This window comes from Methanosphaera sp. DEW79, assembly GCF_003266085.1.
Classification (GTDB): domain Archaea; phylum Methanobacteriota; class Methanobacteria; order Methanobacteriales; family Methanobacteriaceae; genus Methanosphaera; species Methanosphaera stadtmanae.
This window is the reverse complement of the sequence record NZ_MUZW01000028.1, coordinates 1-57,671: the sequence shown is the minus strand read 5'-3', so window position 1 is coordinate 57,671 and position 57,671 is coordinate 1. Positions and strand designations below refer to the sequence as shown.

General features: G+C 28.3%; 61 protein-coding genes and 1 tRNA gene (1 of these 62 running past the window's edge). 14 read left to right on the top strand and 48 right to left on the bottom strand.

All coding sequences use genetic code 11. The annotated features are described in order from the left end of the window. Together BZ132_RS02850 and BZ132_RS02845 are read left to right on the top strand one after the other, a co-directional pair. Positions 1 to 429, top strand: partial view of a Mur ligase family protein gene (locus tag BZ132_RS02850; protein ID WP_011406179.1) — the 3' portion only. It extends 915 nt beyond the left edge of the window; 429 of the gene's 1,344 nt are visible here — the last part of the coding sequence; its start codon lies beyond the left edge, outside the window; its stop codon occupies positions 427 to 429. Further along, on the top strand, positions 425 to 1,153 hold the full coding sequence (locus tag BZ132_RS02845) for a type 1 glutamine amidotransferase (RefSeq protein WP_220084901.1): 729 nt from the start codon (positions 425 to 427) through the stop codon (positions 1,151 to 1,153). Before BZ132_RS02850 ends, BZ132_RS02845 begins: the two co-directional genes overlap by 5 nt. Positions 1,154 to 1,200: 47 nt before the next feature. Here the strand turns inward: BZ132_RS02845 and aroC are convergent, their stop codons facing one another. From aroC to uvrB, 7 genes are all read right to left on the bottom strand, one after another. Then, positions 1,201 to 2,298, bottom strand: coding sequence for a chorismate synthase (gene aroC / locus BZ132_RS02840; protein ID WP_011406177.1), 1,098 nt, complete (start codon positions 2,296 to 2,298; stop codon positions 1,201 to 1,203). Positions 2,299 to 2,314: 16 nt separating this feature from the next. Continuing rightward, a complete protein-coding gene (locus BZ132_RS02835) occupies positions 2,315 to 2,968 on the bottom strand; it encodes a hypothetical protein (protein ID WP_286940434.1) in 654 nt (217 codons plus the stop codon). A gap of 11 nt (positions 2,969 to 2,979) precedes the next feature. Then, positions 2,980 to 3,630 carry a type I 3-dehydroquinate dehydratase gene (gene aroD / locus BZ132_RS02830; protein ID WP_258393691.1) on the bottom strand — a complete coding sequence of 217 codons (651 nt, stop codon included), beginning with the start codon at positions 3,628 to 3,630 and terminating at the stop codon, positions 2,980 to 2,982. A gap of 295 nt (positions 3,631 to 3,925) precedes the next feature. Next, a tRNA-Thr gene (locus tag BZ132_RS02825) sits at positions 3,926 to 3,999 on the bottom strand. 20 nt (positions 4,000 to 4,019) lie between these two features. Then, positions 4,020 to 4,799, bottom strand: a complete 780-nt coding sequence (locus BZ132_RS02820) for an MBL fold metallo-hydrolase (RefSeq protein WP_112149419.1) — start codon at positions 4,797 to 4,799, stop codon at positions 4,020 to 4,022. A 180-nt stretch (positions 4,800 to 4,979) separates the two neighbouring features. Further along, positions 4,980 to 7,847, bottom strand: a complete 2,868-nt coding sequence (gene uvrA, locus BZ132_RS02815) for an excinuclease ABC subunit UvrA (RefSeq protein WP_011406173.1) — start codon at positions 7,845 to 7,847, stop codon at positions 4,980 to 4,982. Between the two features lie 3 nt (positions 7,848 to 7,850). Continuing rightward, positions 7,851 to 9,800: an excinuclease ABC subunit UvrB gene (uvrB, locus tag BZ132_RS02810; protein ID WP_011406172.1), complete on the bottom strand. Its 1,950-nt coding sequence runs from the start codon at positions 9,798 to 9,800 to the stop codon at positions 7,851 to 7,853. A 154-nt stretch (positions 9,801 to 9,954) separates the two neighbouring features. Here uvrB and uvrC point away from each other — a divergent pair, with 154 nt between their 5' ends. After that, positions 9,955 to 11,757: an excinuclease ABC subunit UvrC gene (gene uvrC / locus BZ132_RS02805; protein ID WP_048059711.1), complete on the top strand. Its 1,803-nt coding sequence runs from the start codon at positions 9,955 to 9,957 to the stop codon at positions 11,755 to 11,757. 5 nt (positions 11,758 to 11,762) lie between these two features. On the opposite strand, the gene BZ132_RS02800 is transcribed toward uvrC, so the two are convergent. The 4 genes from BZ132_RS02800 to BZ132_RS02785 are packed head-to-tail and all read right to left on the bottom strand — an operon-like array spanning position 11,763 to position 14,153. Continuing rightward, positions 11,763 to 12,440: a 4Fe-4S double cluster binding domain-containing protein gene (locus BZ132_RS02800; RefSeq protein WP_011406170.1), complete on the bottom strand. Its 678-nt coding sequence runs from the start codon at positions 12,438 to 12,440 to the stop codon at positions 11,763 to 11,765. A 3-nt stretch (positions 12,441 to 12,443) separates the two neighbouring features. After that, the gene (locus BZ132_RS02795; protein ID WP_011406169.1) at positions 12,444 to 13,016 is read right to left on the bottom strand and encodes a hypothetical protein; all 573 of its coding nucleotides are present in this window, start codon (positions 13,014 to 13,016) and stop codon (positions 12,444 to 12,446) included. Positions 13,017 to 13,027: 11 nt separating this feature from the next. Further along, positions 13,028 to 13,588, bottom strand: a complete 561-nt coding sequence (locus BZ132_RS02790; protein ID WP_011406168.1) for a hypothetical protein — start codon at positions 13,586 to 13,588, stop codon at positions 13,028 to 13,030. Positions 13,589 to 13,607: 19 nt separating this feature from the next. Next, positions 13,608 to 14,153 (bottom strand): flavodoxin family protein, encoded by a 546-nt coding sequence (locus BZ132_RS02785; RefSeq protein WP_011406167.1) that lies wholly within the window; start codon positions 14,151 to 14,153, stop codon positions 13,608 to 13,610. A 196-nt stretch (positions 14,154 to 14,349) separates the two neighbouring features. Between BZ132_RS02785 and BZ132_RS02780 the strand changes: the two genes are divergently transcribed. Further along, positions 14,350 to 14,874, top strand: a complete 525-nt coding sequence (locus BZ132_RS02780; RefSeq protein WP_286940431.1) for a hypothetical protein — start codon at positions 14,350 to 14,352, stop codon at positions 14,872 to 14,874. Further along, entirely contained in the window at positions 14,874 to 15,683 is an 810-nt protein-coding gene (locus BZ132_RS02775; RefSeq protein WP_112149417.1) for a hypothetical protein, read from the top strand. Before BZ132_RS02780 ends, BZ132_RS02775 begins: the two co-directional genes overlap by 1 nt. Before the next feature lie 86 nt (positions 15,684 to 15,769). Here the strand turns inward: BZ132_RS02775 and BZ132_RS02770 are convergent, their stop codons facing one another. Beyond that, complete coding sequence (locus BZ132_RS02770) at positions 15,770 to 16,798, bottom strand: M42 family metallopeptidase (protein WP_011406164.1); 1,029 nt, start codon at positions 16,796 to 16,798, stop codon at positions 15,770 to 15,772. Between the two features lie 232 nt (positions 16,799 to 17,030). Between BZ132_RS02770 and BZ132_RS02765 the strand changes: the two genes are divergently transcribed. Both BZ132_RS02765 and BZ132_RS02760 read left to right on the top strand, forming a co-directional pair. After that, positions 17,031 to 18,137: a hypothetical protein gene (locus BZ132_RS02765; RefSeq protein ID WP_286940429.1), complete on the top strand. Its 1,107-nt coding sequence runs from the start codon at positions 17,031 to 17,033 to the stop codon at positions 18,135 to 18,137. Between the two features lie 162 nt (positions 18,138 to 18,299). Next, a complete protein-coding gene (locus tag BZ132_RS02760; protein WP_011406162.1) occupies positions 18,300 to 18,995 on the top strand; it encodes a diphthine--ammonia ligase in 696 nt (231 codons plus the stop codon). A gap of 22 nt (positions 18,996 to 19,017) precedes the next feature. On the opposite strand, the gene BZ132_RS02755 is transcribed toward BZ132_RS02760, so the two are convergent. From BZ132_RS02755 to BZ132_RS02735, 5 genes are all read right to left on the bottom strand, one after another. After that, a complete protein-coding gene (locus BZ132_RS02755) occupies positions 19,018 to 19,323 on the bottom strand; it encodes a hypothetical protein (protein WP_232048231.1) in 306 nt (101 codons plus the stop codon). Then, on the bottom strand, positions 19,262 to 20,020 hold the full coding sequence (locus BZ132_RS02750; RefSeq protein WP_011406160.1) for an AAA family ATPase: 759 nt from the start codon (positions 20,018 to 20,020) through the stop codon (positions 19,262 to 19,264). The genes BZ132_RS02755 and BZ132_RS02750 overlap by 62 nt, the downstream gene beginning before the upstream one ends. Before the next feature lie 20 nt (positions 20,021 to 20,040). Then, positions 20,041 to 20,781: a phosphopantothenate/pantothenate synthetase gene (locus BZ132_RS02745; protein ID WP_011406159.1), complete on the bottom strand. Its 741-nt coding sequence runs from the start codon at positions 20,779 to 20,781 to the stop codon at positions 20,041 to 20,043. 129 nt (positions 20,782 to 20,910) lie between these two features. Continuing rightward, on the bottom strand, positions 20,911 to 22,242 hold the full coding sequence (locus tag BZ132_RS02740; protein ID WP_286940427.1) for a preprotein translocase subunit SecD: 1,332 nt from the start codon (positions 22,240 to 22,242) through the stop codon (positions 20,911 to 20,913). After that, a complete protein-coding gene (locus BZ132_RS02735) occupies positions 22,229 to 23,080 on the bottom strand; it encodes a protein translocase subunit SecF (protein ID WP_286940425.1) in 852 nt (283 codons plus the stop codon). Before BZ132_RS02735 ends, BZ132_RS02740 begins: the two co-directional genes overlap by 14 nt. 423 nt (positions 23,081 to 23,503) lie before the next feature. On the opposite strand from BZ132_RS02735, the gene BZ132_RS02730 reads away from it, so the two are divergent. Beyond that, positions 23,504 to 24,928 (top strand): Mur ligase family protein, encoded by a 1,425-nt coding sequence (locus BZ132_RS02730; protein WP_286940424.1) that lies wholly within the window; start codon positions 23,504 to 23,506, stop codon positions 24,926 to 24,928. A gap of 13 nt (positions 24,929 to 24,941) precedes the next feature. Here BZ132_RS02730 and BZ132_RS02725 read toward each other — a convergent pair whose 3' ends face one another. From BZ132_RS02725 to rfbF, 26 genes are all read right to left on the bottom strand, one after another. Then, positions 24,942 to 25,430, bottom strand: coding sequence for a hypothetical protein (locus BZ132_RS02725; protein WP_011406155.1), 489 nt, complete (start codon positions 25,428 to 25,430; stop codon positions 24,942 to 24,944). Between the two features lie 14 nt (positions 25,431 to 25,444). Next, positions 25,445 to 25,912 (bottom strand): flavodoxin, encoded by a 468-nt coding sequence (locus BZ132_RS02720; RefSeq protein ID WP_011406154.1) that lies wholly within the window; start codon positions 25,910 to 25,912, stop codon positions 25,445 to 25,447. A gap of 1 nt (position 25,913) precedes the next feature. After that, positions 25,914 to 26,384: a flavodoxin gene (locus tag BZ132_RS02715; RefSeq protein ID WP_011406153.1), complete on the bottom strand. Its 471-nt coding sequence runs from the start codon at positions 26,382 to 26,384 to the stop codon at positions 25,914 to 25,916. A gap of 321 nt (positions 26,385 to 26,705) precedes the next feature. After that, entirely contained in the window at positions 26,706 to 27,167 is a 462-nt protein-coding gene (locus BZ132_RS02710; RefSeq protein ID WP_286940422.1) for a flavodoxin, read from the bottom strand. Between the two features lie 8 nt (positions 27,168 to 27,175). Then, positions 27,176 to 28,204, bottom strand: coding sequence for an N-acetyl-gamma-glutamyl-phosphate reductase (argC, locus tag BZ132_RS02705; RefSeq protein WP_011406151.1), 1,029 nt, complete (start codon positions 28,202 to 28,204; stop codon positions 27,176 to 27,178). Between the two features lie 27 nt (positions 28,205 to 28,231). Further along, positions 28,232 to 29,113 (bottom strand): ribonuclease HIII, encoded by an 882-nt coding sequence (locus BZ132_RS02700; RefSeq protein ID WP_048059708.1) that lies wholly within the window; start codon positions 29,111 to 29,113, stop codon positions 28,232 to 28,234. A gap of 40 nt (positions 29,114 to 29,153) precedes the next feature. After that, positions 29,154 to 30,050: an acetylglutamate kinase gene (argB, locus tag BZ132_RS02695; RefSeq protein ID WP_011406149.1), complete on the bottom strand. Its 897-nt coding sequence runs from the start codon at positions 30,048 to 30,050 to the stop codon at positions 29,154 to 29,156. Between the two features lie 22 nt (positions 30,051 to 30,072). Beyond that, entirely contained in the window at positions 30,073 to 31,269 is a 1,197-nt protein-coding gene (gene argJ, locus BZ132_RS02690; protein WP_011406148.1) for a bifunctional ornithine acetyltransferase/N-acetylglutamate synthase, read from the bottom strand. A 104-nt stretch (positions 31,270 to 31,373) separates the two neighbouring features. Further along, positions 31,374 to 31,757 (bottom strand): hypothetical protein, encoded by a 384-nt coding sequence (locus BZ132_RS02685; RefSeq protein ID WP_286940419.1) that lies wholly within the window; start codon positions 31,755 to 31,757, stop codon positions 31,374 to 31,376. A 17-nt stretch (positions 31,758 to 31,774) separates the two neighbouring features. Further along, on the bottom strand, positions 31,775 to 32,188 hold the full coding sequence (locus tag BZ132_RS02680; protein WP_286940417.1) for a hypothetical protein: 414 nt from the start codon (positions 32,186 to 32,188) through the stop codon (positions 31,775 to 31,777). Between the two features lie 16 nt (positions 32,189 to 32,204). Continuing rightward, complete coding sequence (locus BZ132_RS02675) at positions 32,205 to 33,419, bottom strand: hypothetical protein (RefSeq protein WP_112149409.1); 1,215 nt, start codon at positions 33,417 to 33,419, stop codon at positions 32,205 to 32,207. After that, positions 33,420 to 34,460 (bottom strand): hypothetical protein, encoded by a 1,041-nt coding sequence (locus BZ132_RS02670; protein ID WP_011406144.1) that lies wholly within the window; start codon positions 34,458 to 34,460, stop codon positions 33,420 to 33,422. A 108-nt stretch (positions 34,461 to 34,568) separates the two neighbouring features. Next, entirely contained in the window at positions 34,569 to 35,300 is a 732-nt protein-coding gene (locus BZ132_RS02665; protein WP_011406143.1) for a metallophosphoesterase, read from the bottom strand. Position 35,301: 1 nt separating this feature from the next. Then, positions 35,302 to 35,679: a nascent polypeptide-associated complex protein gene (locus BZ132_RS02660; protein ID WP_011406142.1), complete on the bottom strand. Its 378-nt coding sequence runs from the start codon at positions 35,677 to 35,679 to the stop codon at positions 35,302 to 35,304. Between the two features lie 201 nt (positions 35,680 to 35,880). After that, positions 35,881 to 36,213, bottom strand: coding sequence for a DUF2304 domain-containing protein (locus tag BZ132_RS02655; protein WP_011406141.1), 333 nt, complete (start codon positions 36,211 to 36,213; stop codon positions 35,881 to 35,883). Between the two features lie 15 nt (positions 36,214 to 36,228). After that, the gene (locus BZ132_RS02650) at positions 36,229 to 36,936 is read right to left on the bottom strand and encodes a glycosyltransferase family 2 protein (protein ID WP_011406140.1); all 708 of its coding nucleotides are present in this window, start codon (positions 36,934 to 36,936) and stop codon (positions 36,229 to 36,231) included. Positions 36,937 to 37,057: 121 nt separating this feature from the next. Then, positions 37,058 to 37,630, bottom strand: a complete 573-nt coding sequence (locus BZ132_RS02645) for a flavodoxin family protein (RefSeq protein ID WP_011406139.1) — start codon at positions 37,628 to 37,630, stop codon at positions 37,058 to 37,060. Positions 37,631 to 37,697: 67 nt separating this feature from the next. Next, a complete protein-coding gene (gene rfbC / locus BZ132_RS02640) occupies positions 37,698 to 38,255 on the bottom strand; it encodes a dTDP-4-dehydrorhamnose 3,5-epimerase (protein WP_011406138.1) in 558 nt (185 codons plus the stop codon). A 79-nt stretch (positions 38,256 to 38,334) separates the two neighbouring features. Beyond that, positions 38,335 to 39,402 (bottom strand): glycosyltransferase family 2 protein, encoded by a 1,068-nt coding sequence (locus BZ132_RS02635; RefSeq protein ID WP_286940407.1) that lies wholly within the window; start codon positions 39,400 to 39,402, stop codon positions 38,335 to 38,337. A 21-nt stretch (positions 39,403 to 39,423) separates the two neighbouring features. Further along, positions 39,424 to 40,323 (bottom strand): NAD(P)-dependent oxidoreductase, encoded by a 900-nt coding sequence (locus tag BZ132_RS02630; RefSeq protein ID WP_286940405.1) that lies wholly within the window; start codon positions 40,321 to 40,323, stop codon positions 39,424 to 39,426. 27 nt (positions 40,324 to 40,350) lie between these two features. Next, the gene (locus BZ132_RS02625) at positions 40,351 to 42,162 is read right to left on the bottom strand and encodes a thiamine pyrophosphate-binding protein (RefSeq protein ID WP_286940403.1); all 1,812 of its coding nucleotides are present in this window, start codon (positions 42,160 to 42,162) and stop codon (positions 40,351 to 40,353) included. 35 nt (positions 42,163 to 42,197) lie between these two features. Further along, positions 42,198 to 43,220, bottom strand: a complete 1,023-nt coding sequence (locus BZ132_RS02620) for a sugar kinase (RefSeq protein WP_011406134.1) — start codon at positions 43,218 to 43,220, stop codon at positions 42,198 to 42,200. Between the two features lie 10 nt (positions 43,221 to 43,230). Next, the gene (locus BZ132_RS02615) at positions 43,231 to 44,013 is read right to left on the bottom strand and encodes an aldolase/citrate lyase family protein (protein WP_048059706.1); all 783 of its coding nucleotides are present in this window, start codon (positions 44,011 to 44,013) and stop codon (positions 43,231 to 43,233) included. A gap of 26 nt (positions 44,014 to 44,039) precedes the next feature. Then, positions 44,040 to 45,392, bottom strand: a complete 1,353-nt coding sequence (rfbH, locus tag BZ132_RS02610) for a lipopolysaccharide biosynthesis protein RfbH (RefSeq protein WP_286940400.1) — start codon at positions 45,390 to 45,392, stop codon at positions 44,040 to 44,042. Continuing rightward, the gene (gene rfbG / locus BZ132_RS02605) at positions 45,361 to 46,428 is read right to left on the bottom strand and encodes a CDP-glucose 4,6-dehydratase (RefSeq protein ID WP_011406131.1); all 1,068 of its coding nucleotides are present in this window, start codon (positions 46,426 to 46,428) and stop codon (positions 45,361 to 45,363) included. The genes rfbH and rfbG overlap by 32 nt, the downstream gene beginning before the upstream one ends. Positions 46,429 to 46,447: 19 nt before the next feature. After that, complete coding sequence (gene rfbF / locus BZ132_RS02600; protein WP_011406130.1) at positions 46,448 to 47,224, bottom strand: glucose-1-phosphate cytidylyltransferase; 777 nt, start codon at positions 47,222 to 47,224, stop codon at positions 46,448 to 46,450. A 251-nt stretch (positions 47,225 to 47,475) separates the two neighbouring features. Between rfbF and BZ132_RS02595 the strand changes: the two genes are divergently transcribed. Together BZ132_RS02595 and BZ132_RS02590 are read left to right on the top strand one after the other, a co-directional pair. Further along, entirely contained in the window at positions 47,476 to 47,958 is a 483-nt protein-coding gene (locus BZ132_RS02595; protein WP_011406129.1) for a flavin reductase family protein, read from the top strand. Positions 47,959 to 47,974: 16 nt separating this feature from the next. Further along, positions 47,975 to 48,457, top strand: coding sequence for a flavin reductase family protein (locus BZ132_RS02590; RefSeq protein ID WP_011406128.1), 483 nt, complete (start codon positions 47,975 to 47,977; stop codon positions 48,455 to 48,457). Positions 48,458 to 48,537: 80 nt separating this feature from the next. On the opposite strand, the gene gshAB is transcribed toward BZ132_RS02590, so the two are convergent. Both gshAB and BZ132_RS02580 read right to left on the bottom strand, forming a co-directional pair. Beyond that, positions 48,538 to 49,941 (bottom strand): bifunctional glutamate--cysteine ligase GshA/glutathione synthetase GshB, encoded by a 1,404-nt coding sequence (gshAB, locus tag BZ132_RS02585; RefSeq protein WP_286940398.1) that lies wholly within the window; start codon positions 49,939 to 49,941, stop codon positions 48,538 to 48,540. Between the two features lie 180 nt (positions 49,942 to 50,121). Further along, complete coding sequence (locus BZ132_RS02580) at positions 50,122 to 50,514, bottom strand: transcriptional regulator (protein WP_048059705.1); 393 nt, start codon at positions 50,512 to 50,514, stop codon at positions 50,122 to 50,124. Between the two features lie 248 nt (positions 50,515 to 50,762). Here BZ132_RS02580 and BZ132_RS02575 point away from each other — a divergent pair, with 248 nt between their 5' ends. From BZ132_RS02575 to BZ132_RS02560, 4 genes are all read left to right on the top strand, one after another. Beyond that, positions 50,763 to 51,116 carry a hypothetical protein gene (locus tag BZ132_RS02575; protein WP_011406125.1) on the top strand — a complete coding sequence of 118 codons (354 nt, stop codon included), beginning with the start codon at positions 50,763 to 50,765 and terminating at the stop codon, positions 51,114 to 51,116. A 100-nt stretch (positions 51,117 to 51,216) separates the two neighbouring features. Then, on the top strand, positions 51,217 to 52,896 hold the full coding sequence (gene pheT, locus BZ132_RS02570; RefSeq protein ID WP_011406124.1) for a phenylalanine--tRNA ligase subunit beta: 1,680 nt from the start codon (positions 51,217 to 51,219) through the stop codon (positions 52,894 to 52,896). Between the two features lie 294 nt (positions 52,897 to 53,190). Continuing rightward, complete coding sequence (locus BZ132_RS02565; protein WP_011406123.1) at positions 53,191 to 54,345, top strand: aldo/keto reductase; 1,155 nt, start codon at positions 53,191 to 53,193, stop codon at positions 54,343 to 54,345. Positions 54,346 to 54,349: 4 nt separating this feature from the next. Further along, entirely contained in the window at positions 54,350 to 54,613 is a 264-nt protein-coding gene (locus BZ132_RS02560) for a hypothetical protein (RefSeq protein WP_011406122.1), read from the top strand. A 45-nt stretch (positions 54,614 to 54,658) separates the two neighbouring features. On the opposite strand, the gene BZ132_RS02555 is transcribed toward BZ132_RS02560, so the two are convergent. Genes BZ132_RS02555 through tgtA form a run of 3 tightly spaced genes read right to left on the bottom strand, consistent with a single transcriptional unit; the run spans position 54,659 to position 57,584 of the window. After that, positions 54,659 to 55,069 (bottom strand): secondary thiamine-phosphate synthase enzyme YjbQ, encoded by a 411-nt coding sequence (locus tag BZ132_RS02555; RefSeq protein ID WP_011406121.1) that lies wholly within the window; start codon positions 55,067 to 55,069, stop codon positions 54,659 to 54,661. A gap of 9 nt (positions 55,070 to 55,078) precedes the next feature. Further along, on the bottom strand, positions 55,079 to 55,540 hold the full coding sequence (gene pyrI, locus BZ132_RS02550; RefSeq protein ID WP_011406120.1) for an aspartate carbamoyltransferase regulatory subunit: 462 nt from the start codon (positions 55,538 to 55,540) through the stop codon (positions 55,079 to 55,081). A gap of 19 nt (positions 55,541 to 55,559) precedes the next feature. Further along, positions 55,560 to 57,584: a tRNA guanosine(15) transglycosylase TgtA gene (gene tgtA, locus BZ132_RS02545; protein WP_011406119.1), complete on the bottom strand. Its 2,025-nt coding sequence runs from the start codon at positions 57,582 to 57,584 to the stop codon at positions 55,560 to 55,562. Positions 57,585 to 57,671: the final 87 nt, after the last annotated feature.

The following is a 57,671-nucleotide window of genomic DNA, read 5'->3' as shown; positions in this document are numbered from 1 at the left end:
CTTGGAAGAATGGAAGATATGACCTATAATAATAAAACAATAAAAATTGTTTTAACAAAAAATCCTATAGGTCTTAGTGAATCTATAAAATTAATATCCAATGATAATCAGAAAAAATCCATTCTACAAATATTAAATGATAATCCTGCAGATGGACAAGATACATCATGGATTTGGGATGGTGATATGACTATAAAAAATCAGGATACAATATTAAACTACTATTGTAGTGGTATACGAGCGGAAGAAATGGCTTTACGTGTAAAATACACCGAAGTATCAGAGGATAAAATAATTATTAATGATGATTTTAAAAATGCTATTGATACTGCAATAGAAGATGATGTTGATATATTATATGTTCTACCAACATACACTGCTATCTTCAAAACAAGAGATTATATTGAAAAAATAACAAAAGGAGATTAATATGGAGCTAAATTTATTTCATATGTATCCAGAACAACTAAATTTATATGGAGATACTGGAAATATTCTATGTTTAAAAAATAGATGTGAAAAACGAGGAATTGAAGTTAATTTATATAAATTTTCCAAGGAAGAAAAATATGATCTATCACTGGGAGATATCTTCTTTATAGGTGGAGGATCTGATAATTCACAAGAAATTGTGTATAATGATTTTCTAAATTATAAAGATTCATTTAAACAAATAATTGAAGAAAATAAAGTATTACTTGCTGTTTGTGGTGGATATCAATTACTTGGAAAAGAATATATTAATAAAAATGGTGATAGTCTTCCAGGACTTAATATATTTGATTATACTACTGTTCATAGACAAAATAGAATAATTAACAATATTATTCTTGAAACAACACTTGATATTACTCCAAAAACAATTGTGGGTTTTGAAAATCATGGAGGTAGAACCTACTCTAACTACACACCACTAGGAAATGTTCTTGTTGGTAAGGGAAATAATGATACTGATGGTGTTGAAGGTGTAGTATATAAAAATTACATTGGAACATATCTACATGGACCAATACTACCTAAAAATCCACATGTGGCAGATTATTTAATATTAAAAGCTCTTCAAAATAAGTATGAAGTGGAATCACTTGAAAAACTAGATGATACCATAGAATACTTGGCTCATGAGAAGTTTTTAAAGTTATATAATAAGTAAATACCACAACTTTTATTTTTCTAAAATAGATCTATTTTTAAAATATTTTAATTTATTTTATCAGGATGAATATATCCTGCTCTTATCATGTGATCTGCAAGTACCATGTTACATACTGCTTCTGCAACTGTTGTTATTCTTGGACAGATACATGGATCATGTCGACCTTCTATTTCTATAGTGGAATTTTCTCTTTTTTCTAAATTAACAGTATTTTGTATTCCACTTACTGATGGTGTTGGTTTAACAGAAATCTTTAAAATAATTGGCATACCATTTGTCATACCACCAACAATTCCTCCAGCATTGTTTGTTTTTGTCTGAATTTTATTATCTTCTATGTAGTATTCATCATTCATTTCATGTCCTGTTAATGTTGAACTTTCAATACCACATCCTACTTCAACAGCCTTTACTGCTCCAATATTCATCAATGCCTTTGCAAAGTCCCCATCTATCTTATCAAATACTGGTTGACCTAAACCTACAGGTACATTATCAATGATTATTTCTACTTTTCCTCCAGTACTATCTCCCCTTTCTTTAAGTTTTAGAATTTCATCTTCCATTAAAGTAGCAACTTCTAAATCTGCACATCTAACATTATTCTTTGTAATATTTTCTTTTATAGTATTTAATGTGAATTTCTTTGTTGAATGTATGTTATGAATCGATGTTACATGGGCTGTTGTTGTTATGTTATGTTGTTGTAGGAGTTTTTTACTTACTGCTCCTCCTATTACATGTCCAATTGTTACTCTTCCACTTCCTCTTCCTCCACCACGATAGTCATAATTTCCAAATTTTTCTCTCCAACAAAAATCGCCATGTCCTGGTCTTGGATTATTTTTTAAGTTATCATAGTTTTTACTTCTTTGGTCTTTGTTAAATATTATTGCTGTTATTGGTGTTCCATCTGTCATACCATTGAATATACCTGATAATATTTCTACTTTATCTTTTTCATCTCTTGATGTTGTTAAGTTACTAGTTCCAGGTCTTCTTTTATTTAATTCATTTTGAATATCTTCATTTGATAGATTAAGTCCTGCAGGACAACCATCAATTGTTGCACCTAAAGCTTTTCCATGACTTAATCCAAATGTTGTTACTTTAAATATTTCTCCTGTTGTATTTGCAACCATTGTTTATTCTCCCATTTTAATCTATTCTATTTTCATCTAAATATGTTACTGATTGTTTAATTGACTCATTAACATTAGGTATATGTTTTTCTAGAAATGTTAGCATTTCTTTTATTTTTGTATCCTCTTCAACATTGGAAGTTATGTGTTTTATATCTGTTGAAGATATCCAATCATCAATCCAATCTTGATGTACATGTATTAATGGATAAATTGTATTTTCTTCATATGTATCTGTTATTTTATTTCCAGATAACATTAAATGAATATATTCACTTGAAAAATCATCTAAACACTTAGAGCTTACAATTATACTATGCTTTGTAGGTGTGTGTGCTATTTTTATTCCATATTTTCTTTTATATGATTCTAAAACTATGTTTAATACTATATTTTTAGCTGTTGGAGTATTATCTATATATATTTCATCCTTTGGTTTTATCTGATTTTTAATAGTTCTTGATACTTTAACACATATCTTTTGAAAAAGCATAGATCTTGTAACTGATATATTTGGATATAAACAGTTGAATTTCTCTTCTTTTTTTCTAGAAAACTTGGAAAACTTTGAATTATTAATATAAACATGTTCATTATATAAACTAATATATCTTGTATCTACACCAAGATTATTTAATGTTTTAATAATCTGCCTATCCTTTTTATTCATATAAATCAATTCTAATAATTTTTTAATTTTTTAAGAATATCTCTTGTTGTTTTAACATCAAATTGGCCAGGAGCTGATTCATCAGTTATTGCTGTATATGTTACAGGAGATCCTAATATTGGTCCAAGTATCCTTGTATATGAACCTAGTTTATCCATAGAAATACCAATTAAATCATCATATTCCATAAGTAATCTTAATAAAACATAAGTATCCTCAATATTTAATGGTTTAACAGCAATTTTAGCTATATCTCCTACATTCAATGCACTATTTACAACATTCTCCAGATATTCAGAAGATGGTGTTTTTTCAAAATTATGATATGATATAATTGTTCTATTAGCATTGTCTATAACTTCTTGTCTAAGATTTTCATTGGTAGATAATTCAATATCTGTATATTCAACAAGAGATGCATTATCCATCAATATTTTAATTCTATCCTCTTCTGTAGATGGAAAATATCCTCCCTCATACTTCGTTCTATTTGTTAATATAATTGGAATATCTGTAACATTCCTTATTTTTTCAATGATAGAAGTTGCTTTTTTCGAAGTAATATTTTCAATAACATCCAATCTTAATTCAATATAATTAACATCCAAGTCTACTGCTTTATCTAATGTTTTAAATATGTCTTTTTCATTAGATTCAATAATTGAACCACAAATTTCAGTAATAATTTCTCTCTCCCCTTCTAATAAAAAAATATTATAATTTAGTTATAATAATAATCTATTTTTTAAAACATAAAATATTTAAGAAATTTCACAATACTATCAATTTAATAACCTAATATTTTTTTTAGTTAATTTTTAATTTAAATCTACAATATATCAAAAATTACATAATTAGTTATATAATCACTTTAAACAGGGAAAAACTACCATTATGTATACTTATAAAACAATCAAACATATTATAAAATAAATATCCTTTAAAAAAAAGTTTATAAGCCCTGAGGGGGATTTGAACCCCCGATCCCCTGATTACGAGTCAGGTACTGTTCCTTGCTGAGCCATCAAGGCAAAAAAAATAGAAAAAGAAGTTATGATTCAAGATATTGATCAAGATTCATAGTAAGACCATCAGTAGCTGCAATTGTTCTGACACCAGTTTCTTTAGTAATAGTTCTTGTATTTTGGAAAGGATTATTCATAATTAAATTCACCCCAAGATGTGTCATAATAGCTATTTTTGGCTGTACTTCTTCAATTAATTGTTTAAAGTCCCTTGTTCTTAAGTGACCTTTAATTTTACGTTCTCCTTCTTTAATTACATTTCCAATCAGAACATCAGCATCCTTATGTTCTTCAGCTAGTTCTGGGAAGTATTCAGTATCTGAAGTATAATTTATATTAAAACCTTTATAATTTATATTAAATCCAACACATGTTGGATCTCCATGTTTTGTATGAATACCCCTTATTTTCAAATTTTCATGTTTAATTTCTTCTTCTGGTTTAAGAACACTTACTTTTGGTTTACTTTGATGATATTTTGAAATACTTGGACCTAAGTCACCATGTCCATTAATAACACTATCACTTCCAATAACATGTCCTGCTTTTCTTGTCATTCCTTGTGTCATTGCTTCTATTAATACTTCTGCATCAGTATAATGATCTGTATGACAATGGCTTATGAGAATTAAATTTAACTTACGAGGATTTAATCCATATTGATGTGTTCTTACAAGTGCTCCAGGTCCTGGATCTACATGAATATTTTTACCATCTATATCATCAATTCTGAAACCACCAGTCATTCTTTTTTGACTGATTGTAGCAAATCTGCCCCCACCAGTTCCTAAGAATTGAAGTTTCATTGTATCTCCTTTAATTTTTCATTTAAAAAATCTATAAAATATATAGTTTTATCTATATAATATTTTAATTTAATAATCTTATAAACTTATCTATATTTCTTATAAATATGATATTATTTTTTATTAAACTCTAAATTAAAGTATAATTGAACAAACTTAATTCAAATATATGTATGAGGTTTATTCAAGCATTGGCTTAAGATAAATACCTGTATAAGTATCTTGTTTAGCTATCTCTTCAGGAGTTCCCTCAGCTATTAGCCAACCTCCACCATTACCTCCTTCAGGACCTAAATCAATTATATAATCTGCAGTTTTTACAACATCAAGATTATGTTCAATAACAACCAATGTATTTCCCTGATTCCTAAGTTTTAATAATACCTTTAATAATCTGTTAATATCATCAAAGTGAAGACCTGTTGTTGGTTCATCTAGAATATATAATGTATTGTGTGTATTTTGTCTACTTAATTCCTTAGCTAATTTTATACGCTGAGCTTCTCCACCAGATAATGTTGTTGCTGGCTGACCAAGTTTAACATATCCAAGTCCAACATCAACCAGGGTTTGTAATTTTCTTTTTATCTTAGGTATGTGTTTGAAAAACTCTAATGCTTCACTACTTGTCATTTCCAGTACATCATTGATATTTTTACCTTTATATCTAATATTCAATGTTTCTTGATTGTAACGTTTACCACCACATACTTCACATGGAACATATACATCTGCTAGAAAATGCATCTCTATCTGTACAATTCCATCACCAGAACATGCTTCACATCTTCCTCCTTTAACATTGAAACTAAATCTTCCAGGTTTATATCCATTCTGTTTTGCTTCTGGTGTTTGTGCAAATAATTCACGAATATATGTGAATAATCCAATATATGTTGCAGGATTTGAACGAGGTGTTCTTCCAATAGGTGACTGGTCAATTACAATGATTTTATCAATATTTTCAGAACCTATAATCTTTTTATGACATCCTACTTTATCTTTATGTTTATTTGTAAGAAGTTCATATAATCCAAGATACAATATTTTATTTACAAGTGTACTTTTTCCAGAACCTGATACTCCTGTTACACATATAAATTTACCCAATGGAAATTCCACATCTATGTTTTTAAGATTATTTTCACTTGCTCCTATTATTTTTATTGATTTTCCATTTCCTTCATGACGAGTTTTTGGTACTGGTATTTTCTTAGTTCCAGATAAGTACTGTCCTGTTAATGAATTCTCATTATTTTTAATTTCATCAGGTGTTCCCTGTGCTGTTACAATTCCTCCATGATCCCCTGCCCCAGGTCCTATGTCAATAACATGATCTGCTTCAAGTATTGTTTCCTCATCATGTTCTACTACAATCAAAGTATTTCCAAGATCCCTAAGATGTTTTAATGTTTCAATAAGTTTCATATTATCTCTTTGATGTAATCCTATGCTTGGTTCATCTAAAACATATAAAACTCCAACTAATCTACTTCCAATTTGTGTTGCTAGTCTTATACGTTGAGCTTCTCCACCAGATAATGTACCAGATGACCTGGCAAGTGTTAAATAGTTAAGTCCTACATCATTTAGAAATGATAATCTTTCTCTTATTTCTTTTAGTATTTCATGTCCAATAAATTCCTGACGTTTAGTTAATTTAAGATTTTCAAAGAACTCCTTTGCCTTAGATAAAGATAATTTTGTAACATCAGCTATATTCATATCTCCAACAGTAACTGCTAACATTTCTGGTTTAAGCCTATCTCCATGACATGTTGGACACTTATTCAATGTCATATATGAATGTATTGCTTTTCTTCTGTATCTTGATTTTGTTTCCAGAAATATTCGTTTCATATATGGAATTACTCCTTCAAATGGTTTTGTAACACGTTTTTCCTTATTATTTCTAATAAATGAAAATGTTATATTTTCACCATTACTTCCATATAATATTACATCCTTATTTTTTCTAGATAAAGTATGGTATGGTACATCTACTTTAAATCCATAGTGTGTTGCTACCCCTGCAAGTATTCTATTGTAGTATGTTTCTGTACTTGTAGAATTACTCCAAGGTTTAATAGCACCTTCTCTTATTGATAAGGTTTTATTTGGAACTATTAAATCTTCATCTATTTCAAATGTACTTCCTATACCATTACATGTTGGACATGCAGCTTGGGGATTGTTAAATGAAAACATTCTTGGACTTATTTCTAGGAAATTTATTCCACAATCTGGACAGGCTAATGCTTCACTATAGTATTGATCTGGAATGGAATTATCATTATTTGCTACTGTAACTAGTCCTTCACTTATTCTAAGTGCATTTTCCACTGCTTCAACTAATCTTCTACGGAAATTTTCATTATTTGCTACTTTTAATCTGTCAATTACTATTTCTATTACATGTTTTTGATTTTTATCAAGTTCTATTGTTTCATCTAAGCTTTTAATCTCACCATCAACACGTACTCTCACATATCCCTTTTGTTTATATGTGGAAAATATCTTCTTATGCATTCCTTTCCTATTTTTCACAACTGGTGCTAGTATGTATATCTTTTCTTGATCATTGTTTTCTATTATTTCTTGTGCTATTTGTCCTGGTGTTTGTTGTGATATTTCCTTTCCACAGTTATAACAATGAGCCACACCTATTCTTGCATATAATAATCTAAGATAATCATAGATTTCTGTAACAGTACCTACAGTGGATCTGGGATTTGATCTAGTGGTTTTTTGGTCTATTGATATTGCAGGAGATAGACCTTCAATGTAGTCTATTTCTGGTTTTTCCATTTGTCCTAGAAATTGTCTTGCATATGCTGATAGAGATTCAACATATCTTCTTTGTCCTTCAGCATAGATTGTATCAAATGCCAGTGATGATTTTCCAGAACCACTAAGTCCTGTTATTACCACGAAGTTATCACGTGGTATTGTAACATCAATATTTTGAAGATTATGTTCTCTTGCTCCTTTTATAATTATTTTTCTATCTTTTATAGCTCTATTTCTTATTTCTTCCTTGGATTCCATTATTTATTCCTCTTTTAATTCCATTATCCTATCTCTTAGTTTTGCAGCCTTTTCAAAGTTAAGATCTTTTGCAGCTTGTTTCATTTCTTTTTCAAGTTCTTTTATTATTTCATCAATTTCATCTGTTGTAATATTATCAATTTCTTGAATATCATCAACTTTCTCTTCAATCTTTTTATCTTTAAGTTTACGTACAACACTTCTAGGTGTAATATTATGATCATTGTTATAGGCAATTTGTATTTTACGTCTATGTTTTGTTATATTTACAGCATTTCTTACAGAATCTGTTATATTATCAGCATATAATATTACTCTACCATTAACATTACGTGCAGCTCTACCAATAGTCTGTATAAGAGAAGTTTGAGAACGTAGGAATCCTTCCTTATCAGCATCTAAAATAGCAACTAGTGCAACTTCTGGTAAATCCAATCCTTCCCTTAGAAGATTTACTCCAACTAGACAATCAAAGTCTCCACGACGTAATTCATCAATAATTTCTGTTCTTTCAAGTGTTGAAATTTCTGAATGCAAATATCTTGCCTTAACATTCATCTTAATATAATAATCTGTTAAATCCTCTGCCATCTTCTTAGTTAATGATGTTACAAGTACTCTTTGATTATTATCTACACATTTTCTTATTTCACCCAATAAATCATCAACTTGATTTTTTATTGGTCTTACAATAGGCTCTGGATCTACAAGGCCTGTTGGCCTAATAATTTGTTCCACCTTATTTTTACTTCTTCCTAATTCAAATGCTGCAGGTGTTGCTGAAACATATAATACTTGATTTTGTGCCCTCATAAATTCATCAAAACGAAGTGGTCTATTTTCCTTTGCACTAGGTAATCTAAAACCATACTGTATTAGATTTTCTTTTCTTGCCCTATCTCCCTCATACATTCCACGTATTTGAGGTACTGTTACATGTGATTCATCAATAATTGTTAGATAATCATCTGGAAAATATCTTAGTAATGAGTATGGTGTTTCACCCCATTTACGACCATTCATGTGCATGGAATAATTTTCTATTCCAGAACAGTAACCAATTTCTTGTAACATTTCCATATCAAAGTTCGTTCTTTGTTCAATTCTTTGAGCTTCAACATATTTTCCTGTTGCCTTAAATGTATCCACTCTTTCTTTAAGTTCTTTTTTTATGTTTGCTATGGCTGTTTCTTGTTTTTCCTTTGCAATTACGAAGTGTTTTGCAGGAAATATGATCACTTTTTGTAATTCTTCAATAATATCCCCTTTCAATGCATCTATTTTGTAGATAACATCTATTTCATCACCCCATAGTTCAATACGTAGAGCATAATTTGCATTTATTGGAAATATTTCAATAACGTCCCCTCTAACTCTGAATTGTCCCCTTATAAATTCAATATCATTACGTGAGTATTGCATTTTCACTAATTCTTTAAGAATATCTTCCCTTGATATTTCTTGTTGTGTTTGTAGTGTTAGTGTAAATTGTGCATAATCTTCAGGTGAACCTATACCATAGATACATGAAACACTAGATACTACAATTACATCATCTCTTGTAAGTAATGATTGTGTGGCAGAGTGTCTTAATCTATCAATTTCCTCATTAATAGCTGATTCCTTGTCAATAAATGTATCAGTTTGTGCTACATATGCCTCTGGTTGGTAGTAATCATAGTAGCTAACAAAGTATTCCACTGCATTATCTGGAAAAAATTCTTTAAATTCCTCATATAATTGAGCTGCTAATGTTTTATTATGTGACATTACAAGTGTTGGTTTGTCTAATTGTTCAATAACATTTGCCATTGTAAAAGTTTTTCCAGAACCTGTTACTCCTTCAAGTGTTTGTTCTTTAATTCCATCTTTATAATGTTCAACAAGTGATTTTATTGCTTTTGGCTGATCACCTAATGGTTTATAATCAGAATATAAATTGAATTTTGACATAATAATAATTCTCTTAAAACTAATTGATAACTTTTATACATAACACAATATAATAAAGTTAGTATAATATATTTCATATATAATATATCTATTAATAAATATTAGATGTTTATTATTTATATATTAAAATAAAAAAAATGTGGAATTGTGAATTATGTCTATGAAACTAAAAACACCTGATGAAGTACCTCAAAAGCCTGGTGTATATATTATGCACAATAAAGAAGATGAGGTAATATATGTTGGAAAAGCTAAAAAACTTAAAAGTAGACTTCAAAGTTACTTTAGAGATGAAGACAAACTTGATAGACCAAAAACTCAATTTCTTATGAGGCATTTTTCATACTTTGAATATATTTTAACAAATACTGAGAAAGAAGCTTTAATTCTCGAAGCAAATCTTATAAAAAAATACCGTCCCCATTATAATATAAGTCTTAAGGATGGTAAACAATACCCCTATATTAAAATAACTAATGAAGACTTCCCAAGAATATACATTACAAGAAATATAGTAAATGATAAAGCATCATATTATGGTCCATATACTGATAGTACACATGCAAGAGCATTTATTGATTTTTTAAATAAGAACTTTCAAATAAGAACATGTAAACATATGGATGGACCTTGTCTAAATTATCAGATAAAACAGTGCAGTGCTCCATGTGTTAATTACATATCACAAGAAGAGTACAACAGAAATATTCGTCGTGTTAAATTACTTCTTCAGGGAAAATATAAAACCACAATCAAAAAACTCAAAAAGGACATGAATAGATATGCTAAAAATATGGAATTTGAAAAGGCAGCCATGCTACGAGACCAAATTGATACTATTAAAATTACCCTTGAAAAACAAAATATTCAACCAAACCAAGATGTTAACCAAGATATTATTGGATTTGATCATAACAATGAAGAAGCAGCTGTTGTAATATTATCTGTTCGTAGTGGTAAAACAAATAAAAAAGATGATCTTGTTCTAAAAGGAATTAAAGGATTTAGTGATAAACAAATAAGAACAGAATTTATTAAACAATATTATTCTACTGCACCTCTTCCTGATGAAATTATATTAGAAGATGATATTGAAGATAAGGATGTTATTGTTGAATGGTTAGAAGAAAAAGCTAACCATAAAATAAAAATTACAGTAGCTACTGATGGTCATTATATTACCCTTATTAAAATTGCCAAGAAAAATGCTCATATTAGTTTAACAGAAAATACTAAAGAGGAAGAAAATCCTCTTCTAACTCTAGAGAAGTACCTTAATCTACCCCGTCTACCATACCATATTGAAGCATTTGATATTTCAAATATTTCTGGTATATATGCTGTAGCATCAATGGTTGTATTTGAAAATGGAAAACCTGCAAAGAAGATGTATCGTAAATTTAAGATGAATACTCCAGGTCCAAATGATTTTGCAATGATGAAGGAAGTAATCACAAGAAGATACTCCCATATATCACCTAATAATACAAATAATACATCAGATTCACTTAGTATTCATCCAGATCTAGTGTTAATTGATGGAGGTAAAGGACAGCTTGGAATGGCTGTTGATGTATTTAAAAAACTAAATATTACAGATGTTCCTCTTGCAGGCCTTGCAAAGAAATTTGAAGAAGTATATCTTCCAGGACAAACAAATCCAATAATTCTACCAAGACAATCCTCAGCACTACATCTTCTTCAATATGTACGTGATGAGTCACATAGATTTGCAATAACATTCCATAGAAAACTTCGTTCAAAAGCATTTACAAAATCTATTCTTGATGACATACCAGGTGTTGGTAAAAAAAGAAAACAAGCACTCTTAACACATTTTGAAAGCTTAGATAATATTTATAATGCAAGTTTTGATGAAATATGTCAAGTAAAGGGTATTAATCAAAAATTAGCAAAAACAATTTATGAAACACTAAAAGAGGATAAAAAAGAATAAAAAAATCATATTTTATTCCCATATGGACATATATATAAACACATACCACATACTGTTGGATGTCCCTCTTTTTTTCTACTTTTAATATAATCCCCACATTTTATTGGACTGTATGATTTGCGTGGATTATCTAAGTTAACTATTGCTCCACCAGGACATGCTTTAACACATATATTACAATCCCCACATAATGATTCCATAACATTTCCTGTGTATTTACTAAGTGGAGCATCTGTTATAATTGTTGACCATGTGAGTCTTGGACCATATTCTCTTGTTGTTAAGAGATTATTTTTTCCAATCCAACCAATTCCTGCAAGTTTTGCACTGGCTTTATTACTAAATCTAGTCTTTAGATGTATATCTTCATATTTTTCCAATTCATTTAATATTACACAGTTATATCCTAAATCATGAATATAATCCTCAACTTTATGGGAGATACCAGATATTCTTTTAAATGAATTAAAGTATTCATTTTGATATTCTTCTGCTATATCATCATCATTATATGATAAGGGTATTTTAGATACAATCTCTTCATTTAATCTATGACCTATAACAATTGCATATGGATATTTACATATATCTTGACCATATGTTTCAATTAACTGTTGACTATCTTTTCTAAAATCTGCAACTCCACAAACATCACTTAATGATTTAACATAATCCATTAACATAATTTAACACCTTGGAGTAAATCCTATTATTATAGTTCCAATATCTTCATCATGTGGTATGTTATAGTAATCTTTTATATAATGATCTGTTTGTGTTGATGGAATGGCCACTACAAGACTTTTAACTGTACTGTCTATGTCTTTGTTAGTTATAAAATCACTTGTTTCGCCCTCCATTACAAAGAATTGTTTCTGATTAGGCATTCCAATATTAGTATATGTTACAAAATTATCTGATAAGAAGTATACACTAGGATCATTTCTTAATTCTTCAAGTTCTTCTTCATCCGTTATTGTTTCACCTACAATATCACCATTTTCTGTTCTAAGTGTGAAAGTTGAGTTATCACTTTTAATTTCTCTTTTATGATTAGGGTCATGTTTTTTAATCAATACCAAAGCTTCTTCTTCATTAAATGCATCTTCCATACCTTTATTTATAAATGGTACCAATTCATCTAATCTTTTCATTTCACATTTTAAAACTTCTTTTTTAAAGTCATTATCTATTAACTGTGAAATTAGTACTCCATCATCCTCTTTTAACATTGAAACTATTTCATATTCATTATCCATAAAATCATTCCCTACTTATTAAATCCTATTATTAGTGTTGTGATTTTTTCTTCATGTGGAATGTTATAACAATCCTTAATATAACCATCAGCCTCAGTAGATGGTGCTGCAATAATCATCTTACTAACAGCACTTCTTAATCTATCCTCACATTTAAGCATACCTATTGTTTCAGATACTACAAAAAACTGTTTTTCTCCTGGAACTGATAGATTAGGATAGGTTGGAAAATTATCAGATATAAAATATACTGAAGGATCTTGTCTTATTTCTTCCAATTCCTCAGGATCATATATCTCTTCCCCTATAATTGTACCACTTTCTGATTGTAGAGTTAATGTAGGAATTAATTCCTCAACAGGTAGTGTGATATTTGTCTTATCTTGAATAATAACAATAGATGAATCTAAATCAAATGCTTCTTGTAAACCCTTATTAATCAATGGTACCATTTCATCTAATCTTTTCATTTCTAATTTAATAACTTCCTTTTTCATTTCATCAGTCATAATATCTGATACTATTATGTTACCTTCATTTTTAATAATATCAAATAATTTATCTTCTATCATATGTACCCACCATTATAAATTATAGATTTAAGCCTATATCTCTTGCTTTTTTATAAACATCTTCACTATCACCACTTGAAGGCTTATTTCCACCAACAGACATTACTTCTACAACATTAAGACCTATTGATTCGAAAATCTTTACTCTAGAGTTTATATATTCATCATATGTTCCTGTAGGTGCACCATACGTAAATACTATTACAGCCTTCTGATTTCCTTTTAATTGATTTGAAGTATTTTTAGTCATTGAATAAAACCTATCCATAAATATATGACCTTGTGCATTTATTTCTCCAAAATAATTCGGTGATGCAAATATAAAACAATCAGCATCCTCTACCTCATCCATTATTTTTCTAAAATCATCATTTATTACACATTTACTTGGTTTTTCAGGATTTCTACATCCACCACATGCTTGACAAGGTTTTATATCAATTTTATCAACATAATATATTTTATTTTCACCATTATTTTCATTAATTCCTTCTGTAATTGAATCAACAATTTTTCTACAGTTACCTTCCATTCTTGGACTTGCAATAACAGTTATAGCTTTCATATTTATCACCTTATATGTTTAATTATATCAAACAGGAACCTATATAAACTTATTCTATATTTAAAAAAAAAGTTAAATAATTTATTTTACTCAAATTGATAATTATCATACATTTAAACTTTATTTTGTATAAATAACATACATAAATCCTTTTAAATAATAAAATATTTATATTAATCAGTATAAATTTTAAAATATGAAAACTAGAATTATTGACTTTTTCACAGATTGTGCTAAAGTTATAACAGCCCCAGATGAACTTTTTTACCTAAAAAGTCAGTATAAAAATTATGAGGGAGTACTTACTTCAATATTTTTCACTGCATTTCTAGGTTTAATCTTAGGTATATATTTAAAAGATATAATAGTAACAATTGGTATTATAGTGTGTGCAATCATACTTGTACTATTAAATAATATCATTCATTCTATTATTACAAGTATTATAGCACGAATACTAGGTGGTACTGGAAATTTATTAAATCTATTTAATTTAATTTCATATACAAGTGTACTAGACATATTTTTCATATTTGTACTTAGTATATTTTCATTTAAACCATTACTTTTCATACCAATATATATACTAGTTTCATTATGGAAACTTGTTATAAATACTTTGGCTGTACATAGTGAATATGAACTTGGATATGGAAGATCCTTCCTAGCAGCATATGGAATAATAATATTAATTATAACCATACTAATGGGGGTATTATAATGAATCTTGAAAAAATTGGTGGAATAATAATAATACTCATATTAATATTATCTATTGGACTAACTGTATATAGTACAACATTAAATCCTACTACAGCAGATAATAGTAGTAACAAAAGTGTAACTAATATAACACTTACTGAAAATCAGTTAATAGATGAATTAAGTAAAAATGATACACCTACAAATATATCAGTGGTAAATCTTAATATTAAACAAAAAACTGGATCAATAGATATTAAATTTGCAGATAGTGATAATATCTATAATATAAAATCAAAAAATGATGCAAATACTAAAACAGATGTAACATACACATCCAATCCAGATGGAAGTTTAGATGTTAATGTTAACTCAAAAGATGCAGAAAATGAAATCATACTAAGTAATAAATACACATATAACATAAATGGTCAAATAGTCTCTGGAGCAGTAATTACTAATTCAACAGCAAATAGTAAGATCAATTCAATGAACTTCAACAACACACTTGGAGCTTATGTATTTGATTTAAATGGTGGAAGTATTAACAATGTAAATGTTGATTTAACACTTGGTGGTATAAGTATTGAAGGTACACCTAGTGGAGAAACAACTATGACATCCACTGTTACAATAGGTGGAGTAGAATTAGACTTAAATAAAGATGTAGCAAATATCAATTCACATATTGAATTAGGTGGAAGTAATATTAAAAATAACCCAAGTAATACTGAATATATTACATACACATCCCCCAACTATGATTCATCAAATGATAAATTCAATTTAAATAATGATATAAAAATTGGTGGATTAAATATGGAATAAATTCACTAAAATTCCCCTTCCAACTTTTTTTGAGAATAAAATATGATAATAGTATTTTAATTAAAAAAATAGAATAAAAAAAGATTTTATAATCTTTTTAAGAATTCAAGTATGAGTTTTACTGTGTCTTCTAAATCTTTTACATTTACAACACTAATAGGTGTGTGAATATATCTTGAACCACTTGATAAAGTTGCAGTTGCTATACCTTCACGAGTAAGGTGAATTGCTGTTGCATCAGTTGTTCCACCATCACCTACTTCTATTTGGTAATCAATATCAGCAGCTTCAGCAGCTTCAACTAATAATTTTTTCATCATAGGATGAGTTAATAATCCTCTACCACTAGCATCAGCAAATGATATTACAGGACCTTTTCCTGCTTTTACAGGAGCATCTTCAGGTTTTACTCCAGGATGATCTCCAGCAATGGTTACATCTAATGCAATAGCCATATCAGGATTTAACTTGAATGCTGATGTTTTAGCTCCTTTTAATCCTACTTCTTCCTGTACTGTTCCAACACCATATACTGTTGCATCACAATCTGTTTGTTTCATTACTTCTGCCATAACAGCACAACCTACACGGTTATCTAATGCTTTACCCATTACAAGATCGTTTAAACATTCTTCAAATTCAGTATGGAATACAACAGCATCTCCAATAGAAACAAGACTTTCTGCTTGTTCTTTGTCTTTAGCTCCAATATCTATAAACATATTTTTGTATGGAATAATTTTTTTAGCTTCAGCAGCACTTGTAATATGAGGTGGTTTTGAACCAATAATACCAGGTACTTCACCATTTTCTGTTTGTACATACACTTTCTGATTTAATAACATTTGATCGTTGATTCCACCAATTTTAACAAATCTTAAATATCCATCATCATCAATGAAACTTACCATAAGACCAATTTCATCCATATGTGAAGCTAACATTACACTAGGTTTTCCTTCTTTACCTTTATGGGTTGTTATAAGATTACCCATAATATCTGTTTCCATATCATCAACATGATCTTTTAATTCATCTTTTAAGATTTCACGTACTTCATCTTCGAAGCCTGAAATTCCACAAGCTTCAGATAATTTTTTTAATAAACTTTTCATAGTATAACCTCGTTTTTATTGGGTTTTATATTCTTTATAATTAAATTAATCTATTTTTTTATACATTTTCTGTATATATAATATTATATTTACTTATATTATATAATGAATTTTATTAAAGAAAAAAATAATAAAATACTAATAAGTTAATATATAAAAATCTTAATTGAATAATTAAAAAATATGGAGAAAGAATCATTTTATTCTTTTTTTTGAGAGAGTGGATTAAAACATGGATGTATTAACAATAATAATAATGTTGATATTGTTTATTCTAGCCATGATATTTATATTTTCCACGGCACTTTTAACACCATACATTGGTAAAAAGAATTTTATTTCTGTACTAATGTTAGGTCTTGTAGTGGGACTAGTTGGGGGAGCATTCCTACTATCACCAATAGTAGATGATATTCCTGATTTTACCCGTACAATAGTGGAAGAAAGTGTTGAAGGAACAGATTTAATGGAACTAGATCTATCAACAAATGGAAATCTAACACAAATTATAGAAAATATATCTTCAATAACTGGAGTTCAGAATGTTAGTTATGAAGGAATTACTATAAAAATCAATGAAAACTTCGCTACTGATAATGATAGGGCACGTTTTATCAATAACTTAAATAATAGTAATGAAAACATAAGTAATGTTGAAGATAGAGGTGAAAAAGAATTCTTTGTAAGAATAACTGATGGTGGAGACCCTCAAAGTGTACTTACAAGTATTTATCAAACATTCAGTTCAAACACATATATTCACCTTAGATACACATCAATGAAAGCAAATGCAACAGTTGCAGCAAATAATATTACGAAGATAATGTCAGCAGTAGGAAATAGTGGTGCTGTAATATTAAATGTAACTGGTCCAACAGAGGATCAAATTGCAACTATTAATAAATATGTTCCAGATAAGACAAATGTAATATTAATCTCAGGTATTCTTGGTGTGGTTGTTGCTACTGTAGGATTCTTTATAGACAGTATATTTACGTTTACTTCTAAAACTAAAAAGAAATCTAGAAAAACTTCACCTAGAGATAAAATTAAGAGAAAAACAGTTCCAAGAACTAATAAAAAATCATCGAAAAGAGATTCAATAGATATTTTTGATGATTCATTTGATAAAAGTTCAAAACAAACAATTGGATCAAATAAAAATTTCAAACAATTAACAGAATCAGACTTAAAATCAAAAAATAACTCAGATTCAAATAGAAAGAAAAAAGTATCTGGAATTTTTAGTGGAATAAATAAAAATAATAAGAAAGATGTGCCTAAAAAAGGTTCTAATACAAATGGAACTCCTAGATTTAGACCAAAAAGAAAGGATTAAAAACTATTAAATCCACTTTCTTTACATTTTATTCCAAACTTTTTTTTAAAAAAATACTAAAATCATGAATCTAAAAAAAAACCTTTTTTTTATAGAAAGATTAATTACTTATTTTGTTTTAAATGTATATAATAGATAATATTAAATTTTAGAGGTTAATTTATGAAGTCAGTTATTTTATATTCTGGAGGAAAAGACAGTACAATGGCCCTATATCATGCACTGGAAAATGGTGATGATATTTATGCATTGATTACAATGGTATCACGTAACAAGGAATCATACATGTTTCATGTTCCTGATATTCACATGGTTGACTACTGTTCTGCAGCCATGGAAATTCCATCCATTGACATATCCACTGATGGTATAAAGGAAAAAGAACTAGATGACCTTGAAGGTGTTTTAAGAAGAGTTAAACAAAAGGGTGTTGAAGCTGTATATACTGGAGCACTAGAATCAGTGTATCAAAAATCCAGAATAGAAGCTATCTGTGAAAAACTAGATTTAAAGGCAATATCTCCACTTTGGCATATTAATCCAATTGACTATATGAATCAACTAGTAGATTTAGGTTTTGAAATTATAATAACAGGTGTTGCTGCATATGGACTGGATGAAAAATGGTTAGGACAAAGAATAACAAAAGAAACAATAAATAAACTTGAGAAATTAAATGAAAAATATCATGTTCATCCAGCTTTTGAAGGTGGTGAAGCTGAAACACTCGTTCTTGATGCTCCAATATATGATAGACGTATAGTAATTGATGATGCTGAAATTCTTTGGAATGTTGATAATGGAATATATAACATTAAAAAAGCACATCTTGAAGAAAAATATGATTATAGTATTTAAATAATTATCTAAAAAAAAGAGTTTAAGATGTAATCCATTTTATTATACTATCTGGATTACTAGTTTCTATTAATACCTCAATATCATCTAATGGAGACATGTTTTCATCTATAATATGAAATTTATTATGAAAAGCAGCTTGTTTATTAACATAAAACAGTAACCTACCTTCTGTTTTATTTTTATTTAATATATTAACAGTCACTTCTTCTAATTTATTTGTTTTAACAAGTTTATGTATATTATCCAACAAAGTAACATCACTTTCAATGAGTATTTCCTTGTCTGTGGTGTTTATTGTTATTTTTTCGGGGATTATGTTTTTTATACTGTTTTTTACCTTGTTTATATCTTCTGTTAGATTTATTTTTGTTTTTATTTTTACTGATGTATTTTTTATTATTTCTTGGTTTAAGTTCATTTAAAATCAGAGCTCTCACATTTTTTTTAAAGATTTGAATTGGACCTTCATTTATAAGCATATAATCAGCAAGGGAAATAACATTACCAATACCAAATTTTAATTCCCTATTATCTCTTTCTTTAAATACTTTATAATCCGTTGAATCATCGTTTCTTTTTCTTCTTTTGAGTCTATTAAATCTTGATTGTGGATTAGAATGAATAGCTATTATTTTGAAGTTTTTAAAATGTTTTTTAAAATATGAAACTTCCTGTGGACTTCTTAATCCCTCGATTATGTAGATATCCTGTTCTATTTTTCTATATTTCTTCGGTGTTTGATTGTTTGTATGGGTATTGTACATTTTTTTTACTGTTGTTTTCTGATTATATCTATTTTTTGAATAGTTTTTTATTTTCTGAACACAACGATCTGCAACTACATTATTTCCATATTTTTTTCTAAGATTTACTGCAGCAACTCCTGTTGAACATCTATTTCTTTCTGCTTCTTCACGTATAACATCCCCCATACTTATTGTGTAAATTCCCTCTTTTTTAGCTATACGTGAAATAATACTTTTACCAGAACCTGGAAGACCTGTTACTCCAAAAACTTTCAATATTACTACTCCTTCTTGTTTTATTCAAATCTTTTTATAATATCCTTTATTGCTATATTTAAATTAGTTTTATTATTAAATAGATCTATTTTTTCTTGGATGTCAGTTTTATCATAGTTTTCATATTTTTTTACAGATTCAATTAATGCCGGTATTACTCTTACAATATTATCTACTATTGTTACTGTTGATGTTTGTGCTGTTCTAGATAATGGATTTAAATCAACACTTATTATGTCTTTACCTAAATCATATAGTTTTTCTGCTCTATCTCCATCTTCTAATGGAATAAAAACTAAATCTGATTTTTTAATACCTTCAATACTCACAGGTGATCTTGGACCATTAAGATTAGGAGTGTCTATAAAATCATCTTCATCAGTACCTAAAATTTCTTTCACACCCAAATCCTTATATACTCTTTCTATATTTTCTATTCGTTCAGGTGTTCTGTAATATAAATTAATTTCTACTGGAATATCCAATAATTCTGATAATTTAGCTATATCTTCACTTACTAAAGCTGTAGTATTACCATTTACACTTAAAACTGGATGTTTTCTTGTTAAAAAATAGCATGCTGCTACATCAATAGTATTTTGTGAGTTGGGAGTTGTTTTTTCACCAATTAAATAATCAAATGTCTCTCCACGTCCATGAGCTATCATACCAGAATCTGCAAGGATTCCATTTTCATGTGCTTCTACAATTTTTTCTCTATATACTAATGATTGATATCTAGGATGATCTTTATTTAACATATAATAAGATAAGTACTTTCTAATATTTAGAAGTTTAGTATATATGTGGAAAAATTTATTGTTTAATATTAATTAGAAAAAATAGAATGTAAATATTTGAAAAAATAAGAATTATAGAGAAGAATATTCTTATCTATTTTTTTCAGCTTCTTCTCTTGCAATGGTTTTTCTACCTTTTTTCTTATTTCTTTTAGTTTTTTTACTTTTACCAGATGAGGTAATATTTATTTGATCTTTAGGACTTTTAATAAGGAATGTTTCCATATAATCTGCAAACACAGGTCTTGTTATAAATATACCTACTATTACACCAACAACAGTTGTTACTGCAAAACCTGTAAGCATACCAATACCTGTTGCTCCTCTTGCAAATCCTATATAAGCTAAAGGTAACATTGCTGCTATTAATGTACCTGCTGATGCATATACAATGAAGAATGCATTTTTAATACGTGATTTAACTATGTTTTTTCTTTCACTTTTATCACGTCTTGCAAGTACTTCATCTGTCATTACAATTTGGTCGTCTACACCTGTACCAATAGATGCAATTATACCAGCAATAGCTGCTAAATCTAAGTTCCAATGTGTTATTGAAGCAAATCCTAGAATAATAATTAATTCTGATAAACTAGTTATTACAATAGGAACTACCAATGATGGAGATTTATATTTAAATGATACTACTGCTACAATAGCCAGTAGTGCAAGTAATCCTGCAACAAGAGAACCTATTTCAAATTGTGAACCTAACTCTGCAGATACACTATTTACTCCACTAATTGCTAGTTTTACAGGTAATGCTCCTGATTCTAGAACTGTGTGTATTTCTGTTGCTTGTTCTTGTGCTTCTTGTTTAGATTGTTCTCCACCTGAAACTTCTATATCAGTAGAACCCACACCATTTGCTAAACCTGCATCTAATTGTGGTGATGATATTAGTTTATCATCAAGATACATATCTACTGTAGCTCCAGCTTGACCTTTTGCTACATTTGCAAATTTATTTGCTGCTTCTGTTGAAACACTAAATGGTACTTTCCATCTTGTTCCTGTTACTTCTGCTGCTGATACTGTGGATATATCTGCACCTGTTAGAGCTGTTTTATTGTTTATTTTTGCTTCAAATTTACCAGGTGTACTTATAATATGTTTAACTTCATCAGGCTGCACACCCGCTATTTCAACGATAACATCCTGATCTCCACTTTGTCTTACTTGTACATCACTTATACCAAATGCATTTAACCTTTTATCTAATATTGCTGTTACTGTAGACATTGTATCTTGATCAACAGGTTTTTCAAGATGTAATTGTATCATTGAACCTCCTGCAAGGTCAAGACCTTCTTGAAGACCAAAGACTGCTACTGAAACAACACTTGCAATAAGTAATATTATCAGTAATAATGTTCTTGGTTTTTTTAGGAATTGTTTGGTGGATTGATTAATCGTGACCACCCCTTTCTATATGCCATTTAAGTATTCCTAGGTTCATAAGCCATGTGGATAATAAGTCTGATAGTAATCCAATGATAAGTACAGCAGATATATCTTCTAATACTTGAGCTGTTGGTATAAATACTTTTACTACAATAAATAATACAATCATAGCTGCTAATGTTGCAAATGTTAATGTTAAACCTGTTCTACAAGCATCTTCAGCACGATCATCTAAACTTCCATGTCTACGTTTTAATAGACGTGTAGTTAGTAGAATATCTGTATCTACACCATACCCTATAAGCATTAATAATGCACCTACACTAGCAATTGATAATGGTATTCCAAACAAGGACATACTACCAACAGCTATGGATAAGTTACAAACTGCTGATAATATAATAGCAAGTGAAGGTGTTAAATCTCTAAATACAAAGAATACAGTTACTGACATGAATACAAATGCAAATAATAATGCATAGTATATCTGTCCTAGAGCTGCATCACTAAGTAGAGCTCCTACACTTCTAAAGCTCAGAACTTTAAATTCACTACTAAATAGTTCATTAAATTGGCTCTGATCTACACTACCAGATATTGTTATTGTAGCTGTATTATCAGACATAGATGTTTTTACATCATTAATACCAAGTTTATCTTTAACAAGTTGAGTAACTTGTGATTGAGTCATTGGCTGATTAAGTTCAACTGTAACTAATGTTCCTCCTTTTAAATCTACACCTTCATTTAATCCGAAGACGCCTATATATAAAAGAGATAGAATCATTAATATCACTGGAATTAAAATCAGAGGTTTATGAGATTGACGTGTGATATATTTAATTATTTCTACCATATCACAACTCTCCTATCTGTGATTTTAATTATAATGCCTCCATATTTATTAAAAGTTTATTTTTAATAAAATATTAAATAAAATATCTAATTTCTGATATTTATTATATACTAAGTTATATTTCTAAAACTATATAAAATTAAATATATTTTTATTAAAGATTTTTTTAATATGCTATTAACTAATTATTACTATAAATATCCAAGTTATTAAACTTGTTAAAAAACAATCAATACCTATTTAGATAAGTTACTTTATTACTCATTACCATATTCTTTAAATATAATTTCCAACTAAGTTATATTAGATATAAAAAAATACTATTCTTATTAGTTTTTTTAAGAATAAAAATATAACTAAAAAGTATCTTTAGTTATATTCATCTGAAAAAGTTTTTTTATAGAAAAAAAAGAGATAATGTTTATGAAAAAGGGATTAAAATACAGTTTAATGAAAACTGTGGGTTATTTATCATATAATTTATTAAAAATATTACCAACTGGTGGAAAAAGTTATCCTGGATACTTATTTCTAAGGTATGCAGGACTTGATTCATTAGGTAATTTAGCTAAGGAACAAATAAAAGATGGCTCTATATTAATCACAGGAACAAATGGAAAAACAACCACAACCACCATGATCATTGATTTAATGTCAAATGATGTTAATATATCTAAAAGTGTAGATAATAACACAATATATGCTCTAACAACAGCACTTCTTGCAAAAAAATCAGATATTGGTATTTTTGAATATGGAATTAGGGATTTGAAACATGGAATACCTGATGTAGTTGAAAAAAATATTAAACCAAAAGTTGTTGTGTATACAAATGTATCACGTGAACATACACAAGTACTTGGTGTTAAAAATTCATTTGAGGATTATGTTAAAGCAAAAACATTACTATCCAAGAATATGAAAGATGGAATAGTTGTTGCTAATGCAGATGATCCTATAATATGTAATATTGGTCAGGAAAAACAAAACGATGGTCATGTAGTTTACTATGGATTTAATGTAGATAATATTGAAGATGACACTGATGTTAGTGTGATGTGTCCAAAATGTAATAAACCACTTACATATTCACATAAATACATGAATCAAAGGGGAGTATATTCCTGTAGTTGTGGATTTAAAAGATGTGAACCTGATGTTAAAATAACAAAATATTCCATTGAAAATAATAAAAATATCATAACAATAGATGCTAATGTATATAATTATTTTGTAGATGAAAATATCTCATTTACTCTAGATTTAGAACTTCCACTATTTGGAGTTCATAATGTGTATAATGTACTTGCTGCAACATCAACTTATGCCTGTTTTACACCAAAACCTGAAAATATTGAAGAAAAACTAAAAAATTACTTTAATAATATTGATTTATCAATATTACCACCAGGACGTTTTGAAGTTTTAGAATATGCTGATAAATTAGTTGGTATTGGACAAGGAGATAATGGAGATGCCCTTAAAGTTAACTATGATTATATGAATCATTTTATTCAAGGAAATGATTATGAATTTATCTACTGTACTCCTGATTTAAATGAAGAAGAGATATTTGAAGATCATCTAAATATTCTAAAAAAAATCAATCCAACACATATAACAGTCATACCAGGACGTGTATCTGTAGATGTTGCTAAGACATATTACACTCAAATAAAAGATAATAATTTAAATGCATCATTTAAATCTATTGAATATGACTTTGAAAAAAGAGCTTCTGGTATTATTGATTCAATAAATGAAAGTGAATATAAATATGTTGTTGTATCAGGGTGTGGTGAAGAACATGATGTGTGGAATGTAACATTAAATAAATTAAAAGAATAATATATAAAATGTTTTAGATATAAATCTCTAAATCCAATTCATATAATACTTTTAATGTATTTCTAATTAATTCATCATTGGATTTATCATTTACTCTAACAATAAATGAATTTATTATTCTTCCACCCCTTATTTCAACTCGTTTTTTAAGTTCATTTAAAACACCTGTTCCTTGTTTTGAATTTGTAGTAGTGTAGATAATCACATCCTTATTTTTAAAGTTACAATTATCTATTAATGTTAATATGGCAGGTGATGGATTTCCACAAGTTGAAGGAGTACCCAGTAGTATTAGATTATAATTAGTAAAATCTATTACTTCTGGACTGATTTCTGTTTTATTTAAACATATTGCATTATAATTATTACGTATATTGTTAAAAAAACCATTTTTTCTTTTTAAATCTTTAATTTCAATAGAATCTGCATCTATCCTATTTGCAATAAATTCCGAAACAATTTTTATCTTATTATTTGATGAATATGTAACTAAAACAGACATGATAATCCCTTGAACTATATTAAATTTAAATCTTCTAATGCCATGTTAGTACAGTTAATTAATTTCTCTGTACCACCATTTGATATAATAGAAAATCTTCCTATAATATTACCATTATGTTTATTAACTAATTTAGTTAATTTTCTCATGGCAATTTCATCACCAATTCCTTTTGTTGTGGTGAATAATATTATATTCTTATTTTTGAAATCCATATTATCTATAATTTTCTTTATAGCAGGTGTTATACTTCCTAGCCATACTGGTGTACCAATGAAGATTGTTTCATAATAATCAATATCCACCTTTCTTGGTTGTATTCTAGATGAATCTAAGATATTTGGAAACAAATAATCCAGGATAGTTCTATGAACTGTAAAATCAGTTATTTCTTTTGTATGTGCACCTAATAATTTCTTTATAGTATTTGCAACTGTTAAAGTATTTCCAGATTTTGAATAGAATATTACAATACTTCTCATTTTATTTCCCCAAGTTTTTTACTATATCTTTAGTTAAGGATTCAATATCCCTCCCTTTTGTTATTATAGAAAAGGAATTTATTATTTTTCCACCTTTATCTTTTATTGTGGAATTTAGAGAATTCAATGCCTCTTTTGCACCATTTTTATTTAATGTTACAAATGTTATTACATTTTTATTTTCTAGGTTAATATTATCCAGTATTTGCTTTATTGCAGGAGTTATTTTTGATGCCCAAACAGGTGTACCAATATATACTGTATCATATTTATCTAAATCAATTGTTACAGGTTCTATTGTAGTACTATTATTTATCATAGAATCTAAAGTTCCTTTTATAAAACCTATTGCACCAGATCTATTAGTTTTATCTTTAATTTCCACTATATTCATATTTTTTTCCTTTGCAAGTGTCTGTGCAATAAGTTTAGTTCTTCCTGTTCTTGAATAGTAAATGATTATACTCTTCAAAAAGCATGCCTCCTTTAAATTATATTTTTTTTTAGAAATTTATTTTTAATACTACAATTATTAGTTATACCTAAACTTGTATAAATAATACTCTTTTAGACATATAACTTTTAAAAACATGAAAAATAAATTTGAGAACACAAAACAATTCTGTTTTAATGTTTTTAAACAAGATTATGTTGTTACTATGTTTATAATTATAAAATAGTTGGTGTTGTTTTGTATAATATATCTAATAAAAATTTATACAATTAATAGAACAAAAATAATTGTCATACACCCTTATTTTTCAAGAAAAATAGAAAAAAAGAAAAATTCTTTTTAATTTCTAATAGCTTTTAATGTTACATCAGTAATATCATCTGTTTTAGTTGCAATAACAAAAGAATTAACTACAATACCATCCTTATCTTCAATTAACTTCTTCATAATATCTACTGTTTCTTCACCACCACTACTCATCATTGTAGCAAAGAGTATGACATTTTTATTAGTGAAGTTATTTTGAGATATGAACTCCATAATAGCTGGTGTAGGTTTTGATGCCCAAACAGGTGTACCAATGTATATGTTATCATATTTTTCAAAGTTAACATCTTCATATTCTATTGATGTTTTTTTAGATCTTATTGCATCAAGCCCTCCACGAAGATAACCTATTGGTCCTTGTCTATTTTTCTTATCAATAACTTCCAATACATCAGCATCTAACTCATCTTTAATGATACTAGCAACATTTTTAGTTGTATTTGTTCTTGTATAATACACTACTAAATCTGACATATATTCACCTATGGATATAATCCTAATTCTTTAAGTCCTTCAGTTTCATCAAATCCAAACATGATATTCATGTTTTGAATAGCTTGACCTGAAGCTCCTTTTACTAGGTTATCTATTGCTGAGACAACAACAAGCTCATCTTCATCATCTAATGAAATACCACCTATTTGACAGTAATTAGATCCTCTTACACTAGCAAGTAAAGGTATGTTGTTATCTTTTAATACTTTTACAAATGGTTCATTCTTATAATAATCCATGTATAAATCATGAACATCACTAGCTGAAACATCATTTTTAAGTAGGAAACTATGATTTGTTGTTATTATTCCACGAATTACTGGTACAAGATGTGGTGTAAATGATACTTTAACAGTGCCTGTCCCAAAGTTTCTTAATTGTTCTCGTATCTCTGGTGTGTGCCTATGATTTGCTATTGCATATGGTTTTATGTTATCAGCACATGTAGGATAGTGTGTGTTGTTATTTGGTGATATTCCAGCACCACTTACTCCACTTTTACTATCTAATATTATTCTATCTACTAATTTATTTTCTACTATTGGAAGACTCGATAGTATTGCTCCTGTTGGGAAACATCCAGGGTTTGCTATTAAAGTTGCATCTTTTATTTTATCTCTGTTAATTTCTGGAAGTCCAAATACTGCTTTTAAATCTGGATGTTCATGTTTCATTCCATACCATTTTTCATATACAGAAACATCACTAAATCTAAAGTCTCCACTTAAATCAATGACACGAGCCCCATTATCCAAGTATTCTGGTACTAATTTCATTGATACACCATGTGGTAGTGCACTAAATACTACATCTGCATCTATATCTTTAGTATCAGGATTTGTGAATTTTAAATCTAAATCCTGCAGATTTGGATGAAGAGATGATAGGTCTTCACCATTATTTTTTCTACTTGTTACTGTGGAAATATTTACCCTTGGATGTCTTGTTAATAATCTAACTAATTCTCCCCCAGTATATCCACTTGCACCTATTATTGCAACATCTATTTTACTCATATTTTATACTCCTAAAAACCATTTTCTTTATGTGTATGGTTTAATATTTTTAAAGTGTGTTTTTGCAACTTTATCTATTATATCTTTTTCTATGTTTTTGGGTTTTATCTTTCTATTAATATTATATCTTTCTTCTATTTCTTTTAATGTTTTTTCATAATAATACTTGGCAATGATACTACTTGTTGCTACTGGAATATATTTTTCTCCATTAGTCTCTTGTATTACATCTATTTTTGGATTTATGTCAAGATACTGATTCATCTTCTTATAATCAAATTTATCAATAATTACAAGTACATCAGTTGTGTTAATTTTTGTAAGTAATTGATTTATTACCTTATAATGAAGATGTGCTAGTAGATGATTGAGGTTTTTGTTTTCATTTGTGAATTTAGTGTATAGTTTATTGTAGCTAAATGGTTTTAGAACTATTACTTCATATGTTATATTTAGTTTTTCTATTTTTTCATATAATGAAAATATTTCCTTTGTTGATAATTTCTTACTATCCTTAACACCAATACTTTTTAATTTTAAAATATCATCATTTGATGTACATACAGCACACACAACTAATGGTCCATACCATTCACCTTTACCAGTTTCATCAGAACCTATAATATACTGATACTTCTTCATAGAAATAGTATTATTATAAATAGAATTTTCATTTTTTCCAAATGAATTCTCTTTAAAATAATCCCTCTTTTCTAAAATATCATCTAAAATAGATAAACATCCCCTTGTATCATTATAAACAAGTTTACCAGAATTATATAAAACAAAAAAAACATCACCATCTTTAATACGAATACTCTCATATTGTTTTGGATTTAAATGATGAAATGTACTGGTTTTTTCCATAAAAGATTTAATTTCACTATTTGATAATTTAACTGATTTCATATAAACACTTGAAAAAATAATTAAAAAAAGAGATACATTATTATTCACGTACCATTGTACCTATTCCATGTTTTGTGAAGATTTCTAATAAAATAGAATGATTAAGTCTACCATCAAGAATATGAGCAGTTTTAACACCATTTTCAACAGCATTAATACAAGTTTCTACCTTAGGAATCATACCTCCAGTAATAATACCATCCTTAATAAGTTCCTTCAATTCATCAGTACGAATACGTCTAATCATACTCTCAGGATCATCAGGATCTGTTAAAATACCAGGAACATCAGTAAGTACAATAAGCTTTTCAGCATTAACCTCAGATGCAATAGAACCTGCAACAGTATCAGCATTCAAATTAAGAGTATTTCCATCATCATCAATTCCTAAAGGTGAAATAACAGGTATATAATTGTTGTTAGTTAAATCATCAACAAGTTGTTTATTTACCCTGTCAATCTTACCAACATAACCTAAATCAACTTCTAAAACTTCACCATTCTCATGTTTAACCTTAGTAAGTCCTTTTCTTGATGCTTCAACAAGATAACTATCTTTACCAGAAATACCAACACTCTTTCCACCATGGAATCCAAGTTTAGAAACAATTTCAGTGTTGATTTTACCCACCAAAACCATTTTAACAATCTCCATAGTTTCTTTATCTGTAACTCTTAAACCACCAATAAATTTAGGTTCTTTACCCATTTTATCCATGGATCTGGAAATTTCTGGACCTCCACCATGAACAACAATAGGTTGCATACCAACATATTTAAGAAGTACAGTATCTCGTGCTGTGGAACTCATAGCATTTTCATCAATCATTGCATGACCACCATACTTAATCATGATTTTTTTATTATGAAACTTTTTTATGTAGGGTAATGCTTCAATTAAAACATTACTAATATCGAATTGTTCTTGATCAACCATTATTTAAACTCCATTTAACTATTTATGTGGTGTATTCAGCATTAATCTTTACATAATCATATGTTAAATCACAACCATATGCAGTTGCACTATAACATCCATCATGTAAATCCAATTTAATAACAACCTCTTTTTTATTCATTATAACTTCTGCAGCCTCAAGTATTTCAGGATTAGCATATGTTGTTATATTACCCTTATCAACAATAACAACATTCTCACTACCTGAGCCAATACTAATAGAAACACAATCAGGATCAAATTCCACACCAGAATAACCCATAGCACAAATTATACGACCCCAATTAGGATCAGCCCCTGCAAGTGCTGTTTTAACTAAACTAGATGATACAACACTTTTAGAAACACATATTGCATCTTCTTCACTTTTTGCACCATTACATACTACTTCCATAAATTTAGAAGCTCCTTCTCCATCCTTTGCAATTTGTTTAGCAAGACTCATACATACATAATCAAGTGCTTCTTGGAAGTTATTATCATACTCTCCTTTAACTTCATTGGTACTCATAACAAGTACTGTGTCGTTAGTACTTTCATCACCATCAACTACAACCATGTTAAATGATCTTTTAACACTACTGAGTAGAGCTTCTTGAAGAATATCCCTTGAAACATCTAAGTCTGTTGTAATAAATCCTAGCATAGTACCCATATTAGGTGCTATCATTCCTGAACCTTTACAAATACCTGCAACCTTAAATTTTGTTCCATCATCTAATGTTGATTCAATAGCACATTCCTTTGGAGTAGTATCAGTAGTTAATATAGCATTACATGCATCATTTGCACATTCTCTACTATTATCCAATCTTTTTAGAGATTCAATTGCAACAGGCTTAATAATATCCATTGGCATTTGTCTACCAATAACACCAGTTGATGCTACTGCAACATCTTCAACAGGAATATTTAATGTATCAGCAACAAGACTTGCTAATTCCAATCCTTTTTTTATTCCATCTTCTTTAGTATAACAATTTGCATTACCACTATTTACAATAACTGCTGAAATCTTACCATTTTCCAAATGTTTTCTTGTAATATCAATAGGAGCTGCATATACCTTATTTGTTGTATATACTGCAGCTGCTGTTGAATTTTCATGGTACAAAACTGTTACACCATATTTGCCCTCTCTATATCCACTAGCTTTTATACTACTAATGGAACATATTCCATTTTCTAAAATTTTCATAAGTTCTCTTCTCCCTTAAAAAAAATTATTTAATAAAAAAATAAGTTTAAAATTGGGTGGTTATAAATTAATTTTTCCGATTTTTCTTATTCTTTAGATTATATTTATGCTGTTAAGTCATTATCATTCTCATGTACAGAAGGGTTATGTTGATTAGTATTACTGTCTGTGGAACCACCACTAGGTTTAGATGGTTTAGTATTCTGATTATTATTGGATGATGTTGTTTTCTGTTTATTCTGTTGTTTTACAGATGCTTGTTTAGAAGTACTTTGTGACTTTGAATTTGATGATTGAATAGTATCATCTGTAGTTGATGTTGCATTTGTTTCATTTGTCATGTTTGTAGTGTTATTTGTCATATTAACTGTATCAGTTATGGTTGTGTTATTATCATTTGATGGAGATGATCCAGTAAATACTCCCACTACAATAGCACCTACAAGTATTACTGCTACTATTAACACTATTAAATTATTTTCCCTCATATTACTTCTCCAAAATATTATGCTGTTAAGTCATTATCATTCTCATGTACAGAAGGGTTATGTTGATTAGTATTACTGTCTGTGGAACCACTACTAGGTTTAGATGGTTTAGTATTCTGATTATTATTACTAGATGATGTTGCTTTCTGTTTATTTTGTTGTTTTACAGATACTTGTTTAGAAGTACTTTGTTGTGATGGTGATGATGTATACTTTGAATATGAATTAGATGATTGACTTTGATTTGACTGATTTAGTGTTGAATTATTTAAGTCATTTAGAGGATTGTCCTCATTACCTTGAAATAACTCTCCAATAGATAAGTTTGGTGCATCAAAACGAATAAATGATGCTCCTACAGATCCACATAACATTGCCACAATACCCACTACCAATACAAGAAATAACTTTGAATTAGTACTTGGATTCATAATTATTACCTCCCCATTAGTCTTTAATTGCCACTATAATTAATGAAACTATCATAGCTACTATTCCTAGCCATATGATATTTAAATTCCATCCTATTAAAGTTACTATAAATATGAATATAAATATACCAATTAAGGTTAGAGTTTGATTTGATAGGAAAGTTATTGCAGATCTTGTGAATTCTGTTGGAATATAGTATGCATATTTACCATTTGCTAAGTCAAACACTATAACTGGAGTATTTTCTCTTATTTTTATTGAATCAGTAATATGTGCATTTTCTGCAGCTTCACGTCTACTATTTCCTAATCCTACCCTTAGATTTAATCCATTATTCATAGCATACCATGCACAGTCAAGTCCTATTTTCAGTGCTGTTGATTTATCAGGATAATTAATTATTAAATCATCCCCACCAACACGGTATCCTTCTATTTTTCCATCACTTTCATTTTCAATATATGAGTTGATATCATTCATTATTTCTATAAGTTTATCTTTTCCATATCTTGAAATAAATCCTGTAGAATCTTTTGCATCAATGTACATGAAATTATCTGCTGGTACTGGTTTCAATTCAACTTTTTTAGTAGTTGGAACAGTTTCAAATATTACTCCATATTCTCCACCAAGTTTTGTAAATCCAACTCCAGAAACTTCTCCTATTGCAGCATTCATATCTATTGCCCTTTCAATAGATGCTGCTCCAGTCATTCCTATTGAACCACGTACATTTACCCCTTGTTTCATTCCAAGAGATATCATTTTAATAGCTAATCTTATTCCTTCCTTTTTTGATGGCATAAGAGCAACCATTTCTGTTTTACTTCTTTCAATGATCTTTCCATCAACTACTTCCACCATTTTTGCAAATGTTTCTATAAGAGGAGATGGTCTAAACAATTCAATATAAAGATATCTATCATTTCCCATGATAATATTACTTAGAAGTGCATATTCATTTACTTCATTTTCAGCAGGTTTAATTTCAATAAATTTCCTATTAAGTGGTAGATCTCTTTGGTCTATTTCTCTTTCTAGATTTTGAAATATTGATTTAGCATTTATTTGTGCAGGTTTAATTTCTACAAGCATTGTTTTTGTGAGGTTTATTAAAGAAACATACTCTGTTTCTAAGTCATTAGTTGCATAGTACTTTGTTCCAATACTAACAACTTTTTTATGTAGAAGTTGTGAAAATAGGCTTTTTAGAATCCTATCTAAAGCCATCTAATTTCTACCCCCTCTTTCTATAGAAATTTCAAATTGTCCAGGTTTTTCCATTAACATACTTGGTTTTACTGATACAATTGGGAATTTCCATGTTCCAAGTCTTGCTGCAAGTGTACTTGCAATATTTCTTGAATTATGTTTAATAAATGAGTAATCTGTATCATTTATTATTATATCCACATTATATGGTGATTCTTCAAGAATTTCATCAGAATATATTATATTCAATTCAAATGTTCCCGGTCTTGTAAATAGATCATTACGTACTGCTACTAGTGGGGAATGATCTAAGTTTAATTTGTTACGTACAGTAACTGCTATTGTTCCTGCATTACGTACTGCTTCCTTGTAATCTTTAGGATTTACAAGTACAAATATGAGAAAATCTGATTCATCTATATCTTCATCTACTAAGCTTACCATCTTATTTAATATTGGTACTTTAAGGAAGATATTTTCTAGTTTTGAATCTATTGCATTTTCATCCTCTTTACTTACCCTGTTTATTGCCTCTTGAGCTACAGATAATCCTGAAAATTTTCTATTTTTCTTAGATTTATATACATCAAAACCCCTTCTTTCAAATTCATTTAATGAATTTGAGCAGATTTTTTGTAGTATGTTTTTTACTTTCTTAGGAGGTGCTGGTTTACCTATTTGAAATCTACCATTTTTAACTCTGTATGGTAGACGTCTACTGTTAATATCTTGAAATTCATCCTGATAATCTCTAAAGAAGTCATTTGATAATATTTTAGCATCTTTCTCATAAGCTAGGTTTAATATATAATGATCTGCTATTGTACCTGCAGGTACTGGAAACACCTCTTCATTTTGGATCATTTCATTAAAGCCATCTTTATCATCAATTTCATGTCGTAATGGTGCATCAGATAGAACAATTGGTTCATGTCCTAGTTTTTTAAGAGTATTTATAGCAACTTTAAGAGTTTTTAAACTTGGAGTTACCTTTCCTGTTTCTTCGTTGGGTTGCTGTCCATAATATGCTACATTAGACCCATCAACAATTATTTTCAAAAGATCACCTTTTTTTATTCTATTTATTTTAAAATTTTCTAATTTATTTATTAATATATTTATATTATTTTTGATATATTTACTTTTTTAAATTATATGGAATTAGTGTTATGGATGTCTTAATGGTTTTATTGTTCCATTAGAATTATGTAACATTATTTCAATATACTGATTATTAATATCAATTACATTGTATGATGGACATGTATTTCCACGTAACTTCATAGATGAAACTGTTCCTGCAGTTGCAAATAGTGTATTATTCATCTTCCAAGCATGTGGTACATGTTTATGTCCTGATAATACTAAGTTTACATTGTTTTCTAATATTGTTAGTAAGATATCTCCTGCATCACTTAAAATATTTCTTTCCCTACCAGTATTTGGTATTGATATTATATGATGATGTAGTACTATTATGATAAATAATCCTTTTTCTTTTGCATCAGCTATTTCATCTTCCATAAACTTTTTTTGTAATCTACCAATCTTTCCATGTCCTAAATCTGGTTCACTACTATCCAAACCAATTATTTTTATTGCTTCTTCTTTTAATTCAAGTACACTGTATCTTTTACCGAATAATTCCTCAAATACTGTGTCACCAATGTTTCGTGCATCATGGTTTCCAGGAACTATCAATGTTTTCGGTTGTATTAAGTCTATATATTCCTTTGCTTCTATAAATTCCCTATAAAATCCTTGATCAGTTAAATCTCCAGATATTACTACGGCTGATGGTTGTATTTTGTTTATTTCATCGATTGTTTGAAGTAGAAGATCTTCTCTAAATTGAGCATAACCAGTGTGTAAATCAGAAATGTGGACAATCTTTGTCATTTTATGATAACCTCATAATTGCTTCTGCTAAGTCACCATTAGTTTCTTCAAGAACTTTTTGAGCTTCAGATTTTGATTTTCCAGTTTGTGATGCTACTAATTCTATATCATCATCGGATATTTCAGCTTTTTCTTCACTAGCAGAACTATCTCCACTTCCTTTTATTCTTTCTTCAGCTTTACCTGTTACTTGATAAGTTTTTTGACCCATTGCATTCATCATACTTACTTCAGCATCTTTTATAACAAGTTCTTTATCTTTAAGAACAATTACTACTTCTTCAACTCCTTTGAGCTCCTTCATGTTCATTCCCATTTTTTTCATTGTTCTTTCCATTTGTTTTAATTGTTTAGGATTTATTTTTCCACCTGGAAACATTATTAATTCCTCCATTTTAGATTATCTGTTTGAATTTGAGATTTTATTAATTTAAAATAAAATATTTTATTAAAATTCAATATCTTTATAAATATATATGCTTATTATTATATTAAAATTAGGTATAATTAATAAGCTAATAAATGAAAAATAGTTTTTTCATAAAAAAAAATTAGGGGTGGATATTAATATTTAAAATTCTTATTTTTTATTTTCATTATCTAGTGCTAATTCACTAACTAATTTATTTATACGCTTTTTCTGATCTTCTATTTTATTGTATAATTTGAATAAAAGGTAGAATAGAATTATTATAGAAAGTATATACAATGCATCTAATCCCCTTCCAAGTCCAGCAAATGATGCTAAATTTATACTTATCTGTGGAAATAATGCTGCTAATATAACTAAAATCCATATAACCAACCATTCAATATATGTTCCTATACTAAGTGTATCGTTACGAAAACGTTTACTTACCAATAAAATAACAGCAACACTAACTACAATAATTATTATTTGATATAATTCCATTGTAAATCTCCCCTATTATTTGAATGTTTCATTAAGAAATTCTAATATAATTTTTAATCCTACAATTGTATTTGTACCCTTTTCTATTGTTCTTTTATCATATATTGTAGTCATTGGTACTTCTTTTAATCTTAAATTACGTCTTTTTATTTCACCAATAATTTCAGATGATACACCATATTGTGGAGATTTTAGATTTAATTTACGTGCTGCTTCATTTGTAAATGCTCTAAGACCTGATTGTGAATCAGTAACCATTTTTCCCTGAAATATATATGTTATATAGTTCATAACAGTATTTCCAAAACGTCTACCCTTTGGCATGTCATTAAAATCCCTTGAAGCTATAACAACATCTGCACTTCCATCTTGTAGAGGTGGATACATATTATACAAGTCATCTGGATTATGTTGTCCATCTGCATCAAATGTAATTATTATATCAGCATTTTTACTTAGGGCTGCTTTTATTCCAGTTTTAATAGCTCCCCCTAATCCAACATTAATAGTATGTCTGTAGAGATATACCATGGGTGAGAATTTATCAACTAATTTCTTTGCTATCTCTGGACTACTGTCTACTGATCCATCATCTATAATTAAAACCTTAAATCCACGTTTAACAAGTTCTGTTGTTACTTCTTCAAGTGTTTCTTCTTCATTGTAACAGGATAAAACAATATATATACTTGATGTTATTGGTGGTATGTCTTCTTTGTTCATTTTCTTCGTGTCCTGTGTTGTGTTTTTATTAATTTAATATTTTTAAAATTCTGTTACTATATATATTAAACATTATTTTTATATTTTAAAGTAAAATTGAAATTATATTAGAAAATATTAATTATTTATTATTTATTTTTTTAAGAACATCACACATCCTATGTGCTAAATATATTGAAGTATCGTATCCAACAGTATCTTTTTTTGTATCACCCACCCCTGTACAACCATAATGTGCTGTAGGTCTATCATCTCCTACTATTATTGCACCTTGTATTAAAAAAAAGTCATGAATTGATGCTATAGTACTTTCTTGTCCTCCATTACGGAAACCTCCACAACTTAGTGCTCCACACACCTTATATTTAAATGCATGTATATTTCGTAGTGGACGTAGTCTGTCAATAAATGATTTTGCAAGTCCTGTCATGTCTCCAAAATAAACTGGACTACTCATGATTATACCATCGGCTTCTTTTACTTTAGATGTTAATAAAACCATATCATCATCTATATGACACTTGTTATTTTTCTTACAATAGTCACATCCAGTACAATAATCAATTTTCTTATCACATAAAGTAATAAGTTCTACTTCAATTCCATTTTTACTTATTTCATCTAATGTATTTCTAACAAGATATTCTGTATTACCATTACTTCTTGGACTACCTACAATTCCTACAACTTTCATATAATCACCTAAAAAAAATCATTGAATAACAAAATAAAAAAAAAGTTTACTAAAAAAATAGAAGAAATTAGAAATCAACATTAGTTTCTTCTAAAGACTTCCATAACTTATCCTTATCAGATAATATAATCTCATCAACATCATCTAAAGGCCACTTAATACCAATAGTTTCATCATCCCACTTAATTCCATCTTCATCATCAGCCTTATAATAATCAGTACATTTATATGTAAACTCTGCTTCATCAGATAAAACCAAAAATCCATGAGCAAAACCCTCAGGTATGTAGAATTGTTTCTTATTTTCACTAGATAAAATAACACCAACCCACTTACCATATGTACTTGAATTACTTCTTAAATCAACAGCAACATCAAAAACTTCCCCTTTTATAACACGAACAAGTTTTCCCTGAGGCTGTGTACGTTGAAAATGTAATCCTCTAAGAACACCCTTTTTAGATTTAGACTGATTATCTTGAACAAATTCTGAAGATATTCCAGCCCTACTAAATACTTCCTTCTGATATGTTTCCATGAAGTATCCACGATTATCTCCAAAAACTGTAGGTTCAATAATATACACTCCATCAATTGAAGTTTCATTAAATTTAAATTTTTCCATTATAATTATCTCCATTTATTATTAATATATAATTCTATTTAACAAGTTATTTTAAATAAACCCCTAATATATAAAAACACTAATTTTTACCTAGTCTTTCCTGTTGTTTTTCATAAACAGGCTTATATAATCTTGCATAAATACCACTTGGAACTACATATACAAGTAATATTAGTATGGATATTAAAAATCCCTTAATCCACCCTGTTAACTTATATAAAACTGAAATTAATGATAAAACATTATTTTTAATATTAGGACGACCTGTTGCCTTATCAACCATAATAGCAACAAGTACCACTATAATATAATAATTTGTTGTAAGAGAATGATTATCTAAATTTTGATAACAGATACGTCGTATATTATCATCCTTAAGCATTAGTGCAGAATTTAACCATCCATCATAAAACTTAGTAAAGGTATATGTATGCTCACTATCAGTATCAGGATTATCCCCCTGAATTATAATATCATTCTTTGACTTATAAACATAATAATTCTCATCCACAGATTTTGAAATAAATGCAAATTGTGGAAAGAAATTTGGAACATTATCATATGCTTGAATAAGAGTATTAGAATCATAACTATCAGTTCTAAAAATATATGCTGAAATAAATGCCATGTCCATGAAATATTTACCCTTCATAATATCAATTAATTCCCTAACATGAATTTCTCTAGATGAAGTCTTATTAGTACTAGTTATATTATTTTCTTCTTCTAAAATATCATTCAATGATTTATCAGAGGGATTTTTCTTATTTGTTGGTAATAAACATGAGGTCACATAAATAAAATCATACTTATCAGAAACTACTGCATCTATCACATCATCAACAGTTGAAAAATCATAGTTATCATCATCACCCAAAATCCAGGTATATTTTGACTCTGAAGTTTCAACAGCACGAAGAATATTAGCATTACCACCAATATTAGTTGAATGTCTTACTATATGCATATTTGGAAATAATTTTTCATACTTAGCACATATCTCTGGAGTATTATCTGGTGAACAATTATCAAGTACTGTGAATTTACAATTCTTAAATGGACTATTTAAAAATTGATTTAAAGTATTATCCAAGTACTTACTTCGATTATATGTGATTAATATTATTTCCATCTTTTCTTCAATCATAGAACTCACCTAAACACGTAATTAATTATTTCTTCTAAACCATTTAATTGTTCTTTTAATACCTTCCTCAAATGTTATTTGAGGTACAAATCCAGTATCATTAACAAGTTCACTAATATCTGCCTTAAGATACATGACCTGATTTTTATTATAAGCACGTCTTCCAAATCCAACATTAAAATCCGGATTAATATTATCACGTATAATTTCAATATACTCTCTTAAAGGCCTAATTTTTCCAGAACCAATGGTATAAACTTTACCATCAACACCACTTGTTGCTACTTTAATAAATGCCCTTGCACAGTCCTCAGAATATATGTAATCCCACATTTGATTTCCTTCTGTTGTGTCAAATGGTTTATTATTAAGAATACTATCAATACATGAAGATATGAGTGTTTTTTTATTATCTCCTGGACCATAAACACTAAGTATTCTAACCCAAATATGCCGTAGTCCCATGTTTTGTGCAAATATTCTACTTAATTTACCTGCAGTATACTTACATACACCATACCCTGTTACTGGATCTACTGACATATTTCCATTTAATGCTTCTTCTTTTAATCCATACTCTGCTTGTGAACCTGCACCAACAAATACACTACAATTAGATTTTTTTGCAAGTTTACATGCATCTAATGTATATTTAACATTATCAAGCTGAGTATATGAATCATCACGTCCATCAATAGTCCCCTTCCATGCAAGATGAAATAATACATCAGAATCTGGAAGAGATACATTACATAAATCACTTACATCACATTCAATAACATGAATATTAGAATCCACGGGAATATTCTTGATTTTTGAAGAACCAGGCCTTACTATTGCATATATTTCATTATTTTCCTTTAAAAGATTCATAATACTAATGGCAATCATACCAGTAGCACCAGTAATTATATACCTCATAAATACCACAACAATTTAAGTACATACTTACTTCTTAATAATCATATTTTCTTCAAGTTCATCTCTTGGTAGGAATGGTTTCATATCTTCAAGTGGTGCTGAAACCATCTTTCCATCTGGAAGCTTTTTAGATGCAGATTTTGGTTCAAATTCCTGTTTTGTATCTACAAATATTTCACACATCACATATCCATCATGATTTAATGTTTTATTAACAGTTTCATCTAACTTACTAATATCATTACATGAATAATATGGAATAGAATAAGCATTAGCTATTTTTTTCATTTGTGGGAAGCTTACATCACCACTATCTCCACCAATTCCAACAAATGGTCTTTCAAAGAATGATCTTTGTGTTATTCTTATTGACTGATATCCATTGTTATTTATTACAAATAATTTAATAGGTAGTTTATGATGCACTATTGTTTGTAATTCTTGGAGATTCATTTGAATACTTCCATCTCCACTTACACATACAAGACGTTTTTTACCAATTCCAAAACATGCACCACAAGCAGCAGGCAGGTCATATCCCATTGAAGCAACACCAGAATTTACAACCAATCTTTGTCCTTTTTTAAGTTTATATCCATGAATACATGCACATGCTGAACCATTAGCAACCACGATCTTCTCATATTCCATCATATTTGAAGATAATGTATCTAGAAATGCATATACATTTATAGGACTTTTTTGTTGGTATTTTAATTTATCACATACAGGATACTTATTTTTCCACTCATTACATTTATCTACCCATTGATTGTAATTAAATTCATAGCCCATATACTCTTCATCAAGTACCTTATTAAATATTTCTAGGAAATCACCAATATCTGATTGTATTGGCATATCTATATTAATTGTTGGTTTTTCTATTTCAGCCTTATCAATTTCCACCATTATCTTATATGCATCATATGCCCATTTATCATATGCAAATGAAACTTGTCTAGTACTTAATCTACAACCTAAGGATAGTATTAAATCACTATTTTGTACAGCGAAGTTTGCTGGTCTATCTCCAAATGATCCACCACAACCTACTGTTAATTTATTATCATATTCAAGTGAATCTGTAGCATTCCATGCATTTACAACAGGTATTTGTAATTTATTTACAAGTTTTAAAAATTCATCATGTGCATTATTTGTTCTAATAGCACTACCAGCATAAATAACTGGTCTTTTAGCAGATTTAAGTTTGGAAATAACAGTTTCAATTGTATCTTTTGTTACTTTAACACCTAAATCTATATCCAATTCATCTTCATTAAATTCTATTAAATCATCAGTATCAATAATAGCTCCCTGAATATCTAATGGAACATCTATCCAACATGGTCCTGGTCTTCCAGAAGTAGCAAGATATAATGCTTTTTGAAGAACATATTTTATTTCATTAGGATTTTTTATCATATGTGCATATTTTGTCATTGAATCTACTGTTGAGACAATATTCCATTCTTGATCCCCTAGTTGTCTAAGATCTAGCCCTGTACTATCTACTGTCATTTCATATTTTACTTGTCCTGATATTACAAGCATTGGTATTGAATCAAGATATGCTCCAAGTACTCCAGTTAGTGCATTTGTTCCCCCAGGTCCTGTTGTTACACACACAGCAGGTAGTTTATTTGACATTCTATAATAACCTTCTGCTGCTATTGCACATGCTTGTTCATGATGATTATAGATACATTTAATATCTTCATTATGACCAAATCCATCATTAAGATGCATTGCACCTCCACCTACAACTGTAAATAATGTATCTATGTTGTTTTCAGCTAAAAATTCTGCTATATAATCTGCTACTCTTATTTTCATTATATTGTCTCCTTGAATTAAATTATTTTTATGTATTATCGTTGAACTCGTCCAGAAGCATTACCATTTGCAAGTAAATTAACTTCTTCCTCTGTAACTAAATTGAAGTCTCCTTCTATTGTTTGTTTAAGACAACTTGCTGCTGTTGCAAATTCCATAGTTTTATCAATGTTCATATTTTTCATAAATCCATATATAAGTCCTGCAACAAAACTATCTCCTCCACCAACCCTATCTGTTATATGAATAGAATACTCCTTAGATTGATAACATTTATTCCCATAGTATATTAATGATGTCCATTTATTATCACTTGCTGATATGGATGTTCTAAGAGTACATGCAATATATTTACATCCAAATCTTTCATGAATCTCTCTTGCAACTTCCTTATATGATTCATAATTTAATATTCCCCTATCCACATCAGAATCAGAAGCTTTAATATCAAATACCTTTTCTATATCTTCTTCATTTGCAATACAAACATCAACATATTTAATGAGTTTTGTCATTACTTTGTTTGCTTTTTCTTGTGTCCATAATTTAGATCTATAATTTAAGTCACAACTAATTGTAATACCCATACTTTTTGCAACAATACATGCCTCTAATGTAATTTCTGCCAAGTTATCAGATAATGCAGGAGTTATACCTGAAAAATGAAACCATGAAGCATCTTCAAATATGGTTTCCCAATCAAAATCACAAGATTCTGCCTCAGATATTGAAGAAAAAGCCCTATCATAAATTACCTTTGAAGGTCTCTGACTTGCACCTTTTTCCATATAATAAATACCTAAACGTCTTCCACCATAAACTATATGGTTTATACCTACACCATATTGTCTAAGCTTATTAAATGTGGCTCTTCCCATTTCATTATCTGGAAGTTTTGTAACAAATTCAGTTTCAATATTATAATTTGCTAGAGAAAATGATACATTTGCCTCACTTCCACCATAATTAATATCAAAACTATTTGCTTGTATAAATCTATTATATCCTGGTGGTGATAATCTTAACATTATTTCTCCAAAGGTAATAACTTTACTCATATAATCACGTCTATAATTCAACATTTACCCTATTTTTAAGTTCGTCACATCTTGCTTTATCTTCATCTACTACTGATTGATAATAATTTAATTTATTTTTAAGATAAAGATATTCAAATGTTATTGCTGTATCTATTGCATTAGCATAATTACCATCAAGTTTTTCAATATCAAATACTATTTTTCTTGTTTCTATTCTATCAATTGAATCCTCTAATTTCTTTATAAAATCAATACTATTTACTGATAATGTTCCACCAAATGCTGAGTTAAATCCATAATCATTTGATTTATCAATTATTGTTTTACAATATTCAAACATTTTCTGACCATTAATTTCACTCTTTGGAATGGAACATGAACTTGAAAAATCACTTCTTCCTATAACAACAGTATCTAGAAAATCACTATTTTCCCTAAAAATATTATCCATATTTTCATATGCTGTTATTGTTTCAAGATTTATTATTCTATCAATTACTCCATCATCTTTAGATGGAAATACTTTATTAAATGCTTTTCTAAATTTTGATGCTGCAAATGGTGTTTCAATCATTGGGGCCATTATACCATCTGCACCTAATATTTTACAATCATCCAAATCTCTTACAGCTTCACATCCACCAATTTTAATGTACATTTTGAGTCCTGCTTTAGAAATAATATCACGTAATTTTGTTAATTCATTTTTTCTAGAGCCTTCTGTTTCAAACTCTGATTTTACTGCTATTACACCATAGTCTTTTTTTAGTATTTTTAGTATTTCAACCATTTTTTCTTCTGTAGTGTTCATGACAATCACTTAAATTTATGAATTTATTATTCAACAGCTTCTCTTATTTTTTCAATCATATAATCAATTTTTTCATTAGTCATACCAGGATATACACCTATCCAAAATGTATTATTCATAATTTTATCAGTATTTTCTAAGTCTCCAACTACTCTGTACTTATTACTATCTCTTATTTGATCAAAACATGGATGTTTAATAATATTTCCTGCAAATAACATTCTTGTTTGAATATTATTATCTTCTAAATACTGTACTATTCTATTTCTATTATTTTCTTTTGTTGTAATTAAAAAACCAAACCATGAAGGATCACTATTTGGTTCTGCTTCAGGTAGTATTAATTTATCTTCAAGACCCTGTAGTCCATCTTTTATTCTGTTGAAGTTTTTCTTTCTTTTTTCAACAAAAGATGGGAATTTATCTATCTGTGCACAACCTACTGCTGCTTGCATATCTGTTGCCTTTAAATTATATCCAAAATGGGAGTAAACATATTTATGATCATAGCCTACAGGTAATTTACCATATTTTTGTGTAAATCTATTACCACAAAAATTATCTTCTCCAGAACTACACTGACAATCTCTACCCCAATCACGTAGTGAACGTATGATTCTGTTAAGTAGAGGATTATTAGTATATACTGCTCCACCTTCCCCTGTTGTCATATGATGTGGTGGATAAAAACTACTTGTACCTATATCACCTATTGTTCCAGTGAATTTTTCTTCATTATCAATTACATATTTACTTCCCAATGCATCACAATTATCTTCTATTAACCATAAATCATGTTCTTTACAAAACTTAGTTATGTATTCTAGATTAAATGGATTACCAAGAGTATGGGCTATTATTAAAGCTTTTGTTTTATCAGATAAGGCATCTTCTAGTTGATTAACATCTATATTATACTGTGGAATTGTAACATCAATAAATACTGGTACTGCACCATACTGTATTATTGGAGCAACAGTTGTTGGAAATCCTGCTGCTACTGTTATTACTTCATCTCCAGGAAGTATTTGTCTATCTTCAAGAAGTGGGGATGTTAATGCCATAAAAGCTAGTAAATTAGCAGATGATCCTGAATTTACAAATGAACAATACTTGATATTAAGATATTTAGCTAATTTTTTTTCAAAAGAATCAGTATATCTTCCTGATGTTAACCAGAATTCAAGGGAGCTATCCACTAAATTCACCATTTCTTCACAGCCATATACTCTAGAAGCATATGAAATCTTATCTCCCCTATGATACTCTACAGGTTTATGATATTTATCAGCATATTCCCTTACTAACTGTAATATTTCTTCTCTTGCTTCTTTCTCTGTCTTATTTTTAAATATAATGATTCCTCCTTTGATATTCATCTATTTGATTACTGGTGTATTCTTTCATATCTTCATTGTTAATATAGGCATTTGTCCATTCAACTGTTTTTTCAATAGCTTCTTTAATATTCCATGTTGGCCTCCAACCAAAGACATCCTTTATTTTCTGGTTGTTAAGTTTTAAGAAGGTTGCCTCATGTGGACCATTATCACTCTTATTTATCCATTTTATGTTGTTGTTTGTGATTTTATTGTAGTGGCTACAAAATATATCCACTAAAGTTTTTGTTGTAATACAGTCTTCATCATCTGGTCCAACATTGTAGTAACCTGCATATTCACTATTTTCATATTGTTTTTTTATTATTGTTAAGTACATGTACAATGGTTCTAAAACATGTTGATAAGGTCTAATTGAATTTGGATTTCTTATAATAATATCTTCATTATTAATACATGCTCTTACACAGTCTGGTACTATTCTATCCTTTGCAAAGTCTCCACCACCAATAACATTTCCTGCTCTTGCTGTTGAAGTATTGATGTTTTTTTCTTTAAAGAATGAATTATTATAAGAATGTGTTATTATTTCAGAGCATGATTTACTATTTGAATATGGATCATATCCATCAAGTTTTTCATATTCTGAGTATCCCTCATTTTTTCCAGTATTTTCATATACTTTATCTGTTGTTACATTTAGAAATGATTTAACATTTGATTCTCTAATACATTCACATATATTTACAGTACCCATTACATTTGTTTGGTAGGTATATAATGGATTTTTATAGCTTTCTCTTACAATTGGTTGTGCTGCCATATGAATTACAATGGAAGGATTAGTATCATAAAATATGGTTTTTAACATGTTTAAATCCCTTATATCACCTATAACTGAATTTATATCATTATCTAAATCTAATAATTCGTATAAATTAGGATTAGATGGTGGATTTAATGAGTATCCTGTTACATTAGCACCATATTTAACTAATATACTTGTTAACCATGAACCCTTAAAGCCTGTATGTCCTGTTAGTAAAATATTTTTATTTTTAAAGAATTTATCCATAATTTATCAACTATACACTTTATTTCCATAAATACCATGGTGCATTATCTTCTTGCCATAATTTTTCTAAAGCATCATGATCTCTTTTTGTATCCATACATTTCCAGAATCCATGATGCTTATATGCCATTAACTGACCATTTGTTGCTAAGTTTTCAAGTGGATCCTTTTCAAAAACTGTTGTATCATCTGTAATATAATCAATAGCTTCTTTTTCAAGTATCATGAATCCACCATTAATCCATCCACCATCTTCTTTTGTTTTTTCTGAGAATTTATTTATTGTTTCAGTTTCATCTATTTTTAGTACACCAAATCGTCCTGCAAGATTCACTGCTGTTATTGTTGCAAGTTTTTTATTTTTCTTATGGAAATTGTATAATTTATTTAAATTAACATCAGACACCCCATCACCATATGTTAACATGAATGGTTCATCATCTGGCAAATAATCTTTAATTCTTTTAATACGTCCACCAGTCATAGTGTTAAGACCTGTATCTACTAAAGTAACTTTCCATGGTTCTGAATAATTGTTATGTACTTCCATTTCATTTTTTGATAAGTCAAATGTTACATCAGATGTGTGAAGATAGTAATCTGCGAAAAATTCTTTAATCATGTGGGATTTATATCCAAGACATATTATAAATTCATTATATCCATAGTAGGAATATATTTTCATTATATGCCATAAAATTGGTTTTTCCCCTATTTCAATCATTGGTTTAGGTTTTAAATAGGATTCTTCAGAAATTCTAGTTCCAAAGCCTCCAGCAAGTATGACCACTTTCATAGATTTAATGCTCCTATTTTTTTATTATATATAATATATTATTTTTTAATAATATGTAGTTAGCCTTATTAATTCACATATTTTTATGAAATTATTTTTTTTAATGAAAAAAATATGTATCACTATATATTGATATTAATTACAATCAAACATACAATAAATTTAATATAATCTAAATTATAATCATTAAATAACTACTCAAAAAAAACCCAAAATAAATATTTGAAAGAAAGAAAATTGGAGATGAATAGATGAAAATTGATGTAGATGATTCAAATTGGATAAGACCAATGCCTAATGCAATTATATCATGTAGAAGTAAAGATGGACATGATAATGCATTGGCAATAGGATTTATTTCAAATATTGCAACAGATCCTCTTATGATAATGGTAGCAATAAGACCTTCAAGATATTCACATGAGATTATTAAAGAAACTAAAAACTTCGTTGTAAATCTACCAACAAAAGACTTTAAAAGAGAATTTGACTACTTGGGAAGTGTTTCAGGATATGATGAAGATAAATTAACATCAATCAATACAACTGATGCAGATGTAATTAATGCACCAATACTTACAGATTGTCCTATAAACTATGAATGTAGTCTTATAGATGTGTATAGTCCTGGAAGTCATGATTTATTCATTGGAAAGGTTGAGAAGGTTCATTGTGATGATAAATATCTAACAAAAGAGAAATCTGTTAATTGGGAAAAAATAGATTTATTATAATATTGGAGATAATCAAATGAAAAAAGAAGCAGATAAAACAAAAGCAAGAATAAAACCCATGCCAAACACTATTGTATCATGCCGTAAAGATGGACATGATAATGCATTAGCAGTTGGAGTTGCAAGTGTAGCAAGTATCGATCCTGTAATGGTAATGATTGGAATTATACCTTCAAGATTTTCATATGATATGGTAAAGGATACTGGAAAATTCGTTGTAAATATACCTACAAAGGAATTTAGTGAGAAATACATGTACCTTGGAACTGTATCTGGACGTGATGAAGATAAATTAGCATCCATTAACACAACTGATGCAGATATAATTGATGCACCAATACTTACAGATTGTCCAGTAAATATTGAATGTAGTGTTGTTGATTCAATACAACCTGGAAGTCATGAATTATTTATTGGAAAAGTAGAAAAGGTTCATTGTGATGAAGAATACTTAACAGAAGATAATGATGTTAAATGGGATGAAATAGATTTAATTTAATCTCCTTTTTACATCTTTTTAGTTAATATCCTATTTTATTAAGTTTTATATCTAAATCTAAGAGGATTTAAGATGGAAGTTTACACTTTTTCTATGGCATCATTATAATATTTGAGGAGTTTCTCATTTTTCATAATATGTTCCATGTTAAAAATATCTTCACTTGTTTGTTTATTGTTTTTGGCAATTGATAGTTGACTGTTAATATATCCCTTGTTTTTAATAATATTTCTTAATTTATATGCATGTGTTTTTTTAGGATTTTCTATTCTCTCTTGCATAGTATGTATAATTTCATCCTTACCTAAATCTAGTCTAGTGTTTATTTGTTTAATTTCATTAATTATATTAAAAGCCCAATTCTTTAGTGATACTTCACACCCATCATTTAATAGTTTTAAATTAGTATTAAATGCATTTTCTGCAGTGTTTTCCTCGTTTATTAAACTTTCTTCCTGCCATTTATCATAAGTGGATTCTTCTTTAAGTAACAAGTACAGTAGGAATATGTGTATAAATTCCATATCCTCCATAGATATTCCACATTTATCAAATGGATTTATATCAATAGTCCTTATTTCAATATATTGAATTCCATCCTCTTTTAATGATTTTAAAAAGTTATTTCTATCATGTGGTTTTAAACGTATCTGGGTGTATAATTCCTTTGATTCAGATAATAAACCTTTATTAATAAAATCTTTAACATCTCTTATAAACTCATCTACTGATGTGTATCTAGGATAGAGGGGTGTTTTATTTTTATATCCACATGATGCATTTCTATATGATACAGCCTTAGTACCATAATAACTATCATAGTTATCTTTTTTATTCATTAGATTGTAACATTTTTCTATAAATGTTTCATGACATGCAATAGATGTTCCTGTTAGATATATTATTAGCCATTTATATCGAAGGTAGTTTCTTACTATTTTAAGATAGAGCTGATTTTTAAAGTTTTTATATGAAAGATCATGGGATATATTTTTATATAATTTTTCTATGACTTTTTCATCAAATGAGAAGTTATAATGAATTCCTGATATTAACTGTAGTTTTCTTCCATATTTTTTTGATAGATTTTTTCTATATTCATATGCATCCTTACCTTCTTTTGAATATTTGGCTATGGGTATTTTAGAGTCATCTGGTATGATACAGGGTAGTGATTGATTCCATATATATTCATTATCTGGAATATTTATGTTTACTAAATCACTTATAAATGACAGAAATTGATATACTTCATTTAATGTATTGAATGATGGTGTTACTATTTCTATCTGACTTTCTGAGAAATCTGTTGTTATATATGGATTTTTAAGTTTATCTCCAAAGACTTCTGGATGTGGTGTTAAGGATAGATTTCCATCTTTTGTTACTCTAAGACCTTCCTTTTCTAATCCAAAGTTTCCTGATAGAAGTTCATTGTTAGTAAGTATTTTTTCTATCTCTTCTATATTAAAATAATTTTTCATGTATTATATGTTTGTATATTATTTATATTAATATTTTTTAACAATTGTTATATTTTAAAAGTATTATAAAAAGTTATGTATCAAAAAATTTCAAAAATATGATTTTACAACAATTAAATTTTAAAAATTATTGTAGAAATATATTTTCTACAAGTAAAAATAGAAAAAAAGTGTATATGTCTATATGAATCCACATCCATCTGATGATTCACTTCCCATACACACACTACATGATTGTGGAATATTAACCTTTTCTTTATGTATTTGACAGAGAATTTCCTTTGTTTTTATTGTTTTACATATGTGACAGAATCTTGGTATTAAATCTATTGGTTCTAATTCCCCATTTTTTATGTCTCTTGCCATATTTTTTATATATTGTTCTACAACAGGATCAAAATCTAGTTCATGCCCTCTTTTATCACTAATATATTGTGATACTGCAGGTTGTGTTATATCTAGTAGTTCTGAGATATCTTTTTGTTTCATTCCAAGGTTTAATAATTCTTTTGCAAGTTTTGAACGTATTGATGGTATTACATACCATACTACTATTTCACATGGTGGTTTCATATTATTTACCTCCAAAGATATAATTAAAGTTAGTATTTTAGTATAATTTTATTTATTTATAATCTACTTATTTTCATTATATATTTATGAATTACTTTCTATATATATTATTCACAATGTTATATATAATTAATTATAACAAAAAAGTACCATTTAAACAAATATAATATATTACTGAATATATAAATAAAATATAAGAATAATATTTATTTCTTGTAAGTAAAAAAAAATATTATTTGGTGAAACTAATGAACATAGAATGGTTTTATATAGCAATTGTACTAGCATGTTCTGATATTATTCATGGAGTATTATGGCATACACTATCAGACTTTTACATAATATTTGGTGAAATTGTATATAATATAGTGCAATCACCATTCGTAGCATGGATAGTTCATGAAGTTTTAGAAGCAATATTCCACTTAATAGTATTATCACTAGTATTCCAATCAATAACAATAGGAGTACTTGCAGCAACAATACACTTAATAATTGATTTATATCATAACTTCTATAACTTAAAATTAACTCCATTACAACACAGAGCACTACACTTTTCAATAGAATCAATATTCTTTATGATAGTACTAGCTCTATAATAAAAAAATAATTAAAAAATTTTTTTAATTAAAACTTTTTTTTAATATAACAAAATATTATTTACAAAACAAGGAAAAAACAAAAAGGAATGATAATAAAATGCCTGTAATCAATTTTACATATGAAGAATTATTCGAACAATTAGGTGAAGAATTACCAAAAGATGAACTTATAAACATACTTCCAATGATATCAAGTGATGTTGAATCATATGATGATGTGGAAGTAAAAGCAGAATTTTTTCCAAATAGACCAGACTACTACAGTGTAGAAGGAATTGTACGTTCACTAAAAGGATACCTTGAACTAGAAAAAGGAATACCTGAATATGATGTTAAAAAAACAGACACAACAATAACAGTGGATAGTGAACTTGAAAATATAAGACCATATGTTGCATGTTGTATGATAAAAAATGTTAAAATTGATGATAATCAACTTCGTAATATCATGGAATTCCAGGAACACCTACACTGGGTAATTGGAAGGGACAGGAAAAAAGTAGCAATAGGTATTCATGATCTTGATAAAGTAGAAGGACCATTTTATTATAAAGCAGGAAATCCTAATGAAACATCATTTATACCATTGGAATCTAGAGAAAACCTAACATTAAATGAAATTCTAGAAAACCATGAAAAAGGAGAAAAATACGCTAAACTACTCAAAGAATTTGATAAATACCCATTAATTGTTGATGGAAATGGAAATATAATGTCTATGCCACCAATAATAAACAGTGAACTTACAAAATTAACAACAAAAACAACAAACCTCTTCATAGATGTAACAGGAACAGATATTAATGCTGTTACAAATGCATTAAATATTATTGCAGCAAACCTCTCAGAAAATGGAGCAACCATTGAAACAATAGAAGTAAACTATCCATATCATGATAATAAAACATATCCTGACTTTGAACCTAAAATTATAGATGTACATACAAAAACTGCACAGGAATATATAGGTATTGATTTAACTGCAGATAAAATAGTTGAAACACTAGAAAAAACAAGATTCAATGCAACAAAAATTAATGAAGAGACTGTACGTGTTACAGTACCAAGATATAGAATTGATATACTACATGAGGTAGATATTATTGAAAACATAGCCCTAGGTTATGGATTTAATGAATTACCTGCACAACTACCAGACTTTGCAACAGTAGCAAATCCAGATTCAAAAAGACAGTTTGACCAAATTCTTGAACAAGTAATGATAGGATTATCATTTACTGAAATAAAAAGTTTAATGCTTACAAGTGAAACACAACATTATACAAAACTTAGAAAAGAAGTCGAAGAAGATCGTGTAACAGTAGCTCAACCAATAACACAAGATAGAACAATGATTAGAAAATCATTAATAAACAGTCTTCTTGAATTTTTAGAAGATAATAAACATGAAGAACTTCCACAGAAAATATTTGAAATTGGGGATGTAGCATATATCAATGAAAATGCAGAAACAAAAATGGTTACTGTTAAAAAATTAGCTGCTGCACAAATCTCTTCTGTTGCAAACTTCACAACAATAAAATCAATAGTTGAATCATTTGTAGCAAATATGGGATTTGAAATGGAATTAGAAGACCATGATGATTCAGCATTTATTAAAGGTCGTTGTGCTAAATTCACTACAAAACCATTGAATAAAAACACACCATTTACATTTAAAGGATATTTTGGAGAAATTCATCCAGAAGTTCTTACTAACTTTGAACTTGAATATCCAGTAATTGCATTTGAAGTAGAATTTAGTGAAGTTGAATAGATTTTAAAAATAAATTCAATTATTCCTTTTTTATACCTTTTTTTAAAATTAAAGAGAACATGTAATAATTCTGTTTTTGATGTTTTTCAACAAGATTTTCTTGTTACTATGTTTTATAATTATCAAATATTTGATGTTTTTTTTGTATATTATATATAATAAATAATATTAATAGAACAATAATTGTCGCACACTCTTAAATCTAAATACAAAGTTTAATCTAATAAAAAAAAGTACTATTTCTTCTAAAAAAATAAATAATTTTTTATAATCATGAAAAATAAATATAATTATATGAAATATAGAACTTTAGGAAAAACAGGTATTAAATCATCAATTTTAGGTTTTGGTGCAATGAGACTACCAACTATTGATAATAATCCAGAACATGTTGATATTAACGAAACAGAGATGATGATTGAATATGCTATAAATCATGGTGTAAACATATTTGACACAGCATGGGTATACCATACAACAGATAGAAGTAAACCTGGAGTTAGTGAAACAATTCTTGGAGATATACTCTCTAGAGGATTTTATGACAAAGTTCACATATCAACAAAAATGCCTTCATGGGAAATAAAATCATGGGAATACTTTGATACAACACTTGATAAACAATTAGAACGTTTAAAAACAGATACTATTGATTTATTTTTTGTTCATTCAATAAAAGATTCATTCTATGAAAATATTAAAGAAGGTGGATTGTATGAATTTGTTGATAGAGCTATAAGTGATGGAAGAATAAAACATGTGTGTTTTTCAACACATGGATCTTATGAATTATTAAATCAAATACTTGATGATTATGATAAATGGGAATGTGTACTAACACAATTAAATTATCTTGATGAAACTGATAATACTGGCTTAAGAGGTGTTGAAAAAATAAATAAATTAGGTTTGGGAACAATTATAATGGAACCATTACGTGGTGGAAAATTAGCACAAAAACAACCCTCAACAGTTCAAGAAATATTCAAAAAATCCTCAAAATCATACACCCCTCTTGAATGGGCTTTTAACTATTTATGGGATAAAAAAGAAGTTAACTGTGTTTTAAGTGGTATGTCTTCATTAGAACAAGTAAAAGAAAATATTAAACTAGTTGATAAGACAGAAATTGGAATATTATCAGATGATGATAAGAAAATATTAAGACAAGTAAAAGAAGAATATGATAATTTAAATCATATTAAATGTACATCCTGTAACTACTGTATGCCTTGTCCACATGGCGTTAATATTCCTAAATGTTTTAGAGAGTATAATATGGATTTACTTGGAGATGAAACTATTAATTCAATTCAATATAAATTTCACATGCACGAAGATAGACAGGCACATAACTGTGTAAATTGTAAAAAATGTATAGAATCATGTCCACAATCAATTAATATTCCTAAAGAATTAAAGGTAGTAGAAAAACATTTTGGAGCTTAAATAAATGGTTAAAGAATTAGAAGTAGTTAATATTATTCCAAGAATATTATCTATTGGTGAAATAGCAAAAGAATTATTTAAAGAAATTAATAAAATATCAGATAATGAAATTATACTCAATTTTAAAGGTGTAGAATATATGTGTGTTTCCTTTGCTCAGGAATATGGACATCAGAAAAAATTATCTAAGAAAAAAATTACTGAAACAAATATTAGTAAAGAAAATGAAAATCTACTTAATTTATCTAAAAATTTGTATATATACTGATTTAATCTAATTTTTTAAAAAAAAGTGGGATAAGTATGAAAATACTTATTCTCCCATTATTGTTATGTTAATAACTCGATTTCTTCGTGGACCATCAAGTTCAACAAAAAATATACTCTGCCATGTACCTAAATTAATCATACTATCAATTATTGGTAATGTTTGATTAGCTGTGGTAAACAGAGCCATCAGATGACTTCTTGCATTATTATCTATTAAATCATGATAATATTCTTTTTTTGGAACTATTTCTCTAAGAAAGTTAATATAATCTTTTTTTAAACCATTCTCATTTTCATTAATAACAATGGCTGAAGTTGTATGTTTAGTGGATATGTTAATTATTCCATTATGAATTTCATGACTTCTAAGAATACTTTGAATATCTTCTGTAATATCTATTAATTCAATATCATTATTTGTGTTGATACTTATTGTTTTATGTATTATTGACATGACATCACTCTAAAATTGTGATTCTATATCATCATATTCCATAGTTCTTTCACAATAATAACATCTAAGTGTAATAGGTTGCTTATTTTGTACAGCAAATCTCTTTTGTATTGGTTCATTGGAATTTGTTATACAATTTGGATTACTACATGTGACTACATCAGTAATTTCATCCATAAGATGTAAGTGGGATTTTCTAATATTTTGATAATCCCTAATAATATTGAGTGTTGCTTGAGGTGCTAGAAGAACTAACTTATCAACTTCATCTTGTGATAATTCTCTTCCTTCAATTTTAATTATATCTTTACGTCCCATATCTGATGATTCAACATTAATAGCAACCATAATAGCTGTTTCATCATCGGGTAATTTAAGCATGTTTAAAATATTTAATGAACGGTTAGCAGTAATATGATCAATTACTGTTCCATTTTTAATTCTTTTAACTTTTAATTCAGATTTTGTCATGTTATTTACTTCCCTTTTTTTATTCTATTTCTTTTTTCCATTTTCTTGTTTTAATAGCTTGACCTGTATTGAAGTCTTTTATTTCATAACTTGAGAGTAATGCCTTACCAAATGCTAATAATTTATCATCCTTATTTACAATTAACACTTCATCATTACGTCTTATATTTTCATCACAATCTAGTACAAACTTATTAAATACTGATTTTCCCTTTAATGCAAATGGTTCAGAATCTTCTGATACAACTACCCTATTATGTGGATATTCTAGGAATTTATGTAATCTTTTTGCTCCAAGATCTGATAGAATTAAAAATCCATCATTTGCCCTCATATTTACTATATTTTCATTATCTTCAAATACATGTCGTATTTTTTTAGTTTTACGACTTTTTTCTATGGTGATTTTATCTTCATCTCCACCAAATAATGCATTTCCAGCACCACATCCAAACTGGTAATCAGCAATATCATTTAAACGGTTAAAATCACTTATTTTAGCTTCAGGAAGTTGTAATTCATCTTCTATAAGATTAAAGTTGGTGATGTCAAATTTTTCAATAACTTTCCTATGAATTAAAACATTATCATATTTTTTAGAGTAGTTGTTAATAATATCTCTGATAAATCTTTTTGAATCCAAATCATGAATTGAAGGGGATTCATTTTGTGCTAATGGATAGAATTCATCTAATCCTAATGGTATTATTCCAAATGGAATATCTGCTACTACAACATCACTGTTTGAATAATCAGTATTTGTTGTATTGGAGTAATATGTTGGTATTTTTGGTGTGTATTTCTTAATATATTCCCTATTTACATATTTAGTGTATGGTTTTCTTGTATGAGGTAGTATTACTAGATTTTTATTCTTAGGCTTAATATTTTCTAATTGTTTTAAGTGTTTAGGCACTTCACTTCTTGCAAGAGATTCATATCCTGTGTAGAAGAATGCTGATTTTTTACTACTAGGATTTAATCTTTCCATATCTTCTTTATATTCCATGAGTCTTCTTAGGCCATCAAGTAGAAATGGATGTGATCTACATCGTAGTTCTACTAGTTTCATTAATTCTCCATCAACAATTGCCTGTCTTATTCTTCTAATTTCTGCAAAGCTAATATGAAGGTTATGTTCTGCTATGAGTTTTGCACGTTTTTTCTGGTCCATTTGTTTAAGTTCATCTACAGTATATTCACAACATACTCTACAACTACATGGCATTTCTATAAGATCTTCTAATCTTAGTGTACCATCAGGCATCATGAATCTATCTTTATTTGCATATAAAATATATGCTGCACTATCAAATAAATCACAACCCATTGCTGTTGCTAGTGCAAATACCATTGGATGTCCTGCTCCCATAAGATGTCTTGGTTTGTTTTCAGGTAGTCCTCTCATTGAATACATTACAGCATCAACTAAATCTGCATATCTATACATTTCCATTAATGGTACTACTGCTCCTATTGGATAAATATCTGCATCATACTTAGATATTTCCTTTGCACATTTTTCTCTTAAATCTGGAAATGTGGAACCTTGAACAACACTATTTAGTAGTAAATCACTTTTTACATTTGCTGCTTCCTTTGCACGTTCTATTGTAATTTCAAGGTCATTTTCTGCTTCTTCTCTTTTTACATATGGTGCTGTTGGAATATCTAGTGATGTTCCTATGTCTGTTTTTATTGCTTCTTGGAATTTTATTACTTCTTCATTTGTAATATCTATATCACCATATACTGATAATTGAAATGAACCAGAGTCTGTTTCTATTGTATTAGGAAAATCTATTAGACTATGAACTCCTTCTTCTAATGCTTTTTTCTTAAGTTCTTCATTTTTATAGATTATATATGAATTTGTAATAACTATCTGAGCACCTAACTTCTTAACATCTAATGTTTGTTTACCTGGATGAACTACAGGCATTAGAGCAGGAGTGGTTACAGTTCCATGTGGTGTTTTAAATTTACCTACCCTTGCCATTGCATCTTTATATTTAATTTCAAAATCCACGATTATATCCACCATTATTATTTTTTTTATTTCTTATATTATGTATTATATTTATATTTCTTAAATGAAATAATTTATTAAAAAAGTCATTGTCAGAAACTT

Bases quoted from the DNA above. Each gene is read 5' to 3' on its own strand.
- aroC (WP_011406177.1), bottom strand. From the start codon at position 2,298: ATGGTTGCAAATACAACAGGAGAAATATTTAAAGTAACAACATTTGGA.
- BZ132_RS02835 (WP_286940434.1), bottom strand. From the start codon at position 2,968: ATGAATAAAAAGGATAGGCAGATTATTAAAACATTAAATAATCTTGGT.
- BZ132_RS02820 (WP_112149419.1), bottom strand. From the start codon at position 4,799: ATGAAACTTCAATTCTTAGGAACTGGTGGGGGCAGATTTGCTACAATC.
- uvrA (WP_011406173.1), bottom strand. From the start codon at position 7,847: ATGGAATCCAAGGAAGAAATAAGAAATAGAGCTATAAAAGATAGAAAA.
- uvrB (WP_011406172.1), bottom strand. From the start codon at position 9,800: ATGTCAAAATTCAATTTATATTCTGATTATAAACCATTAGGTGATCAG.
- uvrC (WP_048059711.1), top strand. From the start codon at position 9,955: ATGTCTATGAAACTAAAAACACCTGATGAAGTACCTCAAAAGCCTGGT.
- BZ132_RS02800 (WP_011406170.1), bottom strand. From the start codon at position 12,440: ATGTTAATGGATTATGTTAAATCATTAAGTGATGTTTGTGGAGTTGCA.
- BZ132_RS02795 (WP_011406169.1), bottom strand. From the start codon at position 13,016: ATGGATAATGAATATGAAATAGTTTCAATGTTAAAAGAGGATGATGGA.
- BZ132_RS02790 (WP_011406168.1), bottom strand. From the start codon at position 13,588: ATGATAGAAGATAAATTATTTGATATTATTAAAAATGAAGGTAACATA.
- BZ132_RS02785 (WP_011406167.1), bottom strand. From the start codon at position 14,153: ATGAAAGCTATAACTGTTATTGCAAGTCCAAGAATGGAAGGTAACTGT.
- BZ132_RS02780 (WP_286940431.1), top strand. From the start codon at position 14,350: ATGAAAACTAGAATTATTGACTTTTTCACAGATTGTGCTAAAGTTATA.
- BZ132_RS02775 (WP_112149417.1), top strand. From the start codon at position 14,874: ATGAATCTTGAAAAAATTGGTGGAATAATAATAATACTCATATTAATA.
- BZ132_RS02770 (WP_011406164.1), bottom strand. From the start codon at position 16,798: ATGAAAAGTTTATTAAAAAAATTATCTGAAGCTTGTGGAATTTCAGGC.
- BZ132_RS02765 (WP_286940429.1), top strand. From the start codon at position 17,031: ATGGATGTATTAACAATAATAATAATGTTGATATTGTTTATTCTAGCC.
- BZ132_RS02760 (WP_011406162.1), top strand. From the start codon at position 18,300: ATGAAGTCAGTTATTTTATATTCTGGAGGAAAAGACAGTACAATGGCC.
- BZ132_RS02745 (WP_011406159.1), bottom strand. From the start codon at position 20,781: ATGTTAAATAAAGATCATCCTAGATATCAATCATTAGTATATAGAGAA.
- BZ132_RS02735 (WP_286940425.1), bottom strand. From the start codon at position 23,080: ATGGTAGAAATAATTAAATATATCACACGTCAATCTCATAAACCTCTG.
- BZ132_RS02730 (WP_286940424.1), top strand. From the start codon at position 23,504: ATGAAAAAGGGATTAAAATACAGTTTAATGAAAACTGTGGGTTATTTA.
- BZ132_RS02725 (WP_011406155.1), bottom strand. From the start codon at position 25,430: ATGTCTGTTTTAGTTACATATTCATCAAATAATAAGATAAAAATTGTT.
- BZ132_RS02720 (WP_011406154.1), bottom strand. From the start codon at position 25,912: ATGAGAAGTATTGTAATATTCTATTCAAAATCTGGAAATACTTTAACA.
- BZ132_RS02710 (WP_286940422.1), bottom strand. From the start codon at position 27,167: ATGTCAGATTTAGTAGTGTATTATACAAGAACAAATACAACTAAAAAT.
- argC (WP_011406151.1), bottom strand. From the start codon at position 28,204: ATGAGTAAAATAGATGTTGCAATAATAGGTGCAAGTGGATATACTGGG.
- BZ132_RS02700 (WP_048059708.1), bottom strand. From the start codon at position 29,113: ATGAAATCAGTTAAATTATCAAATAGTGAAATTAAATCTTTTATGGAA.
- argB (WP_011406149.1), bottom strand. From the start codon at position 30,050: ATGGTTGATCAAGAACAATTCGATATTAGTAATGTTTTAATTGAAGCA.
- argJ (WP_011406148.1), bottom strand. From the start codon at position 31,269: ATGAAAATTTTAGAAAATGGAATATGTTCCATTAGTAGTATAAAAGCT.
- BZ132_RS02685 (WP_286940419.1), bottom strand. From the start codon at position 31,757: ATGAGGGAAAATAATTTAATAGTGTTAATAGTAGCAGTAATACTTGTA.
- BZ132_RS02680 (WP_286940417.1), bottom strand. From the start codon at position 32,188: ATGAATCCAAGTACTAATTCAAAGTTATTTCTTGTATTGGTAGTGGGT.
- BZ132_RS02675 (WP_112149409.1), bottom strand. From the start codon at position 33,419: ATGGCTTTAGATAGGATTCTAAAAAGCCTATTTTCACAACTTCTACAT.
- BZ132_RS02665 (WP_011406143.1), bottom strand. From the start codon at position 35,300: ATGACAAAGATTGTCCACATTTCTGATTTACACACTGGTTATGCTCAA.
- BZ132_RS02660 (WP_011406142.1), bottom strand. From the start codon at position 35,679: ATGTTTCCAGGTGGAAAAATAAATCCTAAACAATTAAAACAAATGGAA.
- BZ132_RS02655 (WP_011406141.1), bottom strand. From the start codon at position 36,213: ATGGAATTATATCAAATAATAATTATTGTAGTTAGTGTTGCTGTTATT.
- BZ132_RS02650 (WP_011406140.1), bottom strand. From the start codon at position 36,936: ATGAACAAAGAAGACATACCACCAATAACATCAAGTATATATATTGTT.
- BZ132_RS02645 (WP_011406139.1), bottom strand. From the start codon at position 37,630: ATGAAAGTTGTAGGAATTGTAGGTAGTCCAAGAAGTAATGGTAATACA.
- rfbC (WP_011406138.1), bottom strand. From the start codon at position 38,255: ATGGAAAAATTTAAATTTAATGAAACTTCAATTGATGGAGTGTATATT.
- BZ132_RS02635 (WP_286940407.1), bottom strand. From the start codon at position 39,402: ATGATTGAAGAAAAGATGGAAATAATATTAATCACATATAATCGAAGT.
- BZ132_RS02630 (WP_286940405.1), bottom strand. From the start codon at position 40,323: ATGAGGTATATAATTACTGGTGCTACTGGTATGATTGCCATTAGTATT.
- BZ132_RS02625 (WP_286940403.1), bottom strand. From the start codon at position 42,162: ATGAAAATAAGAGTAGCAGATTATATAGCAGAATTTTTAGCTGAAAAC.
- BZ132_RS02620 (WP_011406134.1), bottom strand. From the start codon at position 43,220: ATGAGTAAAGTTATTACCTTTGGAGAAATAATGTTAAGATTATCACCA.
- BZ132_RS02615 (WP_048059706.1), bottom strand. From the start codon at position 44,013: ATGAACACTACAGAAGAAAAAATGGTTGAAATACTAAAAATACTAAAA.
- rfbH (WP_286940400.1), bottom strand. From the start codon at position 45,392: ATGAATATCAAAGGAGGAATCATTATATTTAAAAATAAGACAGAGAAA.
- rfbG (WP_011406131.1), bottom strand. From the start codon at position 46,428: ATGGATAAATTCTTTAAAAATAAAAATATTTTACTAACAGGACATACA.
- rfbF (WP_011406130.1), bottom strand. From the start codon at position 47,224: ATGAAAGTGGTCATACTTGCTGGAGGCTTTGGAACTAGAATTTCTGAA.
- BZ132_RS02595 (WP_011406129.1), top strand. From the start codon at position 47,476: ATGAAAATTGATGTAGATGATTCAAATTGGATAAGACCAATGCCTAAT.
- BZ132_RS02590 (WP_011406128.1), top strand. From the start codon at position 47,975: ATGAAAAAAGAAGCAGATAAAACAAAAGCAAGAATAAAACCCATGCCA.
- gshAB (WP_286940398.1), bottom strand. From the start codon at position 49,941: ATGAAAAATTATTTTAATATAGAAGAGATAGAAAAAATACTTACTAAC.
- BZ132_RS02580 (WP_048059705.1), bottom strand. From the start codon at position 50,514: ATGAAACCACCATGTGAAATAGTAGTATGGTATGTAATACCATCAATA.
- BZ132_RS02575 (WP_011406125.1), top strand. From the start codon at position 50,763: ATGAACATAGAATGGTTTTATATAGCAATTGTACTAGCATGTTCTGAT.
- pheT (WP_011406124.1), top strand. From the start codon at position 51,217: ATGCCTGTAATCAATTTTACATATGAAGAATTATTCGAACAATTAGGT.
- BZ132_RS02565 (WP_011406123.1), top strand. From the start codon at position 53,191: ATGAAATATAGAACTTTAGGAAAAACAGGTATTAAATCATCAATTTTA.
- BZ132_RS02560 (WP_011406122.1), top strand. From the start codon at position 54,350: ATGGTTAAAGAATTAGAAGTAGTTAATATTATTCCAAGAATATTATCT.
- BZ132_RS02555 (WP_011406121.1), bottom strand. From the start codon at position 55,069: ATGTCAATAATACATAAAACAATAAGTATCAACACAAATAATGATATT.
- pyrI (WP_011406120.1), bottom strand. From the start codon at position 55,540: ATGACAAAATCTGAATTAAAAGTTAAAAGAATTAAAAATGGAACAGTA.
- tgtA (WP_011406119.1), bottom strand. From the start codon at position 57,584: ATGGTGGATATAATCGTGGATTTTGAAATTAAATATAAAGATGCAATG.